Below are 52942 nucleotides of genomic sequence, written 5' to 3'. Positions count from 1 at the left end.
CCACCGCGACCAGCAGCAGGAGCCCGCCCACCAGGATCACCCACCGCCAGGCCGACTTCGGCGGCGGCGGGGGCTCGTACAGGGGGACGTCGGGGAGCATGTCGGGGGTGTAGGGCAGGCTCTGCGTGTACGGCGCTTCCGGGGGGCCCTGGGGAGGGTGCTCCGGGTGCGGGACGCGATGTCGGACGGTCTGGTTCGGGTCCGGCTCCTGCGGCTCTCGCTTCATGATCCCCTCAGACGCGGCTCTGGAGGTGGGTTTCATCGACATTGTCATACTTGCCGGTGAAACGCGGTCCAGACGTCGGAAGGCTCAGTAACCGCTCTGATCGCCGCCGTGCGGCGGCTGCGGCGGCTGCCAGCCACCCTGAGGACCACCCTGAGGACCACCCTGAGGACCACCCTGAGGACCACCCTGAGGGCCGCCCTGGGGGCCGGGCTGCTGGTAGGGCTGCTGCTGGTAGGGCTGGTGGTACGGCTGCGGGGGCTGCTGCCAGCCGGGGCCCTGCGGCCGCTCCTGCTGGGGGGCGGGGCGGCGCGCGACGACGGCCCAGATCAGCAGCCCGATGCCGGCCAGGTGGAACAGCGAGGAGATGAGGTAGGCGAACGGCAGGACGGCCATCATGCTGGAGCCGTACGACTCGATCAGCGTCTGGGTCAGGATGCTCAGCACGAGGTTGATCAGCGTGCCGATCAGCAGCAGTCCGCAGCCCGACATGCCGAGGGTGGCCGCGCGGCCCACGTGCCGTCTGTTCATCCCGATCAGGACGATGCCCACCACCAGCAGCAGGGCGGTGATGAGGGTGGGGAGCAGGTTCGTGAGCATGTTGAGGAAACTCATGGGGCGACTCCAGCCAAAAGGGGGGACTCGGGCGACGTTACGGGGATCCGCGCAGTTCTTCCACCGCACGGCTGATCGACTGCAGGTCGAGACCGCCCTTGTGCCGGCGGCCGTTCAGGAACAGGGTGGGGGTGCCGCGCACGCCGCTCTCCTTGCCCGACGCCTCGTCGAGCGCGATGCGTGAGGCGTGCCCGGCCACGTCCGCCCAGGGGTCGACGTCGAGCTCGGCGGCGTAGTGTTCGAGGTCGGCGTCGGTGAGGAAACGCTGGTTGTCGTAGAGGATGTCGTGCATCTCCCAGAACCGGCCGCGGTCGGCGGCGGCCTCGGAGACGATGGCGGCGGAGGCGGCCCGGGGATGCAGCGTCCGGATCGGGAAGTGCCGGAAGACCAGCCGGACGTCGGGGTTCCGGCGCAGGATCTCGTCCAGGACGGGGTGGAGACGGCCGCAGTAGGGGCACTCGAAGTCGCCGTACTCGACGATGGTCACCTTGGCGGTCGCCGGACCCCGTACGTGGTCGTCGGGGCCGACCGGCACCGACAGCACGTCGGGCAGCTCCTCGTCGGGCTCGGCCTCGGGCGGCGCGCAGACGCCGCCCCGGTCCCAGGCCAGCCGGAAGACCACCCAGCCCAGCGCGGCGGACAACAACGACCCGGCCAGGATGCCGATCTTGGCCTGGCTCTGGATCGCCGGGTCGTCGAAGGCCAGGTCGACGATGAACAGCGCCACCGTGAACCCGATGCCGGACACCGCCGCGCCGCCCAGCAGCTGCCCCCACACCAGGTTCCCCGGCAGGATGCCCCAGCCGAACCGCAGCGGCAGCCACGTGCCGAGCGAGATCCCGGCGAACTTCCCGAGCAGCAGCCCCAGCGCGATGCCGAGGGAGATCGGCGAGGTCAGCGCCGCCCGCAGGGTCTCGCCGTCGAGCCGCACCCCGGCGTTGGCCAGGGCGAACACCGGCACGATCACGTAGCTGCTCCAGGGATGCAGGCGGAGCTGGAGCCGTTCGTTGACCGAGACGGCGCGCTGCACGCGCCGCGAGGCCTCCCTGGCCGCCCGCGCGCTCGGCTCGGTGGTGAACTCCTGGACGGCCTCGCCCGCCAGCAGCAGCTTCTGGTCGCTGGGGGCGTAGACGAACACGAGGACGCCGAGCGCGATGCCCACGAGCGTCGGATGGATGCCGCTCTCCAGCGTCGCGACCCACAAGCCGAACCCGAGCGCGATGTAGGCCGGCGCCCGCCAGATCTTCAGCCAGCGCAGCAGCACGATCGCCGCCAGCAGCACGACGGCCACGACGAGCGCGGTGAGCTGGAGGCTGGCCGTGTAGAAGATCGCGATGATCATGATGGCCAGCACGTCGTCCACGATGGCCAGCGTCAGCAGGAACGCCCGCAGCGGATCGGGACAGCGCGCCCCGACGACGGCCAGCACGCCCAGCACGAACGCGGTGTCCGTGGCGATCGGCACACCCCACCCGCCCGCGCCGGGGCCGCCGAGGTTGAGGGCGAGGTAGACGGCGGCGGGCACGAGCATCCCGCCGAGCGCGGCCACGGCCGGGACGGCGATCAGCCGCCGGTCCCTGAGCTGCCCGAGCCGCACCTCGTAGGAGACCTCCAGGCCGATCAGGAAGAAGAACACGCTCATGAGGCCGTCGTTGACCCAGTGGCGCAGGTCGAGGGAGAACACCGCGTCGCCGAACGAGATGCCCATGGGCAGGTGCCAGAACGACTCGTAGGTCCCGGCCCACGGCGAGTTGGCCCAGACCATGGCCAGGGCGGTGGCCACGAGCAGCACGCTCGTGCTGCCCGCCTCGGTCTTGAAGAACGCCCGCAACATCGTCAGATCTCCCCCCGGAGATCCGATCTTAGAACCCGCCCCCAAGGCGGCCGGGCCCGGCGGGGGTGTTCCCCGCCGGGCCCGGATGTCACAGGTTGCGGAGATAGGCCAGGGACGGCGCGAAGAAGTACTCGCCGCCCTTCATCGTGATCGTCTGGGCGACCTGCGCCTGCGGGGCCGACGGCTCGGCCCGGCCCCACACCTTCGGCCAGCTCACCTTGACGTCGCGGGCTCCCTGCCCGATGAGCGGGTCGTGGCCGGTCGCCGGGTTCTGGAAGTCCTCGTTGTTCGCCCAGCTCTGCTGGGTGAACTCGAACTGGGCGAGCAGGCTGCTGTTGAACGCCATGAACAGCAGGCCGACCTCGCCGCTCGGGCGGGCGCCGGGCGGGGAGTCGTCCCAGGGGTCGTCGGTGCGGTCGCCGTAGGTCTGACCCCGGCGGGCCATGAGGACGTCACGGCCGAACGATCGCGGGTTCGTCTTCCTGATGTGCCCGCTGAAGGGGCACTTCGAGCCCGGGTCGTCGTCGAAGGTGAAGTCGTTGGCCACCGGGCCCCCGCCCGGCTTCTGCTTGAGCGTGACGGGGGTGCCGTCCTTGAAGCGGCCGACGAGCAGGGCGCCCGCGCGGTCCCGGTCGGCGCCGAGCAGGCCGAGGGCGTCGGCCAGGTCCTGCTCGATCTCCTTGAAGGCCCGTACGTTCTGCTCCAGCTTCCTGAAGACCAGGTAGCTGCCGAAATGCCGCTCCGGGTGCGGTGCGAAGGGGTCGGCGACCAGGATGTTGGAGAGCGGGAAGGCGGGGTCCCAGTGCTCCCTCGGCTCCTTGTCCACCTCGTCCCGCACGAACAGCGGCTGGCTGCGGCCGTCCACGTACCCGAAGTGCTCGATGCCGTCGCCGGCGGGGTTGCGCATGCCGTGGCCGGTCTCCTCGCCGAGCAGCCGCGCGCTTGCGGGCAGCTCGCCCAGGATCTCCTCGCGCAGCTCCTCGACCCGGTCCTGGCGGGCGTCGCCGATGAGGATGACGGCGTGGATCTCCCGCTGGTAGGCGGGCTCCCACTCCGTCACCGGCGGGTCGTCCAGCTCGGCGCCGCGCCGCTTCATGCCGTCGCGGAACGCCTTGTCGCCGAACCTGCGCACGTCCTCGACCGAGTGGCCCAGGTCGCGGTAGCCGGCCTTGCTGATGCCGATGCCGACGTACGGCGTGCCGCGCCGGCCGTTCGCGCCGAACTCGCGCACCTCCTCAAGGTGCCGGCGCGCCGACTTCATCTTCGTGTCGGCGATGTGCCGCAGGAACGCCTTTCCCGCGGCGACGTCGTTGAACCTGACGAACAGCACGGACAGGTGCTCGCGCACGTGCGCGCGGAGAATGTTGGGCTGGAGATTGTCCAGCATCTCCTTGGTGTCCGCGTCGAGCTTGGCCGAATCCCAGGCCAGGGGTTGTGCGTTGTTCAGGTCGACAGCCATTGTCGCCGAATCCTTTCCCCGTTTCGAAATGAATCGGGCCCCCCTGCATCTGTACGACTCCCGGGAATGCGAGAAAGTTTCCACTTGATCAGGTCAGTTCGATTTCCTGATCAAACCCCGCGGACCCGTACATAATGACCGGATGAAGAACCGGGGCTGGGGACGTTCCAGCGGCACCCGCGACACGCTGCTGCGCGCGGCCCGCGAGGTCTTCCTGGCCAAGGGGTACGCCGAGGCCACCGTCGCCGACATCGTCGAGACGTCGGGCATCAGCGTCGGCAGCCTGTACCACCATTTCGGCGGCAAGCCGGGCCTGTTCCTGGCCCTGTGGGAGCAGTTCATGCGCAGCCAGGAGGAACGCACCTCCCGCGCGGCCAAGGCCACCGCCGGCGCCGGCGAGGAACGGTTCCTGGCCGGCGCCCGCGCCTATCTGGAGGGCTCGTGGGAGCAGCGCGACGTGGCCAGGCTGTTCCTGGAGAACGACGGCCCGGCCGAGTTCACGACCCTGCGCAGGCAGCGCGGCTGGGAGTGGATCGGCGGCAACAAGCGGCTGCTCGGCCTGGCGGACACGCCGGAGGGCAACGTGCTGGTCGTGCTGCTGACCACGGTGATGGGCGAGGCCGGGCGCGAGGTGGCGGCCTGCGAGTCCGACGGGGACGCCCAGGTGACCATCGACGAGGTGATCCGGATCGTCCGCCGCATGCTGGCTACGACGGGCGGCGTACCGCGGCCTTCTCCCTGAGGACGATTCCGCCGGCTCGCCGCGATGCGAGCGTGTAGCCCATGGACGCACTGCGCAAAGCCCTCGGCGTGCTCTCCCTGGCCTACGCGCTGATCTTCGCCGGGGCCGCGCTGCTGCACTCGGGCGTCACGATCGGCCCGCTGTCCCAGCCGGTCGTGCCGCCCGCGGTGGTCGTGGAGACGTTGTGCGCCTTGGGCCTGCTCGCCGGCGGCCACGGCGCGCTGACCCGCCGCCGGTGGGCCTGGGACGGCCTGGTCCACACCCACGCGGGGGCGCTGGGCGGCGTGCTGATCGGCATCCTGGCGCTGGCCCTGCACCCGTCGGCGGCCACGCCACTGAGCACCTGGTTCCACGACACGATGGCGGTGCTGCTGGCCGCCGGGCTGGCCGGGGCCTTCTACGCCTCCAGATCGCGCAAATGATCGGCCGCCTCGGGCAGCTGGTCCTCGGTGAACACGCGGACGCCGTGCGCTTCGAGCAGGGCGGTGGTCACCCCCTGGCCGGGCACCCGCCGTCCGCCGAACGTTCCGTCATGGATGGCCAGCGCGCCGCACGAGGGGCTGCCCTCCTTGAGCACGGCCAGCCGGACCCCGGCCGAGCGGGCGGCCTCAAGCGCGGCCCGCGCCCCCGCCACGAACTCGGCCGTCACGTCGGAGCCGTCGCTCGCCAGCACGCGGGCCTCGCCGGAGAGCACCGCCGCGCCGCCCGCGCCGCCCTCGATCTCGGCCGCCGGGCGCGGAACGGGCAGCCCGCCCGCCACCTCGGGGCAGAAGACCACCAGCCGGCCCTCCGCCCGCCAGCGCGCGAGCAGGGCGTCGGCGCTGGTCTTCGCGCCGCCGTCGTAGCGGACCCGGCGGCCCATCAGGCAGGCGCTGACGAGGATTCTCTGCACGTCCCCGATCCTATGAGCGCGATCGGCACCAGCGGGACGCCGGCGAGGGCGACCCGCACGGGCGCTAACCTGTGTCGCGATGAACACCACCGTCGCCACGATCGTCATCGTCGGCTCACTGCTGCTCATGCTGGCGAGCCTGGTCGTCGCCGTCCGCGACCGGCCCATGGGCATGGTCCTGCTGGTCGGCTTCGCCGTGCTGGAGGTGGCGATCCTGGTGCAGGCCGGGTTCGTGATCGCGGCGGTGAGCGGCGGCGAGGGGCCGCCGGAGAAGGCCACGCTGTTCGGGTACATCGGCGGTCAGGTGCTCATCCCGCCCGCCGGGGTGTTCCTCGCGCTGGCCGAGCGCAGCCGGTGGGGCACGGCGATCCTGGTCGTGGCCGGGTTCGCGATCGCGGTGATGAACGCGCGGCTGCTGCAGATCTGGCAGGGCGTGGCGTGAGCGCCCCGATCGGCACCGGCCCCGGGCGCGCGCTGGTCGCCGTCTACGGGCTGTTCTCGCTGGCGGCCGGGGCGCGGGCGGCGGTGCAGATCGCCACCAGGTTCGGCGAGGCGCCGCTGGCCTACGCCCTGTCGGCGTTCGCCGCGCTGGTCTACGTCGTGCTCACCGTCGCCCTCGTGCGCGGCGCCCGTCGTCTCGCGCTCGGCGCGCTCGTCATCGAGCTGGCCGGGGTGCTGCTGATCGGCACCGCGAGCGTGGCCGATCCGGCCGCCTTCCCCGACGCCACGGTGTGGTCGTCGTACGGCAAGGGTTACCTGTTCATCCCGCTCGTGCTGCCCTTCGTGGGGCTCTACTGGCTGCTGCGCAGGCGTTAACGCCGGGCGTGCGCGGGCAGGGACAGACCCCATGAGCACGATCGAGCACTCAGTAGACGTCAACGTCCCGATCCGCGTGGCCTACAACCAGTGGACCCAGTTCGAGAGCTTCCCCGAGTTCATGGAGGGCGTGGAGTCCGTCAAGCAGATCTCCGACACGCTCACCGAGTGGGTGGTCGAGATCGCCGGGGTCCGCCGCGAGTTCCAGGCCGAGATCACCGAGCAGCACCCCGACGAGCGCGTCGCCTGGCGCGGCACGGACTCGCCGCACCACGCGGGCGTCGTCACCTTCCACCGCATCGACGCCGACACCACCAAGGTCACCCTCCAGATGGAGTACGACCCGGAGGGCGTCGTCGAGACCGTCGGCGACGCGCTGCAGATCGTCCGGCTGCGCATCAGGAACGACATGGAGCGGTTCAAGTCGTTCATCGAGTCGCGCGGCGGCGAGACGGGCGGCTGGCGCGGCGACGTCCCCGGCGCCCACCAGCACCAGCACGAGCACGGCTCCACCTACGGCGACAGCGGCGCGCCGGTCCCGCCCGGCACCGTCGGCGGCGGCGACTACCCGCCGAGCGGCACCCTGCCGCCCCCCGGCCCCGTTCCCCCGCGCAACCAGCCCCCGGAGGGCCCGAGCCCGGTCCTGTAGGACGGGATCTTCCCTGAGAATCTCAGCCCCCGCCCCGGGGGCTTTCTCATGTCCAGGAATAAAGGGACATTTCGGTCCTGTTAAGGTGGTGATTCGTCCCATGATTTGATGAGTGGAGGACCTGACCAGCATGAGCGTGCTAGCCCAAGAGGCCCGTGGCAGAACAGGCAGAACCGCCCCCTTGGCCTGGCTTCTCGTGCTGGGCATCGTTCTGGCGGCGCTGAACCTGCGCACGGCCGTCACCAGCGTCGGACCGCTGCTCGACCAGCTCGCCGGGGCGCTCGGCATGAGCAGCGTCGGCACCGGCCTGCTCACCACGCTGCCCGTGCTGGCCTTCGCCGGCGTCGGGGCGGTCACCCCCACCCTGGCCCGCCGGATCGGCGAGCACCGGCTGCTGCTGCTGGCGCTGGTCACCCTCGGCTCGGGCATGCTGGTCAGGTCGCTGGTCGGGTCGGCCCCGGTGTTCCTGCTGAGCAGCGCGGTCGCGCTGTCCGGCGGCGCCGTCGGCAACGTGCTCATCCCGACGCTGATCAAGCGTCACTTCCCCGGGCGTACCGGGATCATGACCACCGTCTACACCACGGCCCTGGCGGCGGGCACCATGCTGGCCGCCGCCGCGACCGTGCCGATCGAGCGCGCGTCGGGGGACTGGCACATCGCGCTCGGCGTGTGGGCGGCCCTGGCCGCCGTGGCCGCCATTCCGTGGCTTGCGCTGCTGCGCAGTGAGCCGGAGCGGGACACGGGCAGCCGGGACGCGGGCATCTCGACCCTGCTCAGGAGCAGGCTCGCCTGGATGGTGGCGATCTACTTCGGCACCCAGTCGATGATCGCCTACATCATGTTCGGGTGGCTGGCCACGATCCTGACCGACGGGGGATACACCTCCTCGCAGGCCGGGATCATGCTCGGCGTGTTCACCGCCCTGAACATCCCGGTCTCGATCCTCGTGCCGACGATCGCCGCGCGCTTCCGCGACCAGCGGCCGGTCGTCGTGGGGCTGGTCGTGTTCTACACGATCGGCTTCCTCGGGCTGTGGTTCGCGCCCTCCTCGACCGCCATGGTCTGGGTGGTGTTCGTGGCGGTCGGCATGGGGTCGTTCCCGCTGGCGCTGGTGATGCTGGGGCTGCGCACCCGTACGCCGGAGAGCACGGCCGCGCTGTCGGCCTTCGGGCAGAGCGCCGGATATCTCATCGCCGGCGCCGGCCCGCTGCTGGTCGGGGTGATCTACCAGATGACCGGCGGCTGGTCGCTGACGTACGTGCTGATCTTCGGCGTGCTCGCCGTCCAGCTCCTCACCGGCCTGTACGCCGGCCGCGACCGTTATCTGGAGGACGAGCGCCGCCCTGCCACAATGACCAGGTGAGATCCACTGTCGTCACCTTCCCCAACGGCCGGGTCAGCGGCCGTTCCCCGATTGTCGGGGCCGTGCCGGTGGGGGACCGGCACGGCCTCGTCACCGCCGAGACGCCGTTCCATCCCCTCGACCACACCTGGCCCGACCAGCCCGCAGACCGGGGGACGATCGGCGAGCTGCCGGTCCTCGACTGCGTGACAGGGGCCCAGTCGAACGACGGTGAGATCTTCGTCGGCGAGTCCATCCCGGTCCGGCGGGGCACCGAGGGCTGGGAGTGGCTGGTCGTCCACGTCACCGACACCCCGCTGCCCGTCGGCGCGGAGGTGGACCTGGAGGTGGACGCCGGATACCGGGCGGCGCTCTCGGCCGGCCACACCGCCTGCCACCTGGCCGCGCTGGCGCTCAACGCGGCGCTGGCGGACAGGTGGCGCAAGGAGGTGCGGCTGGACCGGCTCGGCCACCCCGACTTCGACCAGACGGCGATCACCTCCTCGCGCATCGTGCCGCACGGCAGCGTGGACGAATACCGCCTCGGCAAGTCGCTGCGCAAGAAGGGCTTCTCCGCCGACGACCTGGACCTGACCGACCTGGCCCGGCGGGTGAACGAGCAGCTCGGCACATGGGTGGCGGCCCGGGCGCCGGTCCGGCTCGACGTGCCGGGGCCCGGCCTGACCGCGTTGCGCACCTGGCACTGCTCGCTGCCCGAGGGCGAGGCGTCGATCCCGTGCGGCGGCACGCACGTGCGCGACACGGCCGAGCTCGGGACGGTCGAGGTCGCGTTCACCCTGGAGGAAGCCGCCCTCACCATGCGCACCACCTGCGGCTAGCTGGCCCTTACTGCCGGGGGCCCTTAACGCGGGGCCCGTGTCAGGCTCTCGCGGCCAGGAAGGCGAGGACCCGGCGCCACGCGTCCGCGCAGATCGCCTCGTGCTCGCCGTGGGCCTCGTCGAAGAAGCCGTGCGGGGCGCCCGGGTAGACGACGATCTCGTGCTCCACCCCGGCCCCAGTCAGCGCGGCCCCGAACTCGGCCACCTGGTCGGCCGGGATGCCCTCGTCGGCCCCGCCGAACAGGCCGAGGATCGGCGCGCCCAGCTCGGCGGCGTGCTGGGCGGGGCCGGGGCCGTACGGGCCGGCGATCCCCGGCGCGCCGTAGAACCCGATCACGCCGGCGAACCCGAACCTGGGCGCCGAGGCGAAGAACGCGTTCCGGCCGCCCATGCAGAAGCCGAGCGCCACCGCCGGACGTCCCAGGTGCTCGGTCGCGGCCTGGAGGTCGGCCTGGATGTTCTCCCTGGTCAGCTTGGGGATGTGCGCCATGACCTGGAACGACTCGCCCCGGTCGTCGTCGGTGGCGGTCCTGCCGTAGTAGTCGAGGGCGAGCGCCGGATGGCCCTGCTCGGCCAGCCGTACGGTGAGCTGCTTGTAGAAGCCGTGCAGGCCGCGGACGTCGGGGAGGATCACGACGCCGGGCCCGCTCACCCGGTCGGGACGGGACTCGTAGGCGGCGAACGACGTGCCGTCTGCGGAGGTCAGGCGGAGGTCGGCGGAGCGGGTGCCGGTGATCGGCGGTCGCGGGCGCGGTGGTGCGGCGTCGTTGTCGTAGCACATAGTGCCGGGAAACTACCAAAGCTGGATTGATAAAGCTAGACTTGGTTTTGTGCTCGCCAAGGAACTGCGGATCTCGGTCGGGCGGCTCGCCCGCCGCATCCGGCAGCTTTACACCAACGCCTCGGGCGACGACGTGTCGTTCACCGAGCTCGCCGTGCTCTCCCGTCTCGACCGGGACGGGCCGCACACCTCGGCCCACCTCGCGCACCTGGAACGCATCACCGCCCAGGCGATCGGCACCGTGCTGGGCGGTCTCCACCAGCGCGGCATGGTGGCCCGCGAGCCCGACCCGGCCGACCGGCGGCGGGTGATCACCGCCATCACCGGCTCCGGCCGCGCCGCCCTCGTCAGCCGCGAAGAGGTGATCACCGAACGCCTGGCCGCGGCCGTCGACTCCCTCACCCCCGACGAGCGCGAACGCCTCGCCGCCGCCCTGCCCGTCCTCGCCGACCTGGCCGAACGGCTCTGAGGCGTCAGCATGTGTTGACAAGCGGCCCTCTGTCAGCACATGCTGACACCATGGACGTCACCGAACTGGCCGGGGCGGCAGCCGACCGCGACCCCGGAACGGGCCTCGCGGCGGTGGCCGCGCTCAGGGCCCTGCTGGAGGAGCTGGAGGCGGTCCACGTCAGCAACGCCCGCGCGGCGGGGTGGTCGTGGGAGCAGATCGCCGGCGCGCTCGGGGTCCGGCGGCAGTCCGCCCATCGCAAGCACGCCCGCAGAACGGGGAGGTAGCAGGTGTTCGACAGGTTCACGGAAGGCGCCCGCCGGGCGGTGGTCCGGGCCGGGATCCTCGCGCTCGACGCCCACCGCGCCACGCTCGACGCCGATCTCCTGCTGCTGGGCGTGGCCGAGGTGCGGCCGTTCTCGCTGTCGTCGTTCACCGCCTCCGGCGCCGGCCTGCGCGCCCGCGTCGACCTGGGCGACGCGCGTGCGCTGCTGGCCACCCTCGGCATCGACCTCGGCGAGGTGCACCGCCGCACCAGGGCCGGAACGGACGCGCCCGACCAGTGGGCCCTGCGCCGGTCCAGGCTGCGCCCGCTGCGCGTCGCCCTGGACGGGCCGCTGGGCACGATCCCGCTGGCCATGCACGCCAGGAAGGTGATCGAGGTGGCGATGTGGAAGCCGGGGCCGGTCACCGGCGAACGGCTGCTGTGGGGCCTGCTCGCCGACGGCGCGAACGGCGCAGGCCGCCTGCTCCGCGAGGCCGGGGTCGACGTGGCCGCGCTGGTCAGGGAGGCGGGCATCCCGTCCCGCCGCGCCGCCTGACGCCACGCCGTTCGGAGCGGGCCGGAGACCTCCTCCGGCCCGCCGGGGCGCGGGATCCGGCGTGACGCGAGGGGTCCGGAAGTCCGATACACTTGGTGATCGCAAGGGGCTATGGCGCAGTTGGTAGCGCGCCTCCATGGCATGGAGGAGGTCTGGGGTTCGAATCCCCATAGCTCCACAGAAGAAAAAGGTGGCGTCTGTAAGGCGTCACCTTTTTTCATGCCTCCGCCAGGCCGTGTCAATACCTCTCAGGTCGCCTCTTGTCCGGACCTGGGGGAGACGCGGGCGGCGGGCCGGAGCCGCGATCGTCGAGGGCATGCGACTTCAACGACTGCAGATCTCGGCGCTTTCCGTCCTCGCGCTCGTCGTGGCGCTCGCGCTCGCGCCGCTGCCGGGGCTGCCGTACACCATGGGGTTCGCGCCGCACTGGGTGACCGTGCTGGCCGCCGGGGTGGGGGCGGTGTTCGTGGTGCGGCCGCACCCGGCGGGGCTGCTGCCCGCCCTGCTGCTGCTGTGGTCGGCGGGCGGGCTCGTGCTCGACGTCTTCCGCGCCTTCTTCGCGCTCACCGGCATCCCCGCCGGGGAGTTCGCGCAGGTCGACTGGCCCGGGATGGCGCTGCGCGGGCTCAGCCTGGCGGGCTGCGCGCTGCTGGGCGCGCTGCTGCTGCCGCGGGTCAGGGTGCCCGGCGGGCCCTGGCTCGGGTACGCCGCGTTCGCCCTCGGGTTCGTCTACCCCCTCGCCAAGCTCTACTGGTCGGCGGGCGGCACCCTGCTGCGCCCCGCGGACTACGGCGAGGGCTTCCCGTACGGCGAGACGATCATGCTGGTCATCGGCGCCGTAGGCTCGCTGGCCCTCGTGCAGAGGTGGGGACGGTCGCTGCCGCGACGGCTGGTGCTGGCCGGCGGGTGGACGGGCGCCGCCATGTTGACCACTATGGGAGCCATGTCCGTTCTCGGCACGTTCTCCCAGCTCCTCGGCCTCACCCAGGGGCCGGTGCCGCTGTCCGAGCCGGCCACGGTGGCGGCGGTCGCGGTCGTGTACGGGAGCTGGCTGCTGTTCGGACTCGCGGTCGCCGGGGCCACCCTCTCCTACCAGCGCACGACGGCACGATGACGCCCCGCCGCGCCGACGTGGTCCTGGCCCTGGTCGCCGGGGTGACACTGTTCCCGCTCTCCCTGACGGTGGCGGTGTTGTCGGCGCCCGGCGTGCGGGCGGTCCTGCTGGCGGGGGCCTGCCTGGCGGCGCACGCGGCCGTGGCCTACCGGCGGCGGACGTGGGCGTTCCTCGTGGTCGCCGCGGCCTTCGCCGTCCAGGTCGCGGTGACCGGGTTGTTCCTCGTGCTGCCGTCGTCGGCGCTGTTCCCGCTCGCGGTCTACTCCTGCGCCGCCCACGCCCGGCGGCACCCGCCGCTGCTGGTCGGCCTGGCGGGCGCGGGGGCGGCGGCGGCCAGGTTCGCGACCGACTCCAGCGTCGGGGCGGCCGGGCTCGGGCCGGACCCGTGGCTGCTGCTGGCGTTGCTGGCCGCGGTGGTGGTCGCGGCGTGGGGGCTCGGACTGTACCGGCGGACCCAGCTCGCCCACCTCGACCTGCTGCGGGAGCGGGCCGGCGAGGCCGCGGCGCGGGCCACCGCCGAGGAACGGGCCAGGATCGCCAGGGAGATGCACGACGTGGTCGCCCACGCGCTGGCCGTCATCGTCGCGCAGGCCAGGGGCGGCCGGTTCGCGCCCGCGCGGGCGGCCGAGATCCTGGCCACGATCGAGGAGACGGGACGCGCGGCCCTCACCGACATGCGGGCCGCCGTCGGCGCGCTGCGCGCCACACCCGGGGACGGGCCGCCGCCCGGACTGACCGGCCTGCCGGACCTGGTGGCGCGGACCCGGGACGCCGGGCTGCCCGTCGAGGAGATCGTCCGCGGCACGCCGCGTCCCCTCGGGCCGGGGGCCGATCTCGTCGCCTACCGCGTGGTGCAGGAGGCGCTGACGAACACGCTCAAGCACGCGGGCGCGGGCGCGCGCAGCACCCTCCGGCTGGAGTGGACGGACGACGCCCTGCGCATCACCGCCGGCGACGCGGGCGGCGACACGGGCGGCACCGCCTCCGCCACGACCTGCGGTGACGGGCCGGGGAACGGGCTGGCGGGCATGCGCGAGCGGGTGACCGCGCTGGGCGGGACCCTGGACGTCCGGACGGAGGAGGAAGGCGGGTTCGTCGTCGAGGCCCGCCTTCCGTACCCGGCATGACCATCGGCGTGTACGTCGTCGACGACCAGCGGCTGGTGCGTACCGGCACGGTGATGGTGATCGACGCCCAGGACGACATGCGCGTGGTGGGGGAGGCCGGCGACGGGGTGGAGGCGCTGGCCGGGCTGCGCGCGGTGACGGCGGACGTGGTGCTCATGGACGTCCGCATGCCGCGCATGGACGGCGTCGAGGCGACCCGGCGGCTGCTGGCGGCCCCCGGCGCGCCCAAGGTGATCGTCCTGACCACCTTCGACCTGGACGAGTACGCCTTCGCCGCGCTGCGTGCCGGCGCGTCGGGGTTCCTGCTCAAGGACGCCCCCGCCGAGGAACTGCTGGCCGCGGTGCGGACCGTCCACCGGGGGGACGCGGTGATCGCCCCCTCGACCACCCGCCGCCTGCTCGACCACGTCGCGCCGCACCTGCCGGACGCCGGGCCCGACCCGCTGACCGAGCGGGAGCGGGAGGTGCTGCGGCACATCGCCTGGGGCGAGACGAACGCCGAGATCGCGGGCGCGCTGTTCCTGTCCGAGGGCACCGTCAAGACCCACGTCGGCCGCATCCTGGCCAAACTCGGGCTGCGCGACCGGGTCCAGGCGGTCATCTGGGCCTACGAGCACGGCCTGAACCGCCGCCCCTGAGCGGTCGCGCAGCGGACGCGGCGGGCCGTCGAATCATTCATGCTCTGAATGATGTATCGACGCTAGCATTATGCACGTGGACGAAGTCAAGCCGGTGTCGGTGGCGGGGACGATGGCCTTCAGGATCGGGACGCTCGGGGCGATCCTGACCGAGCGGTTCACGGCCGCGCTCGTCCCGCTCGACCTCAAGCCCAAGCACGTCGGGCTGATGACCCTGCTGGAGGCGCGCGGCGCGGCCTCGCAGCTCGACGTCGCCAAGACCATGGGCGTCGCGCCGAGCCTGGTGGTGACGCTGGCCGACCACCTCGAACGGCTCGGCGCGATCTCCCGGGTGCGCGACCCCGGCGACCGGCGGCGTCAGCTCCTCGACCTCACCGCCGAAGGGCGCGCGCTGCTCGGCCGGTGCCTGGAGGTGACGCTGGAGCTCGACGCCGAGCTGACCGGCGGGCTCGGCCCGCGGGACCGGGCCGTGCTCGCCAGGGTCCTCGGCACGCTGGCCGCCCAGGCGGGGCTGCCGGTCTAGTCGTCGCGGGCGGTCTCCTGGGCGGTCTCCCGGGCGGTCTCCTGGGCGGTCTCCCGGGCCCCGGCGGCGTGTCCCTGGCGGATGTCGGCCCAGGCCCGCTCGACGTGGCGGAGTTCTGTGGCGGGGCCGCCGACGGCCATGCGGAGCACGATCCGGCCGCCGATCGCGGTGTGCGTCAGATAGAGGGAGCCGCCGGCGTTCAGGGTCTCCATCAGGCGCAGCGTGGCGGCGTCGGCGTCGGCGGGCGGCAGGCCGGGCCAGCGGGGGCGGAAGCAGACCAGGCCGAGCGGGTGCGGCTCGTGCAGTTCGAAGGCGGGGTCGGCGGCGATCAGGGCGGCCAGGTGCTGGGCGAGGGAGACCCCCTTGCGGATGTGGGCGCGCAGGCCCTCGGCGCCGTACCAGCGGATCACCGACCACAGTTTCAGCGCTCTGAACCGGCGGCCCAGCGGGATCTGCCAGTCGCGGTAGTCGACCACCGAGCCGGCCGTGGTCGCGGCGTTGCGCAGGTACTCCGGCAGGATCGACAGCGCGCCGAGCAAGGGGGCGCGGTCGGCCGTCCACAGGACGGTGCAGTCGAAGTTGGTCAGCAGCCACTTGTGCGGGTTGGTGGAGTAGGTGTCGGCGTACTCCGCCACGCCGTCGTTGAGCCCGCGGAACTCGGGGCAGACGGCGGCGACCCCGGCGTAGGCGGCGTCCACGTGCAGCCACACGTCGTGCTCGCGGCACACCTCGCCGATCTCCGGCACCGGGTCGACGGCGGCCGAGGAGGTGGTGCCGACGGTGGCGCAGACCATCGCGGGGACCGCGCCGGCGGCCTTGTCGGCCGCGATCAGCTCGCGCAGCCGTCCCGGGTCCATGGCCAGCGTACGGGGGTGCACGTCCACCACCCGGACGCCGTCGGAGCCGAGGCCGGCGACGCGGGCGGCCTTCTCCAGCGAGGAGTGCGTCTGCGACGAGACGTAGATCGTGTACCGCTCGGCTACGCCCGTGCGCGTGACCCGGCCGCCGCTCGCCCGGTGCAGGGCGGCGAGCAGCGCGACCAGGCAGGCGCTCGACGCCGAGTCCTGGATCACGCCGCCGCCGCGCGCGTCGGTCCTGAAGTGCGCGGGCAGGCCGAGCAGGCTCGCCAGCCAGTCCACCACCACGGTCTCCAGCTCGGTGCAGGCGGGGCTGGTGACCCACAACATGCCCTGCACGCCGAGGCCGCTGGAGAGCAGGTCGCCGAGGATGGCGGGGCCGCTGGCGTTGGAGGGGTAGTAGGCGAAGAAGGAGGGGTGCTGCCAGTGGGTGATGCCGGGCAGCAGGATGGTGTTCAGGTCGTCCAGGACGGCCTCGAACGGCTCGCCGTGCTCGGGCGGCTCGGCGGGCAACGCGCGGCGGACGTCCCCCGGCTCGGCCCGTGACATCACCGGACGGGACTCGATGCCCGCCATGTAGTCCGCGATCCAGTCGACGACCTGCCTGCCGTGGCGGCGGAACTCCTCGGGGCTCATGTGGGCGTTCATGCCTACAGATCATCATCCGGGCGGCGTCCCGGGAAGACGGGAACGGGCCGGAGGCCGCGCGCCTCCGGCCCGTCGTTCCCGCGGGTCAGCGCCCGCTGAGCGTCTTGCGCCAGTGGAAGCCGCCGGGCAGATTGACCGACAGCGTACGGCGGCCGTCGGCGGTACGCGTCACCCTGAACAGCCGGTTGCCCCAGCTGTGTCCAACGCCGCCGCGGGACAGGTTCAGCCGGACCGGGCCCAGCTTGATCGTCTTGCGGTAGCTCCAGCTCATCGGACTCCTCCGTCGAGGTCGGTGAGAGCCGGTCAACTACCCCGAAAGGCCGAAAATATCGGGGTTTTCGGCGCTGGAGGTGCTTCCTTCGGCGGATGCCCAGGTCAGAGCGTTGGCCAGGGCGTCCAGGGTGCCGGGGAAGGCGCGTTCGGAGGGGGCGGCGTACCCGATCAGCAGGCCGCCGGGGCCGGGCGTCTGGCGCAGCGGGCTCAGGCCGCGCAGGGCGATGCCGCGCCGTTCGCAGGCCGCCAGCACGGCGGACTCGGCCGGCCCGGACGGCGGGAGCAGCAGCAGGGCGCGCAGGCCGGCGGCCACGCCGGGCAGGCGCGCGCCGGGCAGCGGGGCGTCCGGTCCCCGGCCGAGCCGCGACAGCAGCAGGTCGCGGCGGCGGCGGTAGCGCAGGCGCGCGGCGCGGACGTGCCGGTCGTAGTCGTGGTCGTCGATCAGCCGGGCCAGGACGAGCTGGCCCAGCACCCCGGTGTGGGCGTCGGCGTGCAGTTTGGCCTCGGCGACCGGTCCCACCAGGGCGGGCGGGAGCGCCATCCAGCCCAGGCGCAGCGCCGGGGAGAGCGACTCGGACGTGGTGCCGCAGTAGACGACCTGGTCGGGGGCCGTGCCCTGGAGGGCGCCCACGGGACGGCGGTCGTAGCGGAACTCGCCGTCGTAGTCGTCCTCGATGACCGGGCCGCCCCACTCGCGCAGCAGGCGGCGGCGCGCCGGGGCCAGCGGGACGCCGGTCGGGTACTGGTGCGCCGGGGTCAGCACGGCGGCCGCCACCCCGGACGTGAGCTCGCCGGTCCGGGCGCCCTGCTCGTCCACCGGGAGGGGGACGATCGTGCGGCCGGCGCGGCGCAGGACCTCGCGGTAGAAGTCGTGGCCCGGGTCCTCCATGGCGATCGGGCCCGCGCCGAGCACGCCCGCCAGCAGGTTGAGCGACTGGACGAAGCCCGTGGTGACGACGATCCGGTCGGGGGTGGTGCGCACGCCGCGGGTCCTGCCGAGGTAGCCGGCCAGCGCGGTGCGCAGTTCGATCCGGCCCCGGGGGTCGCAGGGGCCGAAGACGTCGGCGGGGGCCGCGGCGAGCACGTGGCGGGTGGCCCGCAGCCAGGCGCGCGCGGGGAAGGCCGACACGTCCGGCTGCCCGGGACGAAGGTCGTGCACCGGCTCCGGCCCGGCGACGGAAGGGGAGCCGATCGGCTGCGCCGGTCCGGCGGCGGAAGGGGAGCCGATCGGCGCGGGGGCGGGTGGGAGGGCGTCGGCGACCTCGGTGCCCGAACCCGGGCGGGTGGTGAGGTAGCCCTCCTCGGCGAGCTGGTCGTAGGCGGCGCTCACCGTGCCGCGGGCGAGGCCGAGCCCGGCCGCGAGCGCCCTGGTCGAGGGCAGACGGGTGCCGGGCGGCAGCCGCCCGTCGCGGACGGCGGCGCGCAGCGCGTCCTCGACGGCTCGTCGCCGCCCGAGTGCGGGATCGAGCTCCAGATGCAGGTCAACTCCGGAACTGGCCCAATATTTCGCCATAAAACCGGATCTTACGGGTGGGCCGGTGGGCGGCTACCGTCGAGGGCGTACCTCGAAAGGAAGTTCTGCCCATGCTCGTGATCGCCCATCTCAGCGACATCCATCTCGGCGGCTCGGAGCGGTCGGTCGAGCGCGCCGACGCCGTCATGCGCTATCTGGACGCCCTCCCGTACGACCTCGACGCGGTGCTCGTCACCGGCGACATCGCCGACCACGGTCTGCCTGAGGAGTACGAGCAGGCGCGCAAGCTGCTGACCTCGCGCCACCCGGTCCTCGTGTGCCCCGGCAACCACGACGTCCGGGAGGAGTTCCGGCGGGTGCTGCTCGCCGAGCCGGCCGCGTCCGGGCCGGTCAACCGGGTCCACCGCACCGGCGGGGCCGTCTACGTGTTGTGCGACTCCTCCGTGCCGGGCCGGCCCGAGGGCCATCTGGACGACGAGACGCTGGCCTGGCTCGACGGCGTGCTCGGCGCGGAACGCGGCCTGCCGGTGCTCGTGGCCTTCCACCACCCGCCCGCGACGCTGCACTCGCCGGTCGACACGATCATGCTCCGGACCCCGGAACGCCTCGCCGGCCTGCTGGCCGGGCACCCGCACGTGACGGCCGTGCTGGTCGGCCACGCCCACACCTCGGCGGCCACCACCTTCGCCGGCCGCCCGCTGCTCGCCGCGCCCGGCGTGGTGTCCACGCTGCGGCTGCCGTGGGAGGGCGCGACCACGCTGGCCGACTGCGCCGACTACGAACTCCCGCCGGGGCTCGTCTTCCACGTGCTGGACGACGACGGCCGGATCACCACCCACCACCGCGTCGTACCGGTCTGAGGGCGGACGGCGGCGGGCCGGGAGGCCGCGGGCTTCCCGGCGCCGGGACGGTTCGCTTCATGGGGGGCTCCTCGGACGAGGGACTGTTAGCGCTACCAGTCAAAGTGACCGCTAACAAAGGTGATCGGCGTCACGTTAGGGAGGGAACACCCCTGGAGTCAAGGGGTGTCCGGCGTGACGTGACCGTGATGTGGGGGACCCTTGACGGATGTGCTTGTTAACGTTCACAGTCGTGGCCAAGCCAGGAAAGGAGCGGTCGCGGGATCGGTCCGGGGTCGTCTCCCCTCGGTCGCGGCCGAGGAGGCGAGGTGGCGGCCCGCCTCCTGGCGCCCCGCGGTCGCCGGTACGCGAGACGGGCACGGCCCGACGGGACCGCGCAGGCCCCCGAGGCAGGAAGGCGTCGGCAGCCGGGTTCGGTTGTTAGCGCTCACATGAGAAGGGAACCCCCCACGTGTTCAAGAGGATCTCGGCGCTGGTGCTCGCCGGGCTCACCGCGATGTCGGTGGCGAGCTGCGGCGGAGGCAGTGGCGGCAGCGGCGGCGACGGCTCGATCACCATGGGCTTCGCCCAGGTCGGCGCGGAGAGCGGCTGGCGCACCGCGAACACCAAGTCCGTGCAGGACTCGGCCAAGAACGCGGGCGTGACGCTCAAGTTCTCCGACGCCCAGCAGAAGCAGGAGAACCAGATCAAGGCCATCCGCTCCTACATCCAGCAGAAGGTGGACGTCATCGCCTTCTCGCCGGTGGTGGAGTCCGGCTGGGACACGGTGCTCAAGGAGGCCAAGGACGCGAAGATCCCGGTCATCCTGACCGACCGCGCCGTCGACTCCAAGGACACCTCCCTGTACAAGACCTTCCTCGGCTCCGATTTCGTCGAGGAGGGCAAGAAGGCCGGTCAGTGGCTGGTGCAGGAGTACAAGGACGCCAAGGACCCGGTGAACATCGTCGAGCTCCAGGGCACCACCGGCTCGGCCCCCGCCAACGACCGCAAGGCCGGGTTCGCCCAGGTCATCGGCGCCGACCCGAAGTTCAAGGTGATCGCCTCGCAGACCGGCGACTTCACCAGGGCCAAGGGCAAGGAGGTCATGGAGGCCTTCCTGAAGTCCAACCCGGACATCGACGTGCTCTACGCCCACAACGACGACATGGGCCTGGGCGCGATCGAGGCCATCGAGGGCGCGGGCAAGGTGCCCGGCAAGGACATCAAGATCATCACAGTCGACGCCGTCAAGGACGGCATGCAAGCCCTGGCCGACGGGAAGATCAACTACATCGTCGAGTGCTCGCCGCTGCTCGGCCCGCAGCTCATGGACCTGGCCAAGAAGGTCGTCAAGGGCGAGCAGGTGCCGGCCCGCGTGGTGACCGAGGAGACCACGTTCACGCAGGAGCAGGCCAAGCAGGTCCTGTCCAGCCGTCAGTACTGATCGCGCGGGCCGGGCCCGGTGGCCCGGCCCCTTCAGGCGGAAGGGGAGGCGCATGGCCGCACCCGTGCCGGTCCTGACGATGAACGGGATCGGCAAACAGTTTCCCGGGGTCAAGGCCCTGGACGGCGTGGACCTGCGGCTGCTGCCCGGCGAGGTGCACGCGCTCATGGGCGAGAACGGCGCCGGCAAGTCCACCCTGATCAAGGTGCTCACCGGCGTGCATCCCGCCGACTCGGGCACGATCGAGCTGGGCGGGCGGCCCGTCGCCTTCGCCGGCCCGGCCGAGGCGCAGCGGGGCGGCATCAGCACGGTCTACCAGGAGGTCAACCTCTGCGCGAACCTGTCGGTGGCCGAGAACATCTTCATCGGCCGCGAACCGCGCAGGTTCGGGCGCATCGACTGGAGACGCGTGCGGGCCAGGGCCGGCGAGCTGCTGAGCGGGCTGGACCTGAGCATCGACGTCTCGGCGCCGCTGTCGGCGTACTCGCCGGCGGTGCAGCAGATGGTGGCCATCGCGCGGGCGGTCGACATCGAGGCCCGGGTGCTGATCCTGGACGAGCCCACCTCCAGCCTGGACGCCGACGAGGTGCGGCAGCTCTTCCGGGTGATGCGGCGGCTCAAGGAAGAGGGCATCGCCATCCTCTTCGTCTCCCACTTTCTCGACCAGATCTACGAAATTTCGGACCGTATGACGATCCTGCGCAACGGACGGCTCGTCGGCGAGTACCTCACCCGCGAGCTGCCCCAGCTCGACCTGGTCGCCAAGATGATCGGCCAGGAGCTGGCCGCGCTCGACCGCCTGCACGGCGAGGCCAGGGTCTTCGACCGCCCGCTGGTCGAGGCGCGCGGGCTGGGCCGGGCCGGGGCCGTCGAGCCGTTCTCGCTCACCATCCACGAGGGCGAGGTCGTGGGGCTGGCCGGGCTGCTCGGCTCGGGGCGTACCGAGGTCGCGCGGCTGCTGTTCGGCGCCGACCACGCGAGCGGCGGCGAGCTGTCCGTCGGCGGCGCGCCCGCCGCGCTCCGCACCCCGCGCGCGGCGATGAACCACAAGATCGCCTTCTGCTCGGAGAACCGCAAGGAGGACGGCCTGATCCCCGACCTCACCGTGCGCGAGAACATCATCCTGGCGCTCCAGGCCACCCGGGGCTGGACCAGGCCGGTGCCGCGCGAACAGCAGGACGAGCTGGTCGCCCGGTACGTCAAGGCCCTGCGGATCAGCCCGCCCAACCCCGAGCACCTGGTGCGGAACCTGAGCGGCGGCAACCAGCAGAAGGTGCTGCTGGCACGCTGGCTCATCCTGGAGCCCCGGCTGCTCATCCTCGACGAGCCCACCCGCGGCATCGACGTCGGCGCCAAGACCGAGATCCAGCGCCTGGTCGCCGAGCTGTCCGACGGCGGCATGGCGGTGTTGTTCATCTCCGCCGAGCTGGAGGAGGTGCTGCGGCTCAGCCACAAGGTCGAGGTGCTGCGCGACCGGCGGCTGGTGGCCGAGCTGCCCAACGACGAAGCCCTCACCACGGACGTGCTGATGGAGACGATCGCGAGCGGAGGGCGGCCCTGATGCGGCGGCTGTTGTGGCCCGTGGCGGTGCTCGCGCTGCTGCTGGCCCTGAACGTGTTCTTCACCCCCAGCTTCCTGTCCGTCCAGGTCAGGGACGGGCACCTGTACGGGAGCCTGATCGACATCCTGCGCTTCGGCGCGCCGCTGATCCTGGTCTCGCTGGGCATGACGCTGGTCATCGCGACCGGCGGCATCGACCTGTCGGTGGGCTCGGTGGTGGCGATCTCGGGCGCGCTGGCCTGCCTGCGGATCAGCGAGGACGCCGGCGTGCTCGCCGCCGTGGCGCTCGCGCTCGGATTGTGCCTGCTGCTCGGCGCCTGGAACGGGTTCCTGGTCGCGCAGGCGGGCATCCAGCCGATCATCGCCACGCTGATCCTCATGGTGGCCGGGCGGGGCCTGGCCCAGCTCATCACCGACGGGCAGATCATCACGGTCAACAGCCCGTCGTACAAGCTGATCGGCGGTGGGTATCTGCTGGCGGTGCCGTTCGGGGTGCTGCTGGTGCCGGTCGTGCTGGCGGTCACCGCGTTCCTGACCCGGCGGCTGGCGCTGGGCCTGCTGATCGAGTCGGTCGGCGGGAACGCCGAGGCCAGCCGGCTCGCGGGCATCAGGTCGCGCGGGATCGTCATCATGGTCTACGCCTTCGCCGCCCTGTGCGCGGGCATCGCCGGCATCCTGATCAGCTCGAACGTCTCCAGCGCCGACGGCAACAACGCCGGCCTGTGGATCGAGCTGGACGCGATCCTGGCCGTGGTGATCGGCGGCACCTCGTTGTCGGGCGGCCGGTTCTCGCTGGGCGGGACCGTGGCCGGCGCGCTCGTCATCCAGACGCTCACCACGACGATCTACTCCATCGGCGTGCCGCCCGAGACGACCCTGCTGTTCAAGGCGCTGGTCGTGACGGCGGTCTGTCTCGTGCAGTCGCCGTCGTTCCGCGCGAAGGCGCTGCGCCGGCGCGGCGGCAGCGCGCCGCCCAGCCCGGCTCCCGAGGAGAAAGTGCGGGTGACCCTGTGACGACCATGACCGTGGGCCGGGTCGCGTTGCCGGCCCGCCACCTGCCCGTGCTGGTGACGGCGTGCCTGTTCGTGGCGATGTTCGTCGTCGGCGGCCTCCGGTACGAGGGGTTCGCCAGCGGGCAGGTGGTGCTCAACGTCTTCATCGACAACGCGTTCCTGCTGGTGGTGGCGGTGGGGATGACGTTCGTGATCCTGGCCGGGGGCATCGACCTGTCGGTGGGGTCGGTGGTGGCGCTGTCCACGATGATCTCGGCGTCGCTGATGTCGGGGCCGGGGTGGCCGCCGTACGTGGTGGTGCCGGTGGTGCTGGCCGTCGGGTCCGGGCTCGGGCTGGTGATGGGGTACATCGTGCACGCCTTCGACATCCAGCCGTTCATCGTGACGCTGGCCGGGATGTTCCTGGCCCGAGGGCTGTGCTACACGATCGGCACGGACTCGATCCCGATCGAGGACCCGACGTTCACGGCGTTCGCGCAGACCAGGATCGACCTGTTCGCCGGTCTGTGGATCTCGCCGAGCGTGCTCATCGCGGTGGGGGTCGTGCTGGTGGCGGCGTACGTGCTGCACTACACCCGGCTCGGCCGGGCCGTGTACGCGACGGGCGGCAGCGAGCAGTCGGCGCTGCTCATGGGCCTGCCGGTGGGCCGGACGAAGATCACGGTCTACACGGTGAGCGGCTTCTGCTCGGCGCTCGGCGGCGTGCTGCTGTCGTTCTACATGCTCTCGGGCTACGGCCTGCACGCCGTGGGCATGGAGCTGGACGCCATCGCCGCCGTGGTGATCGGCGGCACGCTGCTCACGGGCGGCAGCGGCTTCCTGCTCGGCACGGTGCTCGGCGTGCTGGTGCTCGGGCTGATCCAGACGATCATCAGCTTCGAGGGCACGCTCAGCTCCTGGTGGACCAAGATCTTCATCGGCCTGCTGCTCTTCGTCTTCATCGTGCTGCAACGGATCTTCAGCGCGCGTCCAAGGCGCTGACCTGCGAGGAGTCTGCCGCGAAAGTTACCTAAAGGTTTCCGCCAGGTTATGCTCAACCGTTGACATCGTCTTTGTTAGCGATAACAATCGGCGGGAACGAAGCGAGAACTTTGTTCTGATTCGGCACGTTCTGTGACTGAGTCCTCTGCAAGATCGGCAGTTAACGCTCACATTCCGCTGCCGCAACCCCCATTGCAAGGAGTGCCACATGAGGTTGGGACGTATCGGGGGCGTGGTGTCCGCCATCGCGCTCGCCGCGACCATGACGGCCTGCGGCTCCAGCCAGAAGACGGTCGACGCCGACGCCTCCACGTCGGCCGCCGCCGGCGGCGCGGGCGCCCTGATCGGCGTCACGATGCCCACCAAGTCGTCCGAGCGGTGGATCCACGACGGCGACAACGTCAAGCAGCAGCTCGAACAGCTGGGCTACAAGGTCGACCTCCAGTACGCGGAGAACGACATCCCGACGCAGGCCAACCAGATCGAGAACCAGATCACCAAGGGCGCCAAGCTCCTGATCATCGCCTCGATCGACGGCACCGCGATCACCTCGCAGCTCCAGCAGGCCGCCGACGCCAAGATCCCGGTCATCTCCTACGACCGCCTGATCCGCAACAGCCCCAACGTCGACTACTACGCCACCTTCGACAACTTCAAGGTCGGCGTGCAGCAGGCGACCTCGCTGCTCAAGGGCCTCGGCGTGGACGACGGCAAGAAGGGCCCGTTCAACGTCGAGCTGTTCGGCGGCTCGCCCGACGACAACAACGCCACGTTCTTCTGGAACGGCGCCATGTCGGTGCTCCAGCCGAAGATCGACGACGGCACCCTGCTGGTCAAGAGCGGCCAGAAGGACTTCAAGACCGCCGCCATCCTGCGCTGGGACCCGGCCACGGCCCAGAAGCGCATGGAGGACATCCTCACCAAGACCTACACCGGCGGCACCAAGGTGGACGGCGTGCTGTCCCCGTACGACGGCCTGTCCATCGGCATCCTGTCGGCGCTCAAGAGCTCCGGCTACGGCACCAGCGGCCAGCCCTACCCCGTCGTGACCGGCCAGGACGCCGAGCTCGCCTCGGTCAAGTCGATCATCGCCGGCGAGCAGTACTCCACCATCTTCAAGGACACCCGCAAGCTCGCCGAGCAGACGGTGAAGATGGCCGACGCGGTCCTCAAGGGCGGCAAGCCCGAGGTGAACAACACCAAGGACTACGACAACGGCAACAAGGTCGTCCCCTCCTACCTGCTCGACCCGGTGATCGTGGACAAGAGCAACTACAAGGAGATCATCGTCGGCGGCAACTACTACACCGAGGACCAGCTCAAGTAAGGGCCCGCCCCGGGGGACCGCGGTCCCCCGGGGGCACTTCCCACACCTGAGCGAGGGGCATATGACCGAGCACATCTTGCGGATGAGCGGGATCACCAAGACGTTCCCCGGTGTCAAGGCGCTGCAGGACGTCAACCTGGCCGTCCGGCGCGGCGAGATCCACGCCATCTGCGGCGAGAACGGCGCCGGCAAGTCGACGCTGATGAAGGTGCTGTCCGGGGTCTACCCGCACGGCGACTACGAGGGCGAGATCACCTTCGAGGGCGCGCGCTGCGAGTTCGCCGGCATCCGCGACAGCGAGCACGCCGGGATCGTCATCATCCACCAGGAGCTGGCGCTCAGCCCGCAGCTGTCGATCGCGGAGAACATCTTCCTCGGCAACGAGCGCGCCAGGCGCGGCTTCATCGACTGGAACCGCACCAACTACGAGGCCGCCGAGCTGATGCGCCGCGTCGGCCTCCAGGAGAACCCCACCACCACGGTCTCCGACCTCGGCGTCGGCAAGCAGCAGCTCGTCGAGATCGCCAAGGCGCTGTCGAAGGAGGTGAAGCTGCTCATCCTCGACGAGCCGACCGCCGCGCTCAACGACGACGACTCGGCCCACCTGCTCGACCTGCTGCGCGGCCTGCGGGACGAGGGCATCACCTGCGTGATCATCTCGCACAAGCTCAACGAGGTGACCGCGATCGCCGACTCCGTCACGATCATCCGCGACGGCCGCACGATCGAGACCCTGGACATGGCCACCGACCACGTCACCGAGGACCGGATCATCTCCGGCATGGTCGGCCGCGCGCTGGACAACCGCTTCCCGCCGCACGAGTCGACGATCGGCGAGGAGGTGCTTCGGATCGAGGACTGGACGGTGCACAGCCCGAGCCAGCCCGGCCGGAAGGTCGTGGACGGCGCCTCACTCACCCTGCGCAGGGGCGAGATCGTCGGCCTGGCCGGCCTGATGGGCGCCGGGCGCACCGAGCTGGCGATGAGCCTGTTCGGCCGCACGTACGGCGTGCACATCTCCGGCAAGGTCTTCAAGGACGGCGAGCCGATCGAGATCCGCAACGTGCAGGACGCGATCCGCCACGGCCTGGCCTACGCCACCGAGGACCGCAAGCGGTACGGCCTCAACCTCATCGAGGACATCAAGCGCAACATCAGCGCCGCCGGGCTCAAGGGCCTGGCCCGCCGCGGCTGGGTGAACGAGAACGAGGAGTACAAGGTCGCCGAGGAGTTCCACCGGAGCATGAACATCAAGGCGCCGAGCGTCAACAGCGTCGTCGGCAAGCTGAGCGGCGGCAACCAGCAGAAGGTCGTGCTCTCCAAGTGGATCCTGACGCAACCTGACGTGCTCATTCTCGACGAGCCCACCCGCGGCATCGACGTCGGCGCCAAGTACGAGATCTACACGATCATCAACCGCCTCGCCGACCAGGGCAAGGCCGTGCTGGTGATCTCCAGTGAGTTGCCTGAGCTGCTCGGCCTGTGCGACCGCATCTACACGCTCTCCGAAGGTCGCGTCACCGGCGAGGTCCCCCGCCGGGAGGCCACCCAGGAAAGCCTCATGCATCTCATGACCAAGGGACAGGAGTAGCTCCGATGAGCAGCATCACGCCCGCCGACGTGCAGGTCGGCGCGGGAGGCGACGGGGGAGCGCCGCGGCGGCCCGGCCGGGTGTCGCTGGGCGGCCTGTCGCTGAACCTGCGTTCGAGCGGCATCTACATCGCCTTCGCGCTGATCATCGTGCTGTTCTCGGTGCTCACCGACGGCGCGTTGCTCCAGCCGCAGAACATCTCCAACATCATCGTCCAGAACTCCTACGTCCTGATCCTGGCAATCGGGATGATCCTGGTCATCATCGCCGGGCACATCGACCTGTCGGTCGGCTCGGTGGTGGCGGTCACCGGGGCGCTGGCCGCCGTGCTCATGGTGAACATGGGCCTGCCGTGGCCGCTGGCCCTGCTGATCACGGTCGCCGCCGGCGCGCTGATCGGGGCCTGGCAGGGGTACTGGATCGCCTACTTCGGCATCCCGGCCTTCATCGTCACGCTGGCCGGCATGCTGCTGTTCCGCGCGCTCACCATGACCGTGCTCGGCAACCAGGGCATCGGCCCGTTCCCCGACCAGGTCCGCACGCTGGCCAACGGCTTCACCGACGGCTACCTCGGCAACGTGGGCCTCGGCCCGCTGGGCGGCGCCGACCTGTTCAGCCTGCTCATCGGCCTGGTCGCGATCGGCGGCATGGTCGCCGCGCAGTGGCGCACCCGCAACGCCCGCAGGGGCTACGGCCAGTCGGTCGAGCCGATGGCCGTGTTCGCGCTGAAGATGGCGGCCGGCGCCGCGCTGATTCTGTTCCTGGTCGTGCAGCTCGCCCGCTTCAAGAACCTGCCGTGGGTGCTGGTGCTGCTGGCCGCGCTGGTGCTGGCGTACTCGCTGATGGCCAACCGCACGGTCTTCGGCCGGCAGATCTACGCCATCGGCGGCAACCTGCAGGCGGCGGTCATGTCCGGCGTCAAGGTCAAGTCGGTGGTCTTCTGGATCTTCGTCAACATGGGCGTGCTGGCCTCGGTCGCCGGCATCATCTTCGCCGGCCGGCTCAACCAGGCGGGCCCGACCGCGGGCAACAGCTTCGAGCTGGACGCCATCGCGGCGGCCTTCATCGGCGGCGCGGCCGTCCAGGGCGGCGTGGGCAAGGTCGTCGGCGCGATCACCGGCGGTCTGATCATGGCTGTCATCAACAACGGCATGTCGCTCATCGGCTCGCCCAGTGAGCGCGTGATGCTCGTCAAGGGCGCCGTGCTGCTGGCCGCCGTCGCGTTCGACGTGTGGACCAAGCGGCGCGCCGGCGCCTCCCGCTGACCACCGCAGGTCCGGCAAGCCCCGCGAAAGGAGAACCCGTGGTACCGAGCCCCAGGCCGCGTCCGCCGGTCATGGCCGACGTGGCCAAGGAGGCCGGCGTGTCGCACCAGACGGTCTCACGGGTGCTCAACGACCACCCGAACGTCCGGGCCGACACCCGTGCCCGGGTGGAGGAGGCGATCGTCCGGCTGGGCTACCGGCGCAACCTGGTCGCCCGCGCGCTGGTCACCAAGCGGTCGCGCACCCTCGGGGTGGTGAGCTTCGACACCACCCTGTACGGCCCGGCCAGCATGGTCTACGGCATCGAGCAGGCGGCCAGGACCGCGGGGTACTTCGTCAGCATCGTGAGCCTGAAGTCGATCGACGCGGCCAGCGTCCGCGACGCGCTCGACTACCTGGCCGAGCAGAGCGTGGACGGGGTGGTGGTGGTCGCGCCGCAGCGCTCGGCCGCCTCCGCCCTGGAGAGCCTGCCGGCCGGGGTGCCCGCGGTCGTGGTCGAGGGCGCGCACGGCGCCGACGTCTCCGCGGTCTGCATCGACCAGGTCGAGGGCGCCAGGCTCGCCACCCAGCACCTGCTCGACCTGGGCCACGAGACGGTCTGGCACGTCGCGGGGCCGTCCGACTGGCTGGAGACCGAGGGGCGCGTCGAGGGCTGGCGCGCCACGCTGGAGGCGGCCGGCCGCCCGGTGCCCGAGCCGCTGCCCGGCGACTGGAGCCCGCGCGCCGGGTACGCGGCCGGCCGGCGCCTGGCCGGGATGGACGGGGTCACCGCGGTGTTCGCCGCCAACGACCAGATGGCGCTGGGCGTGCTGCGCGCGCTCAGCGAGGCCGGGGTGCCCGTCCCCGGGCGGATCAGCGTCGTGGGCTTCGACGACATCCCCGAGTCCGAGTTCTTCTCCCCGCCGCTCACCACGGTCCGGCAGGACTTCGACGTGGTGGGCCGCCACTGCATCGAGGTGCTGCTGCGGCAGATCGACGCCGGGCCGGCGGCGTACGAGCGCATGGTGGTGCGTCCCAGCTTCGTCGTCAGGTCCAGCACCGCGCCGGCCCGATAGCCGGCAGGCGAACAGACAACTCTCTGGAGTGCAATGTGAACGCTAACAAGTTCGTGGTCGGAGTGGACTTCGGCACGCTGTCGGGGCGCGCGGTCGTCGTCCGCGTGTCCGACGGCGCCGAGCTGGGCAGCGCCGTCCACGAGTACGCCGAGCGCGTCATCGAGCACACGCTCCCCGGCACCGGCGTGCGGCTCGGCCCCGACTGGGCGCTGCAGTCGCCGCAGGACTGGCTGGACGTGCTGCGCGTGGCCGTGCCCGGGGCCCTGGCCGCCGCCGGGGTCGCCGCCGAGGACGTGATCGGCATCGGCACCGACTTCACCGCCTGCACCGTCCTGCCGGCCACGGCCGACGGCACGCCCCTGTGCTTCGAGACGCCCGAGCAGCCGCACGCCTGGCCGAAGTTGTGGAAGCACCACGCCGCCCAGCCGCACGCCGACCGCATCAACGAGCTGGCCGCGCGGCGGGGCGAGAGCTGGCTGCCGCGCTACGGCGGCAAGATCTCCTCGGAGTGGGAGTTCGCCAAGGCCCTGCAGGTCCTGGAGGAGGCCCCCGAGGTGTACGCCCGGGCCGAGCGCTGGATCGAGGCGGCCGACTGGATCGTCTGGCAGCTGTCCGGCGTCGAGAGCCGCAACATCTGCACCGCCGGCTACAAGGGCGTCTTCCAGGACGGGAGCTACCCCTCCGAGGACTTCCTCGCCGCGCTCAACCCCGGCTTCTCCGGCTTCGCCGGCAAACTGGCCACCGGCGTGGTCGGCGACGACGTCGGCGGCGTCACCCTGGCCCCCCTCGGCGGCCTGGCCGGCGTCCTGACGGCGCGGGCGGCCGGATGGACCGGCCTGCCCGAGGGCATCGCCGTGGCCGTCGGCAACGTGGACGCCCACGTCACCGCCGCCGCCGCGGACGCCGTGCGACCCGGCCAGATGGTGGCCATCATGGGCACCTCCACCTGCCACATCATGCCCAGCGACCGGCTGGCCGAGGTGCCCGGGATGTGCGGTGTCGTCCGGGACGGCATCGTGCCCGGCCTGTGGGGCTACGAGGCCGGCCAGTCCGCCGTCGGCGACATCTTCGCCTGGTACGTCGACACCTTCGGCAGCGACGGCCACGAGCGCCTGACCGAGCTGGCCGAGCGCCAGGCCGTCGGCGCGCACGGGCTGGTCGCGCTCGACTGGTTCGGCGGCAACCGCTCGGTGCTCGTGGACCACGACCTGTCCGGCGTGATCGTCGGCCAGACCCTCGCGACCAGGCCCGAGGACGTCTACCGCGCGCTCATCGAGTCCACCGCGTACGGCGCCCGCATGATCGTCGAGACGTTCGAGAAGTCCGGCGTGCCGGTCGAGGAGTTCGTCGTCGCCGGCGGGCTGCTCAAGAACCGCTTCCTCATGCAGGTCTACGCCGACGTGCTGCGCCGCCCGCTGTCGGTCATCGGCTCCGACCAGGGCCCGGCGCTCGGCTCGGCCGTGCACGCCGCCGTCGCCGCCGGGGCCTACCCGGGCATCGAGGAGGCCGCCGCGGCGATGGGCAAGCGCGCACGGGCGGCGTACGTGCCGGACGAGGCCCGCGCCGACGCCTACGACCGCCTGTACGCCCAGTACCGCGACCTGCACGACCACTTCGGGGACGGGCGCATGCTGCACACCCTCCGCGCGATCAGGAACGAGGCCGCCAAGTGAACCACGAGGCAATGAGAGCGACCGTCGCCGGGCTGCACGCCGAACTGGTGCACTACGGCCTGGTCGTCTGGACCGCGGGCAACGTCTCGGGCCGCGTCCCGGGCGAGGACCTGTTCGTCATCAAGCCGTCCGGGGTCTCCTACGACGAGCTGACCCCGGAGAACATGGTCGTCTGCGACCTCGACGGCAACCTCGTCGAAGGGGTCCACGCGCCCTCCAGCGACACCGCCGCGCACGCCTACGTCTACCGCGAGATGCCCGAGGTCGGCGGCGTCGTGCACACCCACTCGACCTACGCCTCGGCGTGGGCGGCCCGCGGCGAGCCCATCCCGTGCGTGCTGACGGCGATGGCCGACGAGTTCGGCGGCGAGATCCCGGTCGGCCCGTTCGCGCTGATCGGGGACGACTCCATCGGCCAGGGCGTCGTGGAGACGCTCAAGGGGCACCGCTCGCCGGCCGTCCTCATGCAGAACCACGGCGTCTTCACCATCGGCAAGGACCCCAAGGCCGCGGTCAAGGCCGCCGTGATGTGCGAGGACGTGGCCCGCACCGTCCACGTGTCCAGGCAGCTCGGCACGCCGCTGCCCATCGGCCCGGCCCACATCGACCGCCTGTACGACCGCTATCAGAACGTCTACGGACAGAGGAGCCCGCGTTGAACATCTGGTTTCTGACCGGCAGCCAGGGACTGTACGGCGAGGACACGCTGAGCCAGGTGGCCGAGCAGTCGCGGCGCATCGCCGAGCAGCTTCCCGTGCCCGTGCAGTGGCGGCCCGTGCTGACCGACGCCGCCGCGATCAGGCGCGTCATGCTGGAGGCCAACGCGGACGACGAGTGCGCCGGCGTCATCGCCTGGATGCACACCTTCTCCCCGGCCAAGATGTGGATCGCCGGCCTCGACGCGCTGCGCAAGCCGCTGCTGCACCTGCACACGCAGGCCGACGTCGAGCTGCCGTGGAGCTCCATCGACATGGACTTCATGAACCTCAACCAGGCCGCGCACGGCGACCGCGAGTTCGGGTTCGTGCAGACCCGGCTCGGCGTGCCGCGCAAGACCGTCGCCGGGCACGTCAGCGACCCGGCCGTCGGCGCGCGCGTCGAGGCGTGGGCGCGGGCGGCCAGGGGCGTGGCCGAGGTGCGGGCGCTGCGGCTGGCCCGCTTCGGCGACAACATGCGCGACGTGGCCGTGACCGAGGGCGACAAGGTCGAGGCACAGCTGCGGTTCGGCGTCTCGGTCAACACCTACGGCGTCAACGAGCTGGTCGAGGCCGTGGACGCGGCCTCCGACGCCGACGTGTCGGCACTGGTCAAGGAGTACGCCGAGCTGTACCGGGTGGCCCCCGAGCTGCTCGGCGAGCGCCACGAGTCGCTGCGGTACGCCGCCAGGATCGAGCTCGGCCTGCGCGGCTTCCTGGAGCGCGGCGGCTTCCGCGCCTTCACCACGAACTTCGAGGACCTCGGCGGCCTGCGCCAGCTCCCCGGCCTGGCCGTGCAGCGCCTGATGGCCGACGGCTACGGCTTCGGCGGCGAGGGCGACTGGAAGACCTCGGTCCTGCTGCGCACCCTCAAGGCCATGAAGCCGGGCGGGACGTCGTTCATGGAGGACTACACCTACGACCTGACGCCCGGCAACGAGCTCATCCTCGGCGCGCACATGCTGGAGGTCTGCCCGTCCGTCGCCGCCGGGACGCCGTCGTGCGAGATCCACCCGCTGAGCATCGGCGGGCGGGAGGACCCGGTGCGGCTGGTGTTCGACGCCGCGCCCGGCCCCGGCATCGTCGTCGGCCTGGCCGACATGGGCGACAGGTTCCGCCTGGTGGCCAACGAGATCGACGTCGTCGCGCCGCCGCAGCCGCTGCCGAAGCTGCCCGTGGCCCGCGCCGTCTGGTCGCCGCGGCCGAACCTGCGCACCTCGACCGAGTCCTGGCTGACCGCCGGGGCGCCGCACCACACCGTGCTGTCCACGGCCGTCGGGCGCGAGGAGCTGACCGACCTGGCCGACATGCTCGGCGTGGAGCTGCTGGTGATCGACAAGGACACCACGACGGCGCAGTTCACCAAGGAGCTGCGCTGGAACCAGGCGTACTACCGGCTCGCCCAGGGCTTCTAGTCCTCCGGCGGCTTCTTCGGGGCGTTCCTGCGCTGCTCCTCGGCGCGTTCGCGGCAGCGGCGCAGGAACTCGGCGTCGTCGTCGGGGTCGGTGGCGGCGAACCGCCCCGGGCGGTCGTACTCGGGGAACGCGCTCGGGCGCGAGGCCGCCTGCGGGGCGCGTTCCGGACGGCCGGCCAGAAGCCAGACGACCGAGCCGACCAGCGGGAACAGCAGGACCACCAGCACCCATACGATCTTGGGCAGGTTTCTGCAGACCGCGTCCGGCGTGGTGATCACGTCGAAGAGGCAGTAGAGCCACAACACGAGGGTGGCCAGGCCCATGGCCTCGGACAGATACAGCACGGGGCCGAACGTAGTGACGGGCGGGGGAGTCGGCAAGGGAAACCGGATGAATAGGGTGAAGCCGTGATGTTGACCAACTGGGCGGGCAACACCGCCTTCCGGGCGCGGGGCGTCCACCATCCCGCCTCGCTCGACGAGCTGCGCGGTCTGGTGGCCGAGAGCGACCGGGTGCGGGCCCTGGGCAGCGGTCATTCCTTCAACGACGTCGCCGACACCACCGGCGACCTCGTCGTGCTCGACCGCATGCCCGCGACGATCGAGATCGACAGCGCGGCGCGCAAGGTCCGGGTCGCGGCCGGCACCACGTACGCGCGGCTGGCCGAGGCGGTGCACGCGGCCGGGTTCGCGCTGGAGAACATGGCCTCGCTGCCGCACATCTCGGTCGCCGGCTCGGTCGCGACCGGCACGCACGGCTCCGGCGACGCCAACCGCTGCCTGGCCGCCGCCGTGTCCGGGCTGGAGCTGGTCACCGCCGACGGCGCGCTGCTGTCCTTGTCGCGCGGGGACGACGACTTCGCCGGCGCGGTCGTCTCGCTGGGCGCCCTCGGCGTTGTCCACACGCTGACGCTCGACCTTGTACCGGCCTTCGAGCTGCGCCAGTACGTCCGCGAGGGCCTGACGCCCGACGCGCTCGACGGATTCGACGACATCATGGCGAACGGCTACAGCGTCAGCCTGTTCACCGACTGGCGCGACACCCGGATCTGGCTCAAGCGCCGCGAGCAGTTCACCGCCGGCTCCTGGCACGGCACCCGCCCCGCCCCCGAGCCCCGCCACCCGCTGCCCGGGATGCCCGCCGACGCCTGCACCACGCAGCTCGGCGTGCCGGGCCCCTGGCACGAGCGGCTGCCGCACTTCCGGCCCGACGCCCCGCCGAGCGGCGCCGGCGACGAGCTCCAGTCGGAGTTCCTGCTGCCCCGCGCGCACGCGGTCGCCGCGCTGCGCGAGCTGTACGCCGTCGGCGACCGCGTCCGCCCGGCCCTGCAGATCTCGGAGGTGCGCACGATCGCCGCCGACGACCTGTGGCTCAGCCCCTTCCGCGACCGCGACAGCGTCGGCGTGCACTTCACCTGGATCAGGGACGTCGCCACCGTGCTCCCGGCGATCGACCTGGTCGAGCGGACGCTCGCCCCCTTCGACCCGCGGCCCCACTGGGGCAAGCTGTTCACCCGCCGCCCCGGCTGCCCCGCCGGCTTCCGCGAGCTGGCCGGGCGGCTGGACCCGGCGGGCAAGTTCGCCAACGACTTCGTCCGGCTACTGCCGGGGGAGTAGCGGCCCGTGCCGGGCATGCGCCCGCCGTCGTAGCGGGCCACCGGTCCGGCGGACGATGTGCCGGCCGGGCGGTCGCGGCATCGTGGAGCGCATGACCGATCACCCGTTCAGATTCGGGGCCGTCGCCGGTTACGCCCCCACCGCGCAGGCCTGGACCGGGCTGGCCCGCAGGGTCGAGAGCCTGGGCTTCTCCACCCTGCTCGTCCCCGACACGCTCGGGACGCTGTCGCCGTTCGCCGCCGCGGCCGCGGCCGCCGCCGTCACCACGACGTTGCGCGTCGGCACGTACGTGATCAGCGCCCCCTACCGCACGCCCGAGACCGTCGCCTGGGAGACCGCCACCCTGCACACCCTCACGGGCGGACGCTTCGAGCTGGGGCTGGGCGCCGGGCGTCCGGGCGCCGAGCAGGACGCGGCGGCGCTCGGCGTGCCGTTCGGCACCCCTGCCGAGCGCGTGGCACGCCTGGCCGCCACGATCGACGCGGTCAAGGACGTGCCGATCCTGGTCGCCGCGACGGGCGCGCGCGTGCTGGGGCTGGCCGCGCGCACGGCCGACACGGTGGCGCTCGGCGTGCCGCCGCAGCACACCGAGGACCAGGTCGCCGCCAAGCTGGACGAGCTGTACGAGCTGGCCGGCGACCGCTTCCACGACCTGGAGCTCGGCATGAACCTGGTGGCCGCCGGCGGCGAGCCGCCCGCCTGGCTGGCCGGCCGCTTCGGCCCGCTCGGCCCCGAGGCCACCGGCCTGCTCACCGGCACCCCCGACGAGATGGCCGACGTCCTGAGGCGGCGCAGGGACCGGCTCGGGATCTCGTACGTGACGGTGAACGCCCAGTTCATCGACGCCTTCGCGCCCGTCGTGGAACGTCTGGCCGGTACCTGACGGAAGCTGACAGGTAAGACCGGCACGATGTTTCCCATGACCGCACAGGGAACCTTCGACACCGCCGGCTGGGACGCCAAGCCGCCCTTCGACGACCGCGACGGCGTCGCGCTCGGCCTCGTCAGCATGACCAAGACCTTCCACGGCGACCTGACCGGGACGAGCGTCGTCCACCTGATGGTGGCCTCGACCCCGGTGGAGGACTCGCGCGCCTACGTGGCGCTGGAACGCATCGAGGGCGCTTTGGAGGGCAGGAAGGGCGGCTTCGTCGTGGCGCACCAGGCGCTGAGCGACCGCGGAGGCCAGTCGCTCATCATCACGATCGTGCCCGACTCGGGCGTCGGCGAGCTGACCGGCATCACGGGACGGATGAACATCACCATCGCCCCGGACGGCTCGCACTCCTACACCCTGGACTACGAGCTGCGGGAGCGGAAGTGACCCGGGCGAACGCCCGGGTGGATGAGGGGTGGAGCTATGGGGATTCGAACCCCAGACCTCCTCCATGCCATGGAGGCGCGCTACCAACTGCGCCATAGCCCCTTGCTGCGGTCACAAGTGTATCGGACTCCGGGACCCGCCACACACATGCGCGTACCAGGCATACGCTGAGTCAAATCTTGCTACTCTCCGTGCCATGTCCAGCGTGCAGGCCGTCCCGTTGACCCCGCGGTGCGCGAAGATCCTCGCCGCTCGCGAGCATGCCGTCGTCGAGGTCAGCGCGTTCAACGGGTTCTTCACCCTGCGGGCCATCCGCAGCCTGCTGGAGTGGGCGACCCGCACGTTCACCGGCGTGCACGTGCTCGTGCCGGGCGTCGAGCTGGCCGGCACGCTGGTCGCGCGCGGGCTCCCGTCCGGGGCGGCGCTGATCAAGGCGCGGTCGGCGGCCAACAACACGCGCAACCGGGTGATCCGGGTGCTCGAAGGCATGGGCGCGGCCAACGCCACCGTCTTCGACTGGAACGAGCTGGCCGGCAACCGCGCCTACCGGCGCTCCCGGCGGGAGCTGGAGCGGCTGGCCGCCAAGGACGCCGCGTTCCGCGCCCGGTGCGTGGCGGCGGTGCTGCCGAGCGTCGGCGGCCAGGAGCTCACCCCCGAGCAGGCCGCGAACGCGCTGCCGTTCCTGCTGGCCGGGCTGCCGCTGGTGCTGAACAGCCCGGCGATCCTGCGCACGGGCTCGTCGGTGTTCTGCCACCCCGAGCCCATGCCGCTGGTGGGGGAGCTCTACGCGGGCACACTGCCCGTCTCGCGCTCGCCCCACCAGGGCTTCGTCGCCTCCCGGCCGGCTCCCGACCCCGCCTGACCCCGCCGGGCGGTCAGCCGACCGAGCGGGCCTTGTCGATCAGGGTGACCAGTTCGGCGACCATCGGGTCCTCCGAGGTCCGCGCCAGGCGCCCGGCGTGCTCGCGCAGCGCCGGCAGGTCCAGGCCGAACGCCTTCCTGTCGCGCAGGTAGACCGCGAAGGCCGCGACCACCACGTCCACCTGCAGCCGGACCGGCGTACCGGTCCAGATCGAGGCGTTCAGCTCGTCGGCCCGCAGCGACTTGCCGGCCTCGGAGGCCGCCCGGGTGTCGGGGTCCTGCCAGCGTACGGTCGCCTGGGCGAGCTGTCCCCGCGCGCCCGGCTTGAGGTGCAGGGCGTACAGGGCTGTGACCGAGTGGCCGGGGCCGATCTCGCCGCCGTCGCGGCTGTCGTCACGGAACTCCTCGGCCGACATCGCGCGGTTCTCGTAGCCGATGAGCTGGTAGCTCTCCACGACCGAGGGGTTGAAGACGACCTGCGCCTTGGCGTCGCGGGCCCGTACCTCGATGGTGGCCGGGAGCTGGGTGGTGAAGACCTTCTCGGCCTCCTGCTCGGAGTCCACGTAGACGGCCATGCCGTCGCCGTTGTCGGCCAGCTGCTCCATCAGCTCGTCGCCGTAGTCGCGGCCGACGCCGACGGTGAGCAGCGTGACCTGCTTGCCCGCGTACTCCTTGACCTGTTCCACGATGGACCGCCACTCTGTGTCGCCCTGGTTGGCCAGGCCGTCGGAGAGCAGGACGACCCGGTTCGTGGCGGCGGCCCGGAACGCCTGGGACGCCTCCCGGTACCCGGCCAGGACGCCGCTCTGCAGGTTCGTGCCGCCGGCGGTGGCCAGCTCGTCCACCGCGGCGTGGAGCTGGCTCCTGGCGGTGAGCGGCGTCATGGAGGCCAGCACCTCCGCCTCGTCGCTGAACGCCACGAGCGACACCTGGTCGCCGGGCGCGAGCTGGTCGAGCAGCTTGTGCAGGGCCGACTTGACCAGGTCGAGGCGGCCGGTCTCGGCCATCGAGCCGGAGACGTCGACCACGAACGTGAGGTTGGCCGGGCGGCGCGCGGCCGAGTCGGAGGCGCGGGTCTGCAGGCCCACGCGGAGCACGGCCTCGTCGCGGCCAGGCAGCCGGGCGCCGTCCACGTGCACGGCGAAGCCGTCGTCGGAGGGCTGCGCGTAGTCCTGCCCGAAGGCGTTGACCCACTCCTCGGGGCGGATCTCGCCGGGCGCGGGCCAGCGCCCTTCCTGGAGCGTACGGCGGGCGTAGCCGTACGAGGCCGTGTCCACGTCCAGGGCGAAGGTGGAGATCTGCGCCTTGGTCGTGTCCTGCTCGGATTCCTGGGTGCCGGCCGGGGACGCGCTCGGCGCGGGTTGACGCTGCGTGTCGGACAGGGGGGCCCGCGCGGCGCTGCCGCTGGACGATCCGCCGGAGCCGCCGCACGCGGCGAGTCCGAGAAGCGCGGCGAGCCCGACGCTGATGGCCAGGGGACGAATGGCTAAGGGGCGACATCTCATCACAACCACCTCCGCGTCCTATGACGGAGATCCGTGTGGGAGCGGCCGGGCCGGAGACGCAAGCGAGCGCAAACCGCGATCGTCACGTGATCAGTTGTGACAAATCAGGATTGATGGGATGGACGGGGCTGAGCGGCGCGGACGGTCGCGCGGGCCCGGAGGAGGCCGCCGTCGCCCCGCCGTTACCGGCCGTCGCCCGGTCGTTATCGACCTTCGCCCGCCCGTCGCCCGGTTGTCGCCTGGTTGTCGGGCCGGTCGTCGGCCGGTCGCGTCACCAGTGCAGCAGGAGCAGTTCGGCGGAGAAACCGGGCCCCAGGGCCATCAGGACGGCGGGACGCCCGGGGTGCCCGCGGGTCTCCTGGAGCACGTGGAGCACCGAGACCGACGACAGGTTCCCGTACGTCCGCAGCGACCGCCAGGTCACGTCCAGGGCCCTGGGATCGAGATCGAGGCTCTGCACGATCTTGTCGATGACCTTGGGGCCGCCGGGGTGGCAGATCCACGTCGGCACCTGGTCGGGGGTCAGGCCGTAGTCGGCCAGGAAGGCCCTGATGTCGTCGGCCAGCACCTGGTCCACGAAGTGGGTGAGGTCGGCGTCGAGCACGATGTGGAAGCCGTGGTCGCCCACCTCCCATCCCATCAGGTGCTCGGTGTCGGGGTAGAGCCTGCTGCGGGTGGCGACGACCTCGGGGCCCCGGCCGCGCCCGGTGGCCACGACGGCCGCCGCGCCGTCCCCGAACAGGCCGCTGGCGATCATGTTGGCGATCGAGGAGTCGTCGCGCTGGATGGTCAGCGAGCACAGCTCCACGCAGACCAGCACGGCGGCGTGGTCCGGCCAGCCGCGCAGATAGTCGTGCAGACGCGACAGGCCCGAGGCCCCGGCGGCGCAGCCGAGGCCGAACACGGGCACCCGCTTGACGTCGCCGCGCAGCCCGAGGCGCTGGGCGAGCCTGGCGTCCAGCGAGGGCGTGGCCAGGCCGGTGGTCGAGCAGAACAGCAGGTGGTCGATCTTCCCCGGCGGCACGTCGGCCTTTTCGAGGGCGCCTCGGACGGCCTGTTCGCCCAGGTCGAGGGCGATCTCGACGTACATGGCGTTGGCGCGGGCGAAGGAGTCGAGCTTGGTGTAGCCGTCCAGCGGGAGTGCGAGGTTGCGGCCCACGACGCCGGTGGCCGCGTGGAAGCGCCGCAGCAACTCCTCGTCGCAGTCCGTCAGACGGGAGAACGCTTCGGTGATCTCCGCCTGCTCGTAGCGGTGATCGGGGAAAACGGTCTCTACCCCCGAAATATGCATATATCACTCCTGCCGCAGGGAGCGAAGCGCTAACCTGCTCGCGCCGGATATGGGCGGTTAATATGCGGATGTGCCGCTTCCGTCCTCCGGCCGACCGCCCTCGACCCCCGCCGCCCCGCGTCCGGCCCCCGCCCCGCCGCCGGTTCCGGTTCCGCTGCCGGTTCCCGCCCGGTTGCCCACGGTCGCCGTGCTGGCCTTCGACGGGATGGCGCCGTTCGAGCTGGGGTGCGTCGTGGAGTTCTTCGGGCTGCCCCGGCCCGAGCTGGACGTTCCCTGGTACGACCTCAAGGTGTGCGCCGAGACCGCCGAGCCGCTGCGCGTGGTCGGCGGGTTCACCATGCAGGCCGCGCACGGGCTCGACGTCCTGGCCGGGGCCGGGACGGTGATCGTGCCCGGCGTGGCCGACGTCCGGGGCGAGGTCTCGGGCGAGCTGGTCGAGGCGCTGCGCCTGGCCCACGGCCGGGGCGCCCGGATGGTGTCGATCTGCTCCGGCGCGTTCGCGCTGGCCGCCGCCGGCCTCCTGGACGGCCGTGAGGCCACCACCCACTGGAGGTACGCCGACCTGCTCCAGCGGCGCTTCCCCGCGGTCCGCGTCAACCCCTCGGTCCTGTACGTGGACGGCGGCGACGTGCTGACCAGCGCGGGCAGCGCCGCCGGCCTCGACCTGCTCGTCCACCTGGTACGCAACGACCACGGGCCGAACGTGGCCAACGCGGTAGCCCGCCGCCTGGTCGTCCCGCCGCACCGGGAGGGCGGTCAGGCCCAGTTCATCGAGGCCGCCGTCACGCCCGTGGCCGACGACGGCGGCGTGGCCAGGGCGATGGGATGGGCGCTCGACCACCTGGCCGAGCCGATCGGCGTGGCGGACCTGGCCGCGGTGGCGCACATGTCGCAACGCTCGTTCATCAGGCACTTCAAGCGGCAGACCGGGACCAGCCCGCTGCGGTGGGTGATCTCGCAGCGGGTGGCGGCGAGCCTGCCGATGCTGGAGACGACGGCGGTGCCGGTGGAGGAGATCGGGGCGGCGGTCGGGTTCGAGAGCCCGGCGACGTTCCGCCACCACTTCACCCGCGCGATGCGCACCTCACCCTCCGCCTACCGCCGCGCCTTCGGCCCCTGACTCAACCCGTCGCCGTGTGGCCGGGGCGGGGGAGCAGGCCGTCCACCAGGGCGCGCAACCCCAGCTCGTAGGTGTCCTCGGCGGTGAGCTCGGCCCAGCGGCCGCCCAGCTCGGCCAGGCGGGGCAGGGCGGCCGGGTCGAGGCCGGCGAAGACCTGGTCGCGGTAGGTCGGCCCGCCCTCCTCGCGCCTGCGCCCGGCCGCCGCGCGGACGGCGATCTCGCCCGCCGTGTAGTGCCAGATGATCCGGTAGAGGTGCACGGCGCGCTCGGCCGTCAGGCCCGCGCCGAGGGCCGCGTCGATGATCTTCTCCGGGTACCACAGCGCGCCGACCGCGAGCAGGTCGTCGGCGCGCAGCACGTCCACCGCCCAGGGGCAGCCGGCCACCGCGTCGCGCATGGCCAGGGCCACCACGACCACCCGGTCGCGCGGGTCGGCGGGCAGATCGGGGCGCGGCAGCCCGGCCGCGTACTCGTCGAGCAGGAGCAGCAGCAGCTCCTCCTTGTCGCGGACGTGGTGGTAGAGCGCCATCGGCGTGCTGCCGACCTCCTTGGCCAGCCTGCGCATGGTCAGCCCGCCGACGCCGTCGGCCTCGATGACCCGGTGCGCCGCTGCCACGATGTCCGCCCGCGAGATCCGGGGCGGCCTTCCAGTGCGTGCGGGCATGCCGCCATGTTACTTTCTATACATGTATAAAAAGACATCTCCCTGGACGCCGGTGGTGGTCCTGGCGTTCGCGGTCGCCGTCGGGTCACTTCAGATGACCGTCGTCGTCCCGATGCTCCCGCTGCTCCAGAGGCAGTTCGGCGCGTCACCCACCTCCGTCTCCTGGACGCTCACCGCCGGCCTGTTGTCCGGCGCGGTCGCGATCCCGCTGCTGTCCCGGCTCGGCGACATGTACGGCCGCCGCCCGGTTGCCCTGTCCGCGCTCGCCCTGCTCGTGGCCGGTGCGGCGGTCGCCGCGCTGTCCGGCGCGCTCGGCGCGGTCGTCGCCGGGCGGGTGCTGCAGGGCGTGTCCGCCGCGCTGCTCCCGCTGGCCATGGGGCTGGCCAGGCAGGCGGTCCCCGCCCACCGGCTGGCCACGGCGATCGGCGTGCTCAGCGCCACGATCGGCGTGGGCAGCGGCGGCGGCATGATCCTGGCCGGGCTGGTCGGCGGCGACCACCGGGCCATGTTCTGGATCCTGGCGGCGCTGGGCGCGCTGAGCTTCGTGCTGGTGGCGGCGCTGGTGCGGGAGGCCGTGCCGGCCGGGCGGGCGGGGCGTCCCGACCTGGTGGGGGCCGTGCTCGTCGCCGGCTGGCTGGTCTGCCTGCTGCTCGCGATCAGCAAGGGCGGCGCCTGGGGCTGGACGTCGCCGCCGACGTCGGGCCTGCTCGCGGGGGCGGTCGTGCTCGCGGTGGCGTGGGTGGTCACGGCCCGGCGCACCGCCTCGCCGCTGATCGAGATCCCCATGCTGCTGCACCGGGGCACGGTGGGGGCCACGGTGGCCTCGTTCCTCATCGGGTTCGCGCTGTTCGGGGCGATCACCACGCTGTCGGCGGTCGCCCAGGGCGCCCTCGGTGCCTCGGTGCTGCAGGTGGGGCTGTACCTGCTGCCGACCACGGTGCTGATGCTCGCCGTCTCGATGCTGGCCGGGCCGCTGATGCGGCGCTTCCCGGCCGCGGCGCTGGTCTCCGGCGGCTCCGCGCTGGTCACCGCCGCCGCGGTGTGGCTGGTGGTCTTCCGCGACACCGCCGCCGACCTGTACGGGGCCGCCGCCGTCCTGGGCCTCGGCGTCGGCCTGGTGTACGCGGCGCTCGGCACGATGGCCGTCGAGCACGTCGAACCGGCCAAGACCGCGGCGGCCGGAGGCGTGAACGCGCTGGTCAGGGTCGTGGACAGCAGCCTGGCCGGAGCCGTCGGCGCGGCCGTGTCGGCCGCGGGGGGAGCGGGCTGGAGCTTCGGCGTCGCCGCCGGGGCCGCCCTGCTGGCCGCCGTGTTCGCGGCCGTCCACCGGGCGAGGGCGGTGGCGTGGGCATGAGCGGGGAACAGCGCCTGATCGCGTGGGGTGACGAACTGGTGAAGCTGCACGACGGCTTCCGGCGGGAGCTGGCACGTCTGCGGGCCGGCGGCGAGGGGTTCGACCTGCGCACGCACTGCCTGGCCTTCTGCGCCGCCCTGCACGCCCACCACGAGGGCGAGGACGCGGTGCTGTTCCCGCACCTGGCCGCCGAGCGTCCCGAGCTGGCCGACGTCCTGGCCCGGCTGGGGGCCGAGCACCGCGTGGTGGCCCGGCTGGTGGCCCGCGTCCGCGACCTGGCCGGCACGGACGGGGGCACGGACGCGAGCGCGGGCGACGAGCTCGACCGGCTGGCCGCCGAGCTGGAGGCCCACCTGGACTACGAGGAGGAACAGCTCGTCCCGCTCCTGAACGGCATGACCTCGATGCCCGACAACCTCTGAGCCCGCCGCCCGCCGCCCGCCGCCCGCCGCCCGGCGTCAGCGGGTGACGGGCGGGTTGAAGCGGTGGAGTTCCGGCGGGGTCCAGCCCGCCCCGACCGTGCCGTCCACCTCCGTGTACGCGGTCAGCTCGAACCGCACCGACCGCTGCTCCGCGGCCCAGTCCACCTCCGCCCGGCCGGTCAGGTGGAGGGTCCGGCCGGCGTCCCAGTCGACGAACAGCAGCCCGGCGGCCGGGTCGAGCTCCAGGTTGCCGAGCGTCATGTACATCGAGTTGCCGACGTAGTCCGGGAACTCCAGCGACCCCGGCCCGGTCACCCGGACGAACCCGGGGTTGCCGCCCCGGTGGGAGACGTCGGCCCCCAGGCCCGCGGCGCGGGTGGCGATGAAGAACGTGTCGGCCCGCTCGATCCACTCGACGTGGCCCGGCGCGAGCCGCGTCCCGCCGCCGACGACCTCCGGGACGCCGGGCGCGGCGGTGGGCTCGCGCGCCTGGATGTACTTGGGGCAGTTGGCGTACACCTGCTCCGTCCAGATCACCAGGCCGTCACCCGCCTGGACGGCGGTGCCGTTCACGCGCATCCGGCGCCGGGTGCGCGGCTCGATGGCCAGCAGCCCGATGTCGCGTTCCGCCGTGAACAGGCCGCGCAGCGGCGCCGCGGGCAGGGCGCGGACGGTGATCGTGCGGTCGTCGTCGGCGTCGGCGAACCCCGGCTGCCCGGTCAGCACGTCGGCCCACACCTGGCCGAGGTCGTCGGCCGCGCCCGCGACCAGCAGGTGCTGCGCCCGCAGGAACGCGGCGGCCACCTCGGGGATCTCGGGGCGGGTGCGCGAGCTGCCGAACGCGCCCGGCGTCCGCACCCCGGCGCGGGCCTGGACGGCGATCTCCCCCGGATGTCTCATTTAGAAGAATCCGCAGGTGGGAGCGCCGGCCGTGGGAGCGGGACGGTCGCCCGCGGCGCCGGGGGCGGAGATCTCCAGCCGGATGCCGTCGGGGTCCTCGAAGAACACGCCGCCGGAGGAGGCGCCCTCGCCGTGCGGGACCACGCCGTCGTGGTGCAGCTTCGCGCCGATCTCCCTGATGACCTGCTCGGCCCTGCGCACCGCGTCGAGGTCCTCGACCTGGAAGGACAGGTGGTGCAGGCCGGGCAGGGCGGTGGGGAAGCGGCCGTCGCTCTGCTGCCAGAGCGTGACGACCAGCTTGCCGTCCTGGGCGAGGAGGGCGTAGCGGCGGCCGTCCTCGGCGGACTCGTGGGCGACGGTGAAGCCGAAGACGCGGCCGTAGAACTCCTTCGACCTGTCGAGGTCGGTGACGTTGAGCCCGACGTGCCCGGTCCGGAATGACATGCGACTCTCCTCGTCTAACGGTTGCACGACTGATTGGCCGTTAGAAATCAATATAACGGCAAAAGTGGGTCGTTGGCGTTAGAGAGGGCTATTTCTTGTGTTCCCGGTAGTGCCGCGCCGCCCGCGCGCGGTTGCCGCACGCCGGTGAGCACCACTCCTGGCGCGGGTGCTCCTTGACGAAATAGAGCACGCAGCGCGGGGCCCCGCAGGTGCGGAGCAGGGCGCGGTCGGGCCCGGCCAGGAACTCCACCGCCGCGACGGCGAGCCGCCCCCGCAGGCGCGTGGACGGGTTCGCCTTGGTCGCGGGGGCCATGGTCAGCGCCGGCTCGCCGGTCCATGACAGTTGCGGGGCCGTGGGAGCGGCCAGGGCGGTGGCGTTGACCAGGGCCAGCGACTCGGCGAAGCCGGGCAGGGTGGCCGCGTCCGCGACGCTCGGCGGCTCCGGGGCGATCGCCCTGGCCAGCAGCGCCCGGACGGCCTGGCGCAGCCGTACGGTCTGCTCGCGCAACTCCTCCGTGGCGGTGAAGCCGGGCGGCAGGTCCAGGTCGGCCGCGTGCTGGCGCAGCCATTCGGTCATCGCGGCGGCGTCGCGCAGCCGGTCGACGGGCCCGGAGCGGTCGGCCCTGACCGTGCCGGCGAACTCCATGGTCAGCGTGGTGGACATCTCTCCAATCTAACGCCTGCTCGATCGGGCGGCCGTTAGGTAAAGAATTGCTTGTTCAGAAAGATTACGCGATCAGAAAAAATACGTACTCTGAAAGAGTGACCGGATTGAGGGAACGGAAGAAGCAGGCGACCCGCGAGGCGCTGATGGACGCGGCGCTCCGGCTGGCCCTGGAGCGCGGGCTGGAGAACGTCCGGGTGGAGGACGTCGCCGAGCTGGTCGGCGTGTCGCCGCGCACGTTCAACAACTACTTCTCCAGCAAGTACGAGGCCCTCGCCGCCCGCCACACCGACCGCGTCCGGCGGACGGTGGCCGTGCTGCGCGCCCGCCCGGCGGCCGAGCCGCTGTGGGAGGCGCTGATCGCGGCCGTCGCCGAGCCCTGGGAACACGCCTTGACCAGCCCGGGGCCGCCCGACGCCGACCGGCTGGCCCTCACCAGGCTGCTGGCCGAGGAGCCCGCGTTGCGCGCCGAGGCGCTGAAGGCCCAGTTCGCGGCCGACGGCGAGCTGGCCGCGGCCGTGGCCGAGCGCACGGGCACCGATCCGGACGAAGACCTCTACCCGCACCTGGTGGCGGCCACGGTGAGCGCCGCCGTGCAGGTGGCCGTCGGCCACTGGCTGCGCTCCGACCCGCCCGTCCCGCTGGTGCCGGTGCTGCGCGAGGCGCTGCACCGCCTGGCCGCGGGGCTGCCCGCCCCCCACCCCAGAACGGAAGGAGAGACCCCATGACCTCGACAGACGCCGCGGTCGCGGACGTCGTCATCGCCGGCGCCGGGCCCAACGGCCTGATGCTGGCCTGCGAGCTCAGCCTGGCCGGAGTCCGGCCCGTCGTGCTCGAACGCCTGCCCGCCCGCAGCGGCCGGCCCAAGGCCAACGGCATCATCGGCCAGGTCGTCGGCCTGCTGCACCAGCGCGGGCTCGCCGCGGCGCCCGCGCCGGTGCCCGCGTTCGTCTTCGGCGCCATGCCGCTCGACCTGGCCGGGCTCGACGGCAACCCGCTGCGCGCGCTGCCCGTCCGGCAGCCGGAGCTGGAGGAGCTGTTCGAGCGGCGGGCCACCGAGCTTGGCGTGCAGATCCGGCGCGGCCACGAGCTGACCGGCTTCGAGCAGGACGCCGAGGGCGTCACGCTCGCGGTGACGGGCCCCGAAGGCCCCTTCGAGCTGCGGACGCGCTACCTGGTGGGCTGCGACGGCGCACACAGCCTGGTCAGGAAGCGGGCCGGCATCGGCTTCCCGGGGGTGAGCGCGCCCGACGTCGTCAGCCGCACGGCCCACGTCACCGTGCCGGGAGCGGTCGTGCGGCCCGGCACGGCCGAGATGGAGGCGCCCGGCCACGGCACGTTCGCGCTCTACACCTGGCACCGGACCGAGCGCGGCGCGTACGCGATGCTCCCCACGGGGCCGGGCGAGCTCTCGGTCACCGCGATGGAGTGGGGCTGCGAGGTCCCCGGCGACGACGTGCCGATGACGATCGGCGAGCTGCGCGCGAGCCTGGCCCGCGTGCTCGGGGCCGACCTGCCGCTCGCCCCGCCCACCGGCGAGGGCCCCCACCTGCTCCGGCGGCTGAACGGCCGCGAGACCCGGGTGGCCGACCGCTACCGGGCGGGCCGCGTCCTGGTGGCCGGCGACGCCGCCCACGTGCACTCGGCCATGGGCGCCCCCGGGCTCAACCTCGGCCTCCAGGACGCCGCCAACCTGGCCTGGAAGCTGGCCGCCGAGCTCCAGGGCTGGGCGCCCGAGGGGCTGCTCGACACCTACGACGCCGAGCGCAGGCCCGCCGCCGAGCGGGTGGCCCTGCACTCCAGCGCCCAGCTCGCCCTGGCCGCGCCGGGCCCCGACGTGACCGCCCTGCGCACGCTGTTCGCCGAGCTGCTGGACGACGACGCCAACCGGCGGCGCGTCGCGGCGCTCATGGCGGGCTCCGACCTGCCCTACCCGACGCCCGGCAGCGGGCATCCCCTCGCCGGCCGGTTCCTGGCCGATCTGCCCGCCGAGCCCGCCTCCCGGGCCCGTCCGCTGCTGCTCGACCGCACCGGCGAGCTGCGCGTGCGCCACGAGCGGGTCGAGACGGTCACCGTGCCGTCGTGCCCGGCCGAGGCCGTGCTGGTCCGCCCCGACGGCTACGTGGCCTGGGCGGGCACGCCGGACGAGACGCTGACGCGGGCGCTAGAGACCTGGTTCGGCAAGGGTGTCGAGGTGGCGGCGTAGACAGCGGCGCATCAGGCCGGGCGTCATCCGCTCGGGGTGCAGCACGCCCTCGACCGTGAGCCCGTCGATCAGCGCGCACAGCCGTTCGGTCTCCACCTCGACGTCGGCGTCCAGGCGGCCGTGCGCGGCGATGCCCTCGATGATCCGGCCGACCAGGCGGCGCATGCCGTCGTACGCCTCGCGGGCCTGCGGCCGCAGCTCCGGCCGGGTGCGCGCGGCCGTCGTGAAGGCCAGCCAGACCGCCGCCTCCTCCAGCCGCGGCTCGTCCAGGGGCAGCAGCTCCGACAACATCTGCTCCACCAGCTCGGCCCGCTCCTCGCCGTTCCGCGCGGCGAGCAGCGGGCCGACGCGTTCCTCCAGCCGCGCGCTGATCCGCTCGATCGAGGCGCGCATCGCGAAGGTCATCAGCTCGGTGTGCCCGGCGAAGTAGTGGCGGACCGAGCCGATGGCGAGCCCGGCCTCCTCCGCCACGTTCCGCAGCGACGCCTGCTCGAACCCGGCGCGGCGCACGACCCGGAACACGGCGTCGGCCACCTCGTCGCGGCGGGCCTCGGGATCCACGACTTTCGGCATGTTGTCCTTTATAGCACGGCCCTGCTAATTTATTTAGCATGGACGTGCTACTAATCGCCGCACTCGTCGTCTACTCCGTGGCCCGCCGCATGATCGGCCAGCCGCTCGTCGCCAAGGACGTGTACGCGCCGCCGGTCATCCTCATCGGCATCGGCCTCCACGGCCTGCTCGACCTGCGCCCCACCGCGCTCGACATCATGTGGCTGGCGGTCACCGCCCTGATCGGCGTCGCCTTCGGCGCCCTGCGTGCGGCCACCACGCAGGTCTTCCCCAAGGACGGCGTGCTCTGGCAGCGCTACACCTGGCGGACGCTGGTCGTGTGGGTCGTGACGTTCGCGATCAGCTTCGGCGTGGGCGCGCTGGCGCTGGCCACCGGCATGCATGAGGAGGTTCGCTCGATCCCGCTGTCGATCGGCGTCGGCCTGCTCGGCGAGGCCCTGGTGATCCTGGCCAGGTCGCGGACGGCGGGCGTGCCGTTCAGGCGTTAGTCTGCGGTCAGAACAACATTCTGTGCACGAGGAGAGCCATGCCGGACAACCTCATCTTCCGCCTGCCGCCGACGTTCGAGACGATCGAGGAGGAGCGGCGGCACCGCAAGGAACGCCTCGCGGCGGCGCTGCGCATCTTCGGCAGGTTCGGGTTCGAGGAGGGCGTGGCCGGGCACATCACCGCCCGCGACCCCGAGCTGAGCGACCACTTCTGGGTCAACCCGTTCGGCATGTCGTTCAAGCACGTCAGGGTCAGCGACCTCATCCTGGTCAACCACGAGGGCCAGGTCGTCGAGGGCCGCTACCACGTCAACGAGGCCGCCTTCGCCATCCACTCGCAGGTGCACCAGGCCCGTCCCGACGTCGTCGCGGCCGCCCACAGCCACTCGATCCACGGCCGCGCCCTGTCGGCGCTCGGCCAGACCATCGAGCCCATCACCCAGGACGCCTGCGCCTTCTACCAGGACAACGCGCTGTTCGACGACTACACGGGCGTCGTGACCGACCTGGAGGAGGGCAAGCGCATCGCCGCGACGCTGGGCGGCAACAAGGCCCTCGTGCTGCGCAACCACGGCCTGCTGACCGTCGGCGACACGGTCGACGCGGCCGCCTGGTGGTTCATCACCATGGAACGCTCGGCCCAGGTGCAGCTCCTGGCCAAGGCCGCCGGGCAGGTCGTGCCCATCGAGGCCGACAACGCCGCGCTCACCCACCAGCAGATCGGCAACGACCTGGTCGGCTGGATCAACTACCAGCCGCTGCACGACCAGATCGTGCGCGAGCAGCCCGACCTGTTCGAGTAGGGGCTCTCAGGAGCTGCGGAAGGTGTGCCGGTAGGTCAGCGGCGCGACGCCGACGGCCGCGTGCAGGTGCTGCCGGAGCGAGACCGCCGTGCCGAAGCCGGAGCGCCTGGCCACCTCCTCCACGCCGAGGTCGGTGGTCTCCAGCAGCCGCCTGGCGTGGCGGACGCGGTGGCCGGACAGCCATTTGGCCGGGCTCATCCCGGTCTCCTCGCGAAAGCGCCTGGTGAAGGTGCGCACGCTCATCCTGGCGTGGGCGGCCAGCACGGCCAGGTCGAGCGGGGCGTCGAGGTGGGCCAGCATCCAGTCGCGGGTCGCGGCGGTGCCGCCGGCCCCGTCGTGCGGCAGGGGGCGCTCGATGTACTGCGCCTGGCCGCCGTCCCGCCAGGGCGGCATCACGCAGCGGCGGGCGGCCCGGTTGGCCACCTCGGTGCCGTGGTCGCGCTTGATCACGTACAGGCATAGGTCGAGGCCCGCCGCGACGCCGGCCGAGGTCAGCACGTCGCCGTCGTCCACGAAGAGCACGTCGGGGTCCAGCTTGACCTGGGGGAACAGGGCGGCGAACCGGGCCGCCTCGCGCCAGTGCGTGGTGGCCGGACGGCCGTCCAGCAGGCCCGCCGCGGCCAGCACGAACGCGCCCGTGCAGATCGACATGACCCGCGGCCGGTTTTGCAGGGCCCCGCGCAGGGTGGCGGTGATCGTGCCGTCCTTCATCGCCCGTCCCGCGTGGATGCCGGGGACCAGCACCGTGTCGGCCGTGTCGAGCACGTCGAGGTCGTGGTCGGGCAGCACGGTGTAACCGGCCGTGCAGCGGACCGGCTCGCGGTCGGGGGAGCAGGTCACGACCTCGTAGAGCTTCTCGCCGTCCGGCGTCTCGGCCGACTCGAAGACCTGGCCGGGCACGCCGAGGTCGAGCGGGGCGAAGTGGTTCAGCACGACGACCGCGACACGATGGGCCATGGCCCGATTCTTGCACATATTGGCTTTCGGGCCACTCGCGCCGTCAAAATGCGATGAATCAGGATTGGCGCATGACGTTGAGCACCACCCCCGCCCCCACGCGGACCCGCCGGATCCACCGCGCCTGGTGGGTCGCGGCCGTGGCCTTCGTGGCCATCCTCGGCGCGGCCGGCTTCCGCGCCACCCCCGGCGTGCTGATCACCCCGCTGCACGACGAGTTCGGCTGGAGCACGGGCACGATCTCGCTGGCCGTGTCGATCAACCTGGTGCTCTACGGGATGACCGCGCCCTTCGCCGCCGCGCTGATGGACCGCTTCGGCATGCGCCGCGTGGTGTCGCTGGCCCTGCTGCTGGTCGCGGTGGGCAGCGGGCTCACCGTGATCATGACGGCGAGCTGGCACCTGCTGCTGTTCTGGGGCGTGTTCATCGGGCTCGGCACCGGGTCGATGGCGCTGGTGTTCGCCGCCACGGTGACCGACCGCTGGTTCGTCCGGCACCGGGGGCTGGTCACCGGCATCCTGACCGCGGCGGGCGCGACGGGGCAGCTCATCTTCCTGCCCGTGCTGGCCTGGCTCGCCGAGGGGCCGGGCTGGCGGGTGGCCTCCCTGACGGTGGCGGGCGCCGCGCTCGCGGTGGTGCCGTTCGTCTGGTGGCTGCTGCGCGACCACCCCGAGGAAGTGGGCACGACGGCGCTCGGCGCCGAGGCGGGCGCCGTACGGACCGGGCCGGCCGGCGGGAACGCGGCGGCGCGGGCGCTGACGGTGCTGCGCTCGGCCGCGCGCACGCGGCCCTTCTGGTTCCTCGCCGGCGGCTTCGCGATCTGCGGCATGAGCACGAACGGCCTGGTCGGCACGCACTTCATCCCCGCCGCGCACGACCACGGCATGGCCGAGCCGGTCGCCGCCGGCCTGCTCGCGATCATCGGGATCTTCGACATCGCCGGGACGGTCGCCTCCGGCTGGCTCAGCGACAAGGTCAACCCCAAGCTGCTGCTCGGCGTCTACTACGGCCTGCGCGGCCTGTCGCTGATGCTGCTGCCCGGCCTGTTCGCGGCCACCACCGAGCCCAGCATGCTGATCTTCATCGTGTTCTACGGCCTGGACTGGGTGGCCACCGTGCCCCCGACCGTCGCCCTGTGCCGCCAGATCTACGGCCAGGACGGCGCGGTCGTGTTCGGCTGGGTGTTCGCCTCGCACCAGGTGGGCGCCGCCGTGGCCGCCGTGGGCGCCGGCCTGACCCGCGACCATCTCGGCGCCTACGACCTGGCCTGGTACGCCGCCGGCGCCCTCTGCCTGCTGGCTGCGGGAATGTCCCTGGCCATCCGGCATGCTAGACGGTGATGAACGAGACCGAACTGATGGTCCTCCCCCTCGTGGTCAGGATCGAGAGGGCCGCTCCCCCCGAGCGCACCGACGCGCTGGAGGCCGCCGCCATGGCCGTGCTGAGCCTGCTGGACGACCCGGGGGAGTGGGCCGCCGAGCTGCACGCCTGGCAGTCCACCGGCAAGATCCGCAAGGTGGTGCGGCGCGCCAGGGGCGCCGAGTGGCGCAGGGCCGCCGCGCTCCCCGGCCGCACGGTCGAGCACCGCACGGCGCAGGTGCGGGTGCACCCGCCCGTCCCGCTCGACGCCTGGCCCAAGGATCTGGCCCGGCTCCAGGTGGGCGGCACCGAGCTGAGCGACGCCGCCGAGCCCGGCGACCCGCCCTCCGGCCCGCCGGTCCTGTGGGAGAACCCCGTGCTGACCATGTCGGCGGGCAAGGCCATGGCCCAGGCCGGGCACGCCGCGCAGCTCGCCTGGTGGGCCAGCGACGAGGCCGAGCGGGCCGCCTGGCGGGCGGACGGCCTGGCGGTCTCCGTGCGCGCCGCGCCCGGCAGGGACGACTTCGACGCCAAGGTGGCCGCCGGGCTGCCCGTGGTGCGCGACGCCGGGTTCACCGAGATCGAGCCGGGTTCGTGCACGTTCGTCGCCGAGGCGCCCTGGCTCCTGGGGCGGGTCGCTAGATCGTGAAGACGTCGGCCAGCACGCCGCCCGCCGGGGTGATCCGGGCGGGCGACGGGCTGTCGTAGACGACCATGAGCCGGCCGTCGGGCAGCACGGCCAGCCCCTCCGGATGGTCGTCGCCGACGCCGTAGGGCAGCTCCAGGACCGTCTCCAGGTCGTGCGCGGGCACCAGCCCGCCGCCCTGCCGCTCCCGCCAGCGCACGACCCGAACCGGGCCGTCCAGGCTCATCGTGGGCCCGGTGAGCAGCAGGAGGTCGCCGCCGTGCGGGCACATGTCCCGCACGCCCAGCCCGCCGAGGTCCAGGAAGTGCTTGCGGTACGGCCCGTCGAGCCGTAACCGGCCGCCGCCGTCGTCGTCCACCGGACGGATCTCCAGCACCACGGCCCAGCCGCGCAGCACCGGCCCGCGCAGCCCGAGGTAGACCCGTTCCCCCACGACCGCGATGCCCTCGATGTCGAGCCCGTTGTCCTTGCCCGGCAGCGCCAGGAACGGCGCCAGATGGCGGTCGCCGGACAGCATGGCGGCGACGTTGCGCTCGCCGGACAGGATCGCGCCGGGCAGCGGACGTTCGCCGGTCGCGTCCAGCGGCAGGCGGACCAGGATGAACCGGTTCTCCTCGCGGACGACCGTGCCCAGCCGCCTGATCGACTTCTCCGGGCTGCCCGGCTTGGCCTTGCGGCGCTTGAGGCTGTGCGAGCCGACCGCCCACAGATGGCCGTCGGCCCTGGCCAGGCCCTCGATGTCGGCCTCGTCGAAGCGTCCGGCGGGCAGGTC

At 72.4% G+C, this 52942-nt stretch carries 58 protein-coding genes and 2 tRNA genes (2 of these 60 cut by a window edge); 40 read left to right on the top strand and 20 right to left on the bottom strand.

Going from position 1 to position 52942, the window contains the following annotated elements; genetic code table 11:
• The 4 genes from ACIBQ6_RS45740 to ACIBQ6_RS45725 all read right to left on the bottom strand — a co-directional run.
• A protein-coding gene (locus tag ACIBQ6_RS45740; protein WP_397218988.1) for a hypothetical protein crosses the window boundary here: on the bottom strand, nt 1-226 show its 5' portion. It extends 44 nt beyond the left edge of the window; 226 of the gene's 270 nt are visible here — the first part of the coding sequence; the start codon lies at nt 224-226; its stop codon lies off the left edge, out of view.
• 84 nt (nt 227-310) lie between these two features.
• Nucleotides 311-838, bottom strand: a complete 528-nt coding sequence (locus ACIBQ6_RS45735; protein WP_397218986.1) for a hypothetical protein — start codon at nt 836-838, stop codon at nt 311-313.
• Between the two features lie 37 nt (nt 839-875).
• Nucleotides 876-2672, bottom strand: coding sequence for a Na+/H+ antiporter NhaA (gene nhaA, locus ACIBQ6_RS45730; protein ID WP_397163114.1), 1797 nt, complete (start codon nt 2670-2672; stop codon nt 876-878).
• Nucleotides 2673-2760: 88 nt separating this feature from the next.
• Nucleotides 2761-4131: a Dyp-type peroxidase gene (locus ACIBQ6_RS45725; RefSeq protein ID WP_397218985.1), complete on the bottom strand. Its 1371-nt coding sequence runs from the start codon at nt 4129-4131 to the stop codon at nt 2761-2763.
• A 142-nt stretch (nt 4132-4273) separates the two neighbouring features.
• Here ACIBQ6_RS45725 and ACIBQ6_RS45720 point away from each other — a divergent pair, with 142 nt between their 5' ends.
• On the top strand, nt 4274-4873 hold the full coding sequence (locus ACIBQ6_RS45720; RefSeq protein ID WP_364329516.1) for a TetR/AcrR family transcriptional regulator: 600 nt from the start codon (nt 4274-4276) through the stop codon (nt 4871-4873).
• Nucleotides 4874-4914: 41 nt separating this feature from the next.
• Nucleotides 4915-5295, top strand: a complete 381-nt coding sequence (locus ACIBQ6_RS45715; RefSeq protein ID WP_397218984.1) for a hypothetical protein — start codon at nt 4915-4917, stop codon at nt 5293-5295.
• On the opposite strand, the gene ACIBQ6_RS45710 is transcribed toward ACIBQ6_RS45715, so the two are convergent.
• Nucleotides 5271-5765, bottom strand: a complete 495-nt coding sequence (locus tag ACIBQ6_RS45710) for a DUF523 domain-containing protein (protein ID WP_397218983.1) — start codon at nt 5763-5765, stop codon at nt 5271-5273. The two genes, ACIBQ6_RS45715 and ACIBQ6_RS45710, sit on opposite strands and share 25 nt — an antisense overlap.
• 79 nt (nt 5766-5844) lie before the next feature.
• On the opposite strand from ACIBQ6_RS45710, the gene ACIBQ6_RS45705 reads away from it, so the two are divergent.
• From ACIBQ6_RS45705 to ACIBQ6_RS45685, 5 genes are all read left to right on the top strand, one after another.
• Entirely contained in the window at nt 5845-6207 is a 363-nt protein-coding gene (locus tag ACIBQ6_RS45705; protein ID WP_358284006.1) for a hypothetical protein, read from the top strand.
• Nucleotides 6204-6581 (top strand): hypothetical protein, encoded by a 378-nt coding sequence (locus ACIBQ6_RS45700; RefSeq protein WP_358284008.1) that lies wholly within the window; start codon nt 6204-6206, stop codon nt 6579-6581. Before ACIBQ6_RS45705 ends, ACIBQ6_RS45700 begins: the two co-directional genes overlap by 4 nt.
• 31 nt (nt 6582-6612) lie before the next feature.
• Nucleotides 6613-7230: an SRPBCC family protein gene (locus tag ACIBQ6_RS45695; protein ID WP_357984730.1), complete on the top strand. Its 618-nt coding sequence runs from the start codon at nt 6613-6615 to the stop codon at nt 7228-7230.
• A 196-nt stretch (nt 7231-7426) separates the two neighbouring features.
• Nucleotides 7427-8593, top strand: coding sequence for a CynX/NimT family MFS transporter (locus ACIBQ6_RS45690; RefSeq protein ID WP_397218982.1), 1167 nt, complete (start codon nt 7427-7429; stop codon nt 8591-8593).
• Nucleotides 8590-9411 (top strand): metal-dependent hydrolase, encoded by an 822-nt coding sequence (locus ACIBQ6_RS45685; protein WP_397218981.1) that lies wholly within the window; start codon nt 8590-8592, stop codon nt 9409-9411. The genes ACIBQ6_RS45690 and ACIBQ6_RS45685 overlap by 4 nt, the downstream gene beginning before the upstream one ends.
• A 40-nt stretch (nt 9412-9451) precedes the next feature.
• Here ACIBQ6_RS45685 and ACIBQ6_RS45680 read toward each other — a convergent pair whose 3' ends face one another.
• Entirely contained in the window at nt 9452-10192 is a 741-nt protein-coding gene (locus ACIBQ6_RS45680; RefSeq protein WP_397218980.1) for a dienelactone hydrolase family protein, read from the bottom strand.
• 49 nt (nt 10193-10241) lie between these two features.
• On the opposite strand from ACIBQ6_RS45680, the gene ACIBQ6_RS45675 reads away from it, so the two are divergent.
• The 8 genes from ACIBQ6_RS45675 (at nt 10242) to ACIBQ6_RS45640 (ending at nt 14863) form a co-directional block, all read left to right on the top strand.
• Nucleotides 10242-10661: a MarR family winged helix-turn-helix transcriptional regulator gene (locus tag ACIBQ6_RS45675; protein WP_397218979.1), complete on the top strand. Its 420-nt coding sequence runs from the start codon at nt 10242-10244 to the stop codon at nt 10659-10661.
• A 50-nt stretch (nt 10662-10711) separates the two neighbouring features.
• Nucleotides 10712-10927 (top strand): hypothetical protein, encoded by a 216-nt coding sequence (locus tag ACIBQ6_RS45670; RefSeq protein ID WP_352357954.1) that lies wholly within the window; start codon nt 10712-10714, stop codon nt 10925-10927.
• Nucleotides 10928-10930: 3 nt separating this feature from the next.
• Nucleotides 10931-11461: a Clp protease N-terminal domain-containing protein gene (locus ACIBQ6_RS45665; RefSeq protein WP_397218978.1), complete on the top strand. Its 531-nt coding sequence runs from the start codon at nt 10931-10933 to the stop codon at nt 11459-11461.
• A 105-nt stretch (nt 11462-11566) separates the two neighbouring features.
• Nucleotides 11567-11639: transfer RNA gene (locus tag ACIBQ6_RS45660), tRNA-Ala, on the top strand.
• A gap of 138 nt (nt 11640-11777) precedes the next feature.
• Nucleotides 11778-12575: a hypothetical protein gene (locus ACIBQ6_RS45655; RefSeq protein WP_397218977.1), complete on the top strand. Its 798-nt coding sequence runs from the start codon at nt 11778-11780 to the stop codon at nt 12573-12575.
• Nucleotides 12572-13702 carry a sensor histidine kinase gene (locus ACIBQ6_RS45650; RefSeq protein ID WP_397218976.1) on the top strand — a complete coding sequence of 377 codons (1131 nt, stop codon included), beginning with the start codon at nt 12572-12574 and terminating at the stop codon, nt 13700-13702. Before ACIBQ6_RS45655 ends, ACIBQ6_RS45650 begins: the two co-directional genes overlap by 4 nt.
• Nucleotides 13699-14340, top strand: a complete 642-nt coding sequence (locus ACIBQ6_RS45645; protein WP_397218975.1) for a response regulator — start codon at nt 13699-13701, stop codon at nt 14338-14340. The genes ACIBQ6_RS45650 and ACIBQ6_RS45645 overlap by 4 nt, the downstream gene beginning before the upstream one ends.
• A 76-nt stretch (nt 14341-14416) precedes the next feature.
• Nucleotides 14417-14863, top strand: a complete 447-nt coding sequence (locus tag ACIBQ6_RS45640; protein WP_397218974.1) for a MarR family winged helix-turn-helix transcriptional regulator — start codon at nt 14417-14419, stop codon at nt 14861-14863.
• Here the strand turns inward: ACIBQ6_RS45640 and ACIBQ6_RS45635 are convergent.
• The 3 genes from ACIBQ6_RS45635 to ACIBQ6_RS45625 form a co-directional block, all read right to left on the bottom strand.
• The gene (locus tag ACIBQ6_RS45635) at nt 14860-16368 is read right to left on the bottom strand and encodes a pyridoxal-dependent decarboxylase (RefSeq protein WP_397218973.1); all 1509 of its coding nucleotides are present in this window, start codon (nt 16366-16368) and stop codon (nt 14860-14862) included. The genes ACIBQ6_RS45640 and ACIBQ6_RS45635 overlap by 4 nt on opposite strands.
• A gap of 85 nt (nt 16369-16453) precedes the next feature.
• Nucleotides 16454-16639: a DUF4236 domain-containing protein gene (locus ACIBQ6_RS45630; protein WP_352326433.1), complete on the bottom strand. Its 186-nt coding sequence runs from the start codon at nt 16637-16639 to the stop codon at nt 16454-16456.
• 36 nt (nt 16640-16675) lie between these two features.
• Nucleotides 16676-18154, bottom strand: a complete 1479-nt coding sequence (locus tag ACIBQ6_RS45625) for a PLP-dependent aminotransferase family protein (protein WP_397218972.1) — start codon at nt 18152-18154, stop codon at nt 16676-16678.
• 71 nt (nt 18155-18225) lie between these two features.
• Between ACIBQ6_RS45625 and ACIBQ6_RS45620 the strand changes: the two genes are divergently transcribed.
• From ACIBQ6_RS45620 to araA, 12 genes are all read left to right on the top strand, one after another.
• On the top strand, nt 18226-18975 hold the full coding sequence (locus tag ACIBQ6_RS45620) for a metallophosphoesterase (RefSeq protein ID WP_358284036.1): 750 nt from the start codon (nt 18226-18228) through the stop codon (nt 18973-18975).
• 451 nt (nt 18976-19426) lie between these two features.
• Nucleotides 19427-20398: an ABC transporter substrate-binding protein gene (locus ACIBQ6_RS45615; protein WP_397218971.1), complete on the top strand. Its 972-nt coding sequence runs from the start codon at nt 19427-19429 to the stop codon at nt 20396-20398.
• Nucleotides 20399-20450: 52 nt separating this feature from the next.
• A complete protein-coding gene (locus ACIBQ6_RS45610; protein ID WP_397218970.1) occupies nt 20451-21959 on the top strand; it encodes a sugar ABC transporter ATP-binding protein in 1509 nt (502 codons plus the stop codon).
• Complete coding sequence (locus tag ACIBQ6_RS45605) at nt 21959-22972, top strand: ABC transporter permease (RefSeq protein ID WP_352326440.1); 1014 nt, start codon at nt 21959-21961, stop codon at nt 22970-22972. The genes ACIBQ6_RS45610 and ACIBQ6_RS45605 overlap by 1 nt, the downstream gene beginning before the upstream one ends.
• Nucleotides 22973-22977: 5 nt before the next feature.
• Nucleotides 22978-23952, top strand: a complete 975-nt coding sequence (gene yjfF / locus ACIBQ6_RS45600) for a galactofuranose ABC transporter, permease protein YjfF (protein WP_358285917.1) — start codon at nt 22978-22980, stop codon at nt 23950-23952.
• Between the two features lie 208 nt (nt 23953-24160).
• Nucleotides 24161-25279: a multiple monosaccharide ABC transporter substrate-binding protein gene (gene chvE, locus ACIBQ6_RS45595; RefSeq protein ID WP_352326442.1), complete on the top strand. Its 1119-nt coding sequence runs from the start codon at nt 24161-24163 to the stop codon at nt 25277-25279.
• Nucleotides 25280-25340: 61 nt separating this feature from the next.
• A complete protein-coding gene (gene mmsA / locus ACIBQ6_RS45590) occupies nt 25341-26870 on the top strand; it encodes a multiple monosaccharide ABC transporter ATP-binding protein (protein WP_358284042.1) in 1530 nt (509 codons plus the stop codon).
• 5 nt (nt 26871-26875) lie between these two features.
• Nucleotides 26876-28135, top strand: coding sequence for a multiple monosaccharide ABC transporter permease (mmsB, locus tag ACIBQ6_RS45585; RefSeq protein ID WP_364329458.1), 1260 nt, complete (start codon nt 26876-26878; stop codon nt 28133-28135).
• A 71-nt stretch (nt 28136-28206) separates the two neighbouring features.
• A complete protein-coding gene (locus ACIBQ6_RS45580; protein ID WP_397219001.1) occupies nt 28207-29190 on the top strand; it encodes a LacI family DNA-binding transcriptional regulator in 984 nt (327 codons plus the stop codon).
• Between the two features lie 53 nt (nt 29191-29243).
• The gene (gene araB / locus ACIBQ6_RS45575) at nt 29244-30863 is read left to right on the top strand and encodes a ribulokinase (RefSeq protein WP_397219000.1); all 1620 of its coding nucleotides are present in this window, start codon (nt 29244-29246) and stop codon (nt 30861-30863) included.
• An 11-nt stretch (nt 30864-30874) separates the two neighbouring features.
• Nucleotides 30875-31522 carry an L-ribulose-5-phosphate 4-epimerase gene (locus ACIBQ6_RS45570; protein ID WP_397218969.1) on the top strand — a complete coding sequence of 216 codons (648 nt, stop codon included), beginning with the start codon at nt 30875-30877 and terminating at the stop codon, nt 31520-31522.
• A complete protein-coding gene (araA, locus tag ACIBQ6_RS45565; RefSeq protein ID WP_397218968.1) occupies nt 31519-32973 on the top strand; it encodes an L-arabinose isomerase in 1455 nt (484 codons plus the stop codon). Before ACIBQ6_RS45570 ends, araA begins: the two co-directional genes overlap by 4 nt.
• On the opposite strand, the gene ACIBQ6_RS45560 is transcribed toward araA, so the two are convergent.
• Nucleotides 32970-33317 carry a PLDc N-terminal domain-containing protein gene (locus ACIBQ6_RS45560; RefSeq protein ID WP_358284049.1) on the bottom strand — a complete coding sequence of 116 codons (348 nt, stop codon included), beginning with the start codon at nt 33315-33317 and terminating at the stop codon, nt 32970-32972. The genes araA and ACIBQ6_RS45560 overlap by 4 nt on opposite strands.
• Nucleotides 33318-33383: 66 nt before the next feature.
• On the opposite strand from ACIBQ6_RS45560, the gene ACIBQ6_RS45555 reads away from it, so the two are divergent.
• From ACIBQ6_RS45555 to ACIBQ6_RS45545, 3 genes are all read left to right on the top strand, one after another.
• Nucleotides 33384-34589 carry an FAD-binding protein gene (locus ACIBQ6_RS45555; protein ID WP_397218999.1) on the top strand — a complete coding sequence of 402 codons (1206 nt, stop codon included), beginning with the start codon at nt 33384-33386 and terminating at the stop codon, nt 34587-34589.
• A gap of 91 nt (nt 34590-34680) precedes the next feature.
• Nucleotides 34681-35472: an LLM class flavin-dependent oxidoreductase gene (locus ACIBQ6_RS45550; protein WP_358284051.1), complete on the top strand. Its 792-nt coding sequence runs from the start codon at nt 34681-34683 to the stop codon at nt 35470-35472.
• Nucleotides 35473-35508: 36 nt separating this feature from the next.
• A complete protein-coding gene (locus tag ACIBQ6_RS45545) occupies nt 35509-35913 on the top strand; it encodes a DUF3224 domain-containing protein (RefSeq protein ID WP_358284053.1) in 405 nt (134 codons plus the stop codon).
• Nucleotides 35914-35942: 29 nt separating this feature from the next.
• Here the strand turns inward: ACIBQ6_RS45545 and ACIBQ6_RS45540 are convergent.
• Nucleotides 35943-36015: transfer RNA gene (locus ACIBQ6_RS45540), tRNA-Ala, on the bottom strand.
• Between the two features lie 94 nt (nt 36016-36109).
• Here ACIBQ6_RS45540 and ACIBQ6_RS45535 point away from each other — a divergent pair.
• Nucleotides 36110-36775: a tRNA-dependent cyclodipeptide synthase gene (locus ACIBQ6_RS45535; RefSeq protein ID WP_358284056.1), complete on the top strand. Its 666-nt coding sequence runs from the start codon at nt 36110-36112 to the stop codon at nt 36773-36775.
• A gap of 13 nt (nt 36776-36788) precedes the next feature.
• On the opposite strand, the gene ACIBQ6_RS45530 is transcribed toward ACIBQ6_RS45535, so the two are convergent.
• Both ACIBQ6_RS45530 and ACIBQ6_RS45525 read right to left on the bottom strand, forming a co-directional pair.
• A complete protein-coding gene (locus ACIBQ6_RS45530; RefSeq protein ID WP_358284058.1) occupies nt 36789-38279 on the bottom strand; it encodes a von Willebrand factor type A domain-containing protein in 1491 nt (496 codons plus the stop codon).
• 271 nt (nt 38280-38550) lie between these two features.
• Entirely contained in the window at nt 38551-39570 is a 1020-nt protein-coding gene (locus ACIBQ6_RS45525) for a 3-oxoacyl-[acyl-carrier-protein] synthase III C-terminal domain-containing protein (protein ID WP_358284061.1), read from the bottom strand.
• Nucleotides 39571-39742: 172 nt separating this feature from the next.
• Between ACIBQ6_RS45525 and ACIBQ6_RS45520 the strand changes: the two genes are divergently transcribed.
• The gene (locus tag ACIBQ6_RS45520) at nt 39743-40690 is read left to right on the top strand and encodes a helix-turn-helix domain-containing protein (protein WP_358284063.1); all 948 of its coding nucleotides are present in this window, start codon (nt 39743-39745) and stop codon (nt 40688-40690) included.
• 1 nt (nt 40691) lies between these two features.
• Here the strand turns inward: ACIBQ6_RS45520 and ACIBQ6_RS45515 are convergent, their stop codons facing one another.
• Complete coding sequence (locus tag ACIBQ6_RS45515) at nt 40692-41354, bottom strand: TetR/AcrR family transcriptional regulator (RefSeq protein ID WP_397218967.1); 663 nt, start codon at nt 41352-41354, stop codon at nt 40692-40694.
• 22 nt (nt 41355-41376) lie between these two features.
• Between ACIBQ6_RS45515 and ACIBQ6_RS45510 the strand changes: the two genes are divergently transcribed.
• Together ACIBQ6_RS45510 and ACIBQ6_RS45505 are read left to right on the top strand one after the other, a co-directional pair.
• On the top strand, nt 41377-42708 hold the full coding sequence (locus ACIBQ6_RS45510) for an MFS transporter (RefSeq protein ID WP_397218966.1): 1332 nt from the start codon (nt 41377-41379) through the stop codon (nt 42706-42708).
• Nucleotides 42705-43130, top strand: a complete 426-nt coding sequence (locus ACIBQ6_RS45505) for a hemerythrin domain-containing protein (RefSeq protein ID WP_397218965.1) — start codon at nt 42705-42707, stop codon at nt 43128-43130. The genes ACIBQ6_RS45510 and ACIBQ6_RS45505 overlap by 4 nt, the downstream gene beginning before the upstream one ends.
• Nucleotides 43131-43166: 36 nt before the next feature.
• On the opposite strand, the gene ACIBQ6_RS45500 is transcribed toward ACIBQ6_RS45505, so the two are convergent.
• The 3 genes from ACIBQ6_RS45500 to ACIBQ6_RS45490 all read right to left on the bottom strand — a co-directional run bounded on the left by ACIBQ6_RS45500 (nt 43167) and on the right by ACIBQ6_RS45490 (nt 45138).
• Nucleotides 43167-44030 (bottom strand): pyridoxamine 5'-phosphate oxidase family protein, encoded by an 864-nt coding sequence (locus tag ACIBQ6_RS45500; protein ID WP_358284071.1) that lies wholly within the window; start codon nt 44028-44030, stop codon nt 43167-43169.
• Nucleotides 44031-44474, bottom strand: a complete 444-nt coding sequence (locus ACIBQ6_RS45495) for a VOC family protein (protein WP_364329419.1) — start codon at nt 44472-44474, stop codon at nt 44031-44033.
• 88 nt (nt 44475-44562) lie between these two features.
• Nucleotides 44563-45138: a CGNR zinc finger domain-containing protein gene (locus ACIBQ6_RS45490; RefSeq protein WP_397218964.1), complete on the bottom strand. Its 576-nt coding sequence runs from the start codon at nt 45136-45138 to the stop codon at nt 44563-44565.
• 98 nt (nt 45139-45236) lie between these two features.
• On the opposite strand from ACIBQ6_RS45490, the gene ACIBQ6_RS45485 reads away from it, so the two are divergent.
• Nucleotides 45237-45866: a TetR/AcrR family transcriptional regulator gene (locus ACIBQ6_RS45485; RefSeq protein WP_387663470.1), complete on the top strand. Its 630-nt coding sequence runs from the start codon at nt 45237-45239 to the stop codon at nt 45864-45866.
• Nucleotides 45863-47344 carry an FAD-dependent monooxygenase gene (locus tag ACIBQ6_RS45480; protein ID WP_397218962.1) on the top strand — a complete coding sequence of 494 codons (1482 nt, stop codon included), beginning with the start codon at nt 45863-45865 and terminating at the stop codon, nt 47342-47344. The genes ACIBQ6_RS45485 and ACIBQ6_RS45480 overlap by 4 nt, the downstream gene beginning before the upstream one ends.
• Here ACIBQ6_RS45480 and ACIBQ6_RS45475 read toward each other — a convergent pair.
• Nucleotides 47303-47917 carry a TetR family transcriptional regulator C-terminal domain-containing protein gene (locus ACIBQ6_RS45475; RefSeq protein WP_358284086.1) on the bottom strand — a complete coding sequence of 205 codons (615 nt, stop codon included), beginning with the start codon at nt 47915-47917 and terminating at the stop codon, nt 47303-47305. The two genes, ACIBQ6_RS45480 and ACIBQ6_RS45475, sit on opposite strands and share 42 nt — an antisense overlap.
• A gap of 38 nt (nt 47918-47955) precedes the next feature.
• On the opposite strand from ACIBQ6_RS45475, the gene ACIBQ6_RS45470 reads away from it, so the two are divergent.
• Both ACIBQ6_RS45470 and ACIBQ6_RS45465 read left to right on the top strand, forming a co-directional pair.
• On the top strand, nt 47956-48405 hold the full coding sequence (locus ACIBQ6_RS45470) for a hypothetical protein (RefSeq protein WP_358284089.1): 450 nt from the start codon (nt 47956-47958) through the stop codon (nt 48403-48405).
• A gap of 38 nt (nt 48406-48443) precedes the next feature.
• Nucleotides 48444-49208 (top strand): class II aldolase/adducin family protein, encoded by a 765-nt coding sequence (locus ACIBQ6_RS45465; protein ID WP_397218961.1) that lies wholly within the window; start codon nt 48444-48446, stop codon nt 49206-49208.
• A gap of 6 nt (nt 49209-49214) precedes the next feature.
• Here the strand turns inward: ACIBQ6_RS45465 and ACIBQ6_RS45460 are convergent, their stop codons facing one another.
• Nucleotides 49215-50165: a GlxA family transcriptional regulator gene (locus tag ACIBQ6_RS45460; protein ID WP_397218960.1), complete on the bottom strand. Its 951-nt coding sequence runs from the start codon at nt 50163-50165 to the stop codon at nt 49215-49217.
• 71 nt (nt 50166-50236) lie between these two features.
• Here ACIBQ6_RS45460 and ACIBQ6_RS45455 point away from each other — a divergent pair, with 71 nt between their 5' ends.
• Both ACIBQ6_RS45455 and ACIBQ6_RS45450 read left to right on the top strand, forming a co-directional pair.
• Nucleotides 50237-51505 (top strand): MFS transporter, encoded by a 1269-nt coding sequence (locus ACIBQ6_RS45455; protein ID WP_358284095.1) that lies wholly within the window; start codon nt 50237-50239, stop codon nt 51503-51505.
• Nucleotides 51505-52173 (top strand): peptidyl-tRNA hydrolase, encoded by a 669-nt coding sequence (locus ACIBQ6_RS45450; protein WP_358284098.1) that lies wholly within the window; start codon nt 51505-51507, stop codon nt 52171-52173. Before ACIBQ6_RS45455 ends, ACIBQ6_RS45450 begins: the two co-directional genes overlap by 1 nt.
• Here the strand turns inward: ACIBQ6_RS45450 and ACIBQ6_RS45445 are convergent.
• Nucleotides 52163-52942, bottom strand: partial view of a DUF3616 domain-containing protein gene (locus ACIBQ6_RS45445; protein WP_397218959.1) — the 3' portion only. 189 nt of this gene lie beyond the right edge of the window; only the last 780 of its 969 coding nucleotides appear in the window; its start codon lies off the right edge, out of view — the gene reads right to left on this strand; the stop codon is at nt 52163-52165. The genes ACIBQ6_RS45450 and ACIBQ6_RS45445 overlap by 11 nt on opposite strands.

This window comes from Nonomuraea sp. NPDC049655, from assembly GCF_044465465.1.
Lineage (GTDB): Bacteria > Actinomycetota > Actinomycetes > Streptosporangiales > Streptosporangiaceae > Nonomuraea.
The sequence above is the reverse complement of the archived record's forward strand: the minus strand, read 5'-3'. Positions and strand labels throughout refer to the sequence as shown.

What these genes read in the sequence shown, in the direction of transcription:
- ACIBQ6_RS45530 (WP_358284058.1), bottom strand. Translation starts at nt 38,279, where the DNA reads ATGAGATGTCGCCCCTTAGCCATTCGTCCCCTGGCCATCAGCGTCGGG.
- ACIBQ6_RS45525 (WP_358284061.1), bottom strand. Translation starts at nt 39,570, where the DNA reads ATGCATATTTCGGGGGTAGAGACCGTTTTCCCCGATCACCGCTACGAG.
- ACIBQ6_RS45570 (WP_397218969.1), top strand. Translation starts at nt 30,875, where the DNA reads ATGAGAGCGACCGTCGCCGGGCTGCACGCCGAACTGGTGCACTACGGC.
- nhaA (WP_397163114.1), bottom strand. Translation starts at nt 2,672, where the DNA reads ATGTTGCGGGCGTTCTTCAAGACCGAGGCGGGCAGCACGAGCGTGCTG.
- ACIBQ6_RS45455 (WP_358284095.1), top strand. Translation starts at nt 50,237, where the DNA reads ATGACGTTGAGCACCACCCCCGCCCCCACGCGGACCCGCCGGATCCAC.
- ACIBQ6_RS45680 (WP_397218980.1), bottom strand. Translation starts at nt 10,192, where the DNA reads ATGTGCTACGACAACGACGCCGCACCACCGCGCCCGCGACCGCCGATC.
- ACIBQ6_RS45550 (WP_358284051.1), top strand. Translation starts at nt 34,681, where the DNA reads ATGACCGATCACCCGTTCAGATTCGGGGCCGTCGCCGGTTACGCCCCC.
- chvE (WP_352326442.1), top strand. Translation starts at nt 24,161, where the DNA reads ATGAGGTTGGGACGTATCGGGGGCGTGGTGTCCGCCATCGCGCTCGCC.
- ACIBQ6_RS45620 (WP_358284036.1), top strand. Translation starts at nt 18,226, where the DNA reads ATGCTCGTGATCGCCCATCTCAGCGACATCCATCTCGGCGGCTCGGAG.
- ACIBQ6_RS45535 (WP_358284056.1), top strand. Translation starts at nt 36,110, where the DNA reads ATGTCCAGCGTGCAGGCCGTCCCGTTGACCCCGCGGTGCGCGAAGATC.
- ACIBQ6_RS45625 (WP_397218972.1), bottom strand. Translation starts at nt 18,154, where the DNA reads ATGGCGAAATATTGGGCCAGTTCCGGAGTTGACCTGCATCTGGAGCTC.
- ACIBQ6_RS45605 (WP_352326440.1), top strand. Translation starts at nt 21,959, where the DNA reads ATGCGGCGGCTGTTGTGGCCCGTGGCGGTGCTCGCGCTGCTGCTGGCC.
- mmsA (WP_358284042.1), top strand. Translation starts at nt 25,341, where the DNA reads ATGACCGAGCACATCTTGCGGATGAGCGGGATCACCAAGACGTTCCCC.
- ACIBQ6_RS45695 (WP_357984730.1), top strand. Translation starts at nt 6,613, where the DNA reads ATGAGCACGATCGAGCACTCAGTAGACGTCAACGTCCCGATCCGCGTG.
- ACIBQ6_RS45715 (WP_397218984.1), top strand. Translation starts at nt 4,915, where the DNA reads ATGGACGCACTGCGCAAAGCCCTCGGCGTGCTCTCCCTGGCCTACGCG.
- ACIBQ6_RS45505 (WP_397218965.1), top strand. Translation starts at nt 42,705, where the DNA reads ATGAGCGGGGAACAGCGCCTGATCGCGTGGGGTGACGAACTGGTGAAG.
- yjfF (WP_358285917.1), top strand. Translation starts at nt 22,978, where the DNA reads ATGACCGTGGGCCGGGTCGCGTTGCCGGCCCGCCACCTGCCCGTGCTG.
- ACIBQ6_RS45635 (WP_397218973.1), bottom strand. Translation starts at nt 16,368, where the DNA reads ATGAACGCCCACATGAGCCCCGAGGAGTTCCGCCGCCACGGCAGGCAG.
- ACIBQ6_RS45465 (WP_397218961.1), top strand. Translation starts at nt 48,444, where the DNA reads ATGCCGGACAACCTCATCTTCCGCCTGCCGCCGACGTTCGAGACGATC.
- ACIBQ6_RS45480 (WP_397218962.1), top strand. Translation starts at nt 45,863, where the DNA reads ATGACCTCGACAGACGCCGCGGTCGCGGACGTCGTCATCGCCGGCGCC.
- ACIBQ6_RS45470 (WP_358284089.1), top strand. Translation starts at nt 47,956, where the DNA reads ATGGACGTGCTACTAATCGCCGCACTCGTCGTCTACTCCGTGGCCCGC.
- ACIBQ6_RS45705 (WP_358284006.1), top strand. Translation starts at nt 5,845, where the DNA reads ATGAACACCACCGTCGCCACGATCGTCATCGTCGGCTCACTGCTGCTC.
- ACIBQ6_RS45580 (WP_397219001.1), top strand. Translation starts at nt 28,207, where the DNA reads ATGGCCGACGTGGCCAAGGAGGCCGGCGTGTCGCACCAGACGGTCTCA.
- ACIBQ6_RS45490 (WP_397218964.1), bottom strand. Translation starts at nt 45,138, where the DNA reads ATGTCCACCACGCTGACCATGGAGTTCGCCGGCACGGTCAGGGCCGAC.
- ACIBQ6_RS45650 (WP_397218976.1), top strand. Translation starts at nt 12,572, where the DNA reads ATGACGCCCCGCCGCGCCGACGTGGTCCTGGCCCTGGTCGCCGGGGTG.
- ACIBQ6_RS45670 (WP_352357954.1), top strand. Translation starts at nt 10,712, where the DNA reads ATGGACGTCACCGAACTGGCCGGGGCGGCAGCCGACCGCGACCCCGGA.
- mmsB (WP_364329458.1), top strand. Translation starts at nt 26,876, where the DNA reads ATGAGCAGCATCACGCCCGCCGACGTGCAGGTCGGCGCGGGAGGCGAC.
- ACIBQ6_RS45475 (WP_358284086.1), bottom strand. Translation starts at nt 47,917, where the DNA reads ATGCCGAAAGTCGTGGATCCCGAGGCCCGCCGCGACGAGGTGGCCGAC.
- ACIBQ6_RS45610 (WP_397218970.1), top strand. Translation starts at nt 20,451, where the DNA reads ATGGCCGCACCCGTGCCGGTCCTGACGATGAACGGGATCGGCAAACAG.
- ACIBQ6_RS45630 (WP_352326433.1), bottom strand. Translation starts at nt 16,639, where the DNA reads ATGAGCTGGAGCTACCGCAAGACGATCAAGCTGGGCCCGGTCCGGCTG.
- ACIBQ6_RS45510 (WP_397218966.1), top strand. Translation starts at nt 41,377, where the DNA reads ATGTATAAAAAGACATCTCCCTGGACGCCGGTGGTGGTCCTGGCGTTC.
- ACIBQ6_RS45450 (WP_358284098.1), top strand. Translation starts at nt 51,505, where the DNA reads ATGAACGAGACCGAACTGATGGTCCTCCCCCTCGTGGTCAGGATCGAG.
- ACIBQ6_RS45735 (WP_397218986.1), bottom strand. Translation starts at nt 838, where the DNA reads ATGAGTTTCCTCAACATGCTCACGAACCTGCTCCCCACCCTCATCACC.
- ACIBQ6_RS45720 (WP_364329516.1), top strand. Translation starts at nt 4,274, where the DNA reads ATGAAGAACCGGGGCTGGGGACGTTCCAGCGGCACCCGCGACACGCTG.
- ACIBQ6_RS45655 (WP_397218977.1), top strand. Translation starts at nt 11,778, where the DNA reads ATGCGACTTCAACGACTGCAGATCTCGGCGCTTTCCGTCCTCGCGCTC.
- ACIBQ6_RS45555 (WP_397218999.1), top strand. Translation starts at nt 33,384, where the DNA reads ATGTTGACCAACTGGGCGGGCAACACCGCCTTCCGGGCGCGGGGCGTC.
- ACIBQ6_RS45545 (WP_358284053.1), top strand. Translation starts at nt 35,509, where the DNA reads ATGACCGCACAGGGAACCTTCGACACCGCCGGCTGGGACGCCAAGCCG.
- ACIBQ6_RS45515 (WP_397218967.1), bottom strand. Translation starts at nt 41,354, where the DNA reads ATGCCCGCACGCACTGGAAGGCCGCCCCGGATCTCGCGGGCGGACATC.
- ACIBQ6_RS45645 (WP_397218975.1), top strand. Translation starts at nt 13,699, where the DNA reads ATGACCATCGGCGTGTACGTCGTCGACGACCAGCGGCTGGTGCGTACC.
- ACIBQ6_RS45725 (WP_397218985.1), bottom strand. Translation starts at nt 4,131, where the DNA reads ATGGCTGTCGACCTGAACAACGCACAACCCCTGGCCTGGGATTCGGCC.
- ACIBQ6_RS45495 (WP_364329419.1), bottom strand. Translation starts at nt 44,474, where the DNA reads ATGTCATTCCGGACCGGGCACGTCGGGCTCAACGTCACCGACCTCGAC.
- ACIBQ6_RS45460 (WP_397218960.1), bottom strand. Translation starts at nt 50,165, where the DNA reads ATGGCCCATCGTGTCGCGGTCGTCGTGCTGAACCACTTCGCCCCGCTC.
- ACIBQ6_RS45500 (WP_358284071.1), bottom strand. Translation starts at nt 44,030, where the DNA reads ATGAGACATCCGGGGGAGATCGCCGTCCAGGCCCGCGCCGGGGTGCGG.